This is a genomic window from Cytobacillus mangrovibacter (assembly GCF_042865275.1).
GTDB lineage: Bacteria > Bacillota > Bacilli > Bacillales > Cytobacillaceae > Cytobacillus > Cytobacillus mangrovibacter.
Window position 1 is genome coordinate 458812 of sequence record NZ_JBIACJ010000002.1, and the last position, 57671, is coordinate 516482.

Below are 57671 nucleotides of genomic sequence, written 5' to 3' on the forward strand. Positions count from 1 at the left end.
GACTTTTTAGCCGGAGTGAAGAAAGAAGAGCGCCGATCCATGCTCAGTGTGCAGGAAACAATAAATAAAGAACCACTTGTTAAGAAGGATGGTTTAAGAGGCGGGGGCTATTATGTTGAATACCGTACGGATGATGCGCGTTTGACTATTGAAGTGATGAAGGCAGCAGCCGAAAAAGGAGCAACTGCGCTTAATTATACGAAGGTTGATCAGCTTCTATATGAAAATCAGAAGGTAGTTGGTGTTCTTGCAACCGATCAGCTAAGCGGAGAGAAATATGAAATTAAGGCAGAGAAGATTGTCAATGCTGCTGGTCCTTGGGTGGATTCCATCCGTGAGAAGGATGGTTCGAAAAAAGGGAAGACATTGCGACTGACAAAAGGTGTCCACTTAGTGATTGATCAATCTAAATTTCCATTAAAGCAGGCTGTGTATTTTGATACACCAGATAAGCGAATGGTATTTGCTATTCCGCGGGAGGGCAAGGCATATGTAGGTACAACAGACACCTTTTATGGAGAAGATCCAGTTTCTCCGAAAATGACTGCTGAAGATCGGGCATATATTATTCAAGCGATTCAGTATATGTTCCCTGATGTGCTGCTTACTGAAAAGGATATCGAGTCTAGCTGGGCAGGAGTCCGTCCACTCATTTTGGAAGAAGGAAAGGATCCATCAGAAATTTCGCGTAAGGATGAAATTTGGGAATCAGATTCAGGACTGATTACGATCGCTGGCGGAAAATTAACTGGGTATCGAAAAATGGCTCAAACCATTGTTGATGTTCTTGCTAAGAAATTTAGTGAGGAAAGAGATCGAGATTTTCCAGGCTGTCAAACGAAAAAGATGCCGATCTCTGGTGGGGACGTAGGCGGTTCAAGTCAATTTGCTGATTTTATTACCAAACAATCTCAGATGGGGATGGAAATAGGCTTATCGAGAGAGGACGCTGTACATCTAGCGGCCATGTATGGTTCCAACACACCGACTTTATTTAAAATGATTGAAGAGAATGGTCATACAGAGGCAAAGCATTATCAATTACCGCTGTTATTATGGGGGAAACTAAAATATGCTTTAGAAAATGAAATGGCCGCCACACCGACCGACTTTTTTATTCGCAGAACAGGTGCGCTATTGTTCGATATTCATACTGTAAGAGAGTACCGTGATCAGGTCCTGCATTTAATGGCTGACTATTTTAACTGGGATCAGGCTACAAAGGAAAAATTCAACGAACAACTAGAGAAAGAGCTACAGGATGCAACTGTCCCGTTTGATCAATAATAAGTTCTGCGTATATATGGATAAGAAAAATGAAACCAAATCAACGAGCGATTTGGTTTCATTTTTTATGTAAAAACATTAAATAAATTGGCAGCCCTATTCCTTTTTAAATCTGCTTCCCTTACTCTTTAAAAGCAAAAAGCTCATCAATTCTGATGAGCCTTCATTGCCAACGTTCAAATCCAAGATAACGAGTTCCTTGAAATTTCAGTTTCCCAAAGTCTCCCTCTGCAAGCTGACCATATTCACTGCCAGTTACCACAAACTCCATTCTATCTCCACTGTCTACTTCAAAAGTTGTATAATAAGTAGTTGATGAATGGTGATGAACATGATTGTTATGGTTGTGGGAATTTCTGCTTACCTCGGTTCTTTTTGCCACAAGTTTTGCAGAAACATCCAATACAGGCTGCTTATTGTTATGACTCCACAGTTTAATTCCTTTAAATATAGTAAATAGAATAAGGCCAAAAACAAGAATGAAAAAAAACGGAAAAATAACTGAAATAAGTGAAAACATATCAAATCCAAATCCTTGATCAAACCCCATAATTGTTCCCCCTCTGTATGTTTCCTATTATACGAAACAATCTGGAAAAATGTTTCAAAAAAGGAGTAAGAAAAGGAAGCTTGACTTTACAATGTTTTTCAGTTATGATTAATCTCGATGTATTTGATGTGCAATAGCAAAGTCGAGAATTTAGACAAAATGTGAGTGCGCTAGCCTATCATTTTGTTGAGATTGCGACTTTTTATTTTTTTATTGTGTAATATTATGCTCTTAAGATTAATAAGTGAGCAATAGGTTTTGAATTAAGAATAATTTGTGGACAACAGATCATGTTGAATTTCTTCTTAAGTCATCTTCTGTAAGAACGAAGACGACCTCGCTTTAACACTTCATTTTTATACACAACGTGAACGATCTCTGGAGAGTAACCATTCCCAATAGTATTATTTGTCATACCTGATCCCACTGGCACGGCCTAGGAGCCGTAAGGATGGAAGAGAGGCAGGGCTTTCATTGTTTTAGGTGCAAGCGCTCGAATATATCAATATACTAACCCATTAGTCAGATATCAAAAAAGATTTGACAAATGAGGGATATCCCCTTATGATTAGGGTAACGCTAAAGTTCGTTATATATTTTATGGATAAGTGGTCGTAGCTGCAATGAAATGTAGGCGATTTTTAATCCTCATTTTATTGTTGCACGACTTTTTTATGTTTAAGTTTATATAATAAAGACTTATAGTGAACACATTTTTGGAGGTAATCTCATGAACACAGGTAAAGTAAAATGGTTTAATGCAGAAAAAGGTTTCGGTTTCATCGAATCTTCAGAAGGTCAAGATGTATTCGTACATTTCTCAGCTATCCAATCTGAAGGATTCAAAACTTTAGAAGAAGGTCAAGCTGTAACTTTTGAAATCGTTGAAGGTAACCGTGGACCACAAGCTGCTAACGTAGAAAAAGCATAATCATGCTAAAGTTTCGGTGATGCATGTCAGTCATGCATCACTTTTTTACGTTATTTTTTCTCCACTTTGTATGCTTCATTCATTCCTCAAAAGAGAATCCATCCATTGTTTGCTTTTTCGGAATAATATTTTCACTTTTCCTCGGGAGCGATTTGGAAACAAGGCTCTAATGAAATATATTTAATTGGAAAATTAATTTATTCCTTTTGATATGTAAAAAAGAGATGCAAACTGGAAAACCTAGTAACGTAGATATTGATTTTTTTGAAATATAGGAGAACCTTTGATAAAGGTTATATAATAAGGAGGAACTAATACTTTGACAACTTTTTCAGATTTTGGTCTAAGTAATGAACTAGTAAAAGCATTATCAAATATGGGATTTGAGGAACCGACACCGATTCAGGCGCAGGCGATTCCTATTGGTATGCAAGGGAAAGACATGATTGGACAAGCGCAAACGGGAACAGGGAAAACGACGGCATTTGGTGTTCCTTTGTTAGAAAAAATTAGCAGAGAAGAAGGTATTCAAGGCCTTGTACTCGCACCTACACGTGAGCTTGCTGTTCAAGTTGCGGAAGAATTGAACCGTATTGGTCAGGTAAAAGGGATTAGAACTTTGCCAATTTACGGCGGACAGGATATTAATCGTCAAATCCGCGGTCTAAAAAATAGACCACAAATTATTGCGGCAACTCCTGGTAGACTAATTGACCATATTGAACGTAAAACGATTCGTCTTAGCAATATCAAAATGGTTGTTCTAGATGAAGCGGATGAAATGTTAAATATGGGCTTCATTGAAGATATTGAAAGAATTCTAAGTGAAATTAAAGGGGAACGCCAAACCTTGCTTTTCTCAGCAACAATGCCGAGAAGAATTCAAACACTTGCAGAAAAGTTTATGCAGGAACCAGAATTAATTAAGATTAAAGCAAAAGAAATGACAGTTACAAATATTGAACAACATTATATGGAAGTACATGAAAAACAAAAATTTGATGTACTTTGCAGTCTTTTGGATATCCAATCTCCAGAGCTTGCTATCGTATTTGGCCGGACAAAAAGACGGGTTGATGAAGTGGTTGAAGGCTTAATCAAGCGTGGCTACTCAGCTGAAGGAATCCATGGCGATATCCCTCAATCAAAACGTGATCAAGTAATTCGTCGTTTTAAAGAACAAACGATTGATATTATGGTTGCAACTGATGTAGCAGCAAGGGGCCTTGATATTAGTGGCGTATCCCATGTTTACAACTTTGATATTCCTCAAGATCCAGAAAGCTATGTTCATCGTATCGGAAGAACTGGACGTGCTGGAAATAAAGGAATAGCTGTTACTTTTGTATCTCCAAGAGAAATTGATCATTTAAAAATTATTGAAAATATGACAAAAAGCAAAATGGCAAAAATGCCAGTCCCTTCTTTTAAAGATGTGCTTATTGGAAATCAACAGGCAACAATTAATAAGATCATGGCTGTTATAGAAAATAATGAACATAATGATTATAAGAGAACAGCAGAATCACTTTTAGAAGATACAGATTCTGTTTCATTACTCGCAGCTGCTTTAAAATTACTTACAAAAGATCCAGACGTTACTCCAGTTAAATTAACGGCTGTTGAACCAATTCGTGTGAGAAAACCAAGAGGCGGCGGTAGTGGCGGCGGTGATCGCAAACGCTACGGTGGTGACCGTGGAAGAGATCGCGGAAGATCAGGCGGCAGCAACAGTGGCGGCGGAAGAGACAGCAGAGATAATAGAGATAGAGATGGCAGAGATAGAAGAGATAGAAGCAGAAACCGTACACGCAGCAAATAATTCGATTCTGCTATTTAATTTCTTTCTTTATTCAATAAATACGGATAAATTCCTAAATAATTACCCATACTAATAGATGCAGGATAATATATATATTCTGTTAGTGATTCATATTTAGGAGGATTTGAAATGGCAACAGGTAAAGTAAAATGGTTTAATTCAGAAAAGGGCTTTGGATTTATTGAAGTTGAAGGTGGAGAGGATGTATTTGTACACTTTTCAGCTATTCAAAGCGAAGGCTTTAAATCACTTGATGAAGGCCAAGAAGTTAATTTTGACATAGAGGATGGCCAGCGCGGCCCTCAAGCTGTAAATGTAACGAAGGTATGAACAATAGAAAAGAGCCCGAATAGGGCTCTTTTCTATTTTAGAAGACCTGCATTCATTAATATTAAATAGGTAATCATATGAATATCAAGGCAGTTGTGTTAGATTAATTAAGATAAGGGGGAATGTAGCGATGAAGGAATTTACAGTTCAGTTTCATAAAGAGGATCAAGTAGAAGCGATGAAGGTGCAGAAATTAAGTGAAGAGGATTTTGAGCGAAAAACAGAGGGTGGAACAAGACATTTATTCGAATTAGATACGAATATTGGCTTTTTTATCTTTTTTGATGCAGTGGATGAAAGTGGAAAAGAATCTTATATGGTTCTTCAATATGAGGAAGAAAATGAAGATCCTAGTGCGTGTTACGCATTTGAATTGAAAGATTTCTATCAATTTGCAGCCCTTCATTTAAATGATCTTGAGTTTAATGAAGAAAATATGGATGAAGAGGAAGATGAGGAAGAAGCTTATAGTCCTATTCATCATCTTGCACACTTAATGTTCCATATTGCTGAAGATGGGAAAAATATTGAAGTTTAAAAGTGAGAAATTGAAAAAGAGCAGGGTAGACCTGCTCTTTTTCTTACTCTTCTGCGTCCTTTAGGTGCTCATCGCAAAATTTAGTCACTATTTTTTCTTCTTCTTCATCTAAAGCAAATTCTTGTATTTTTTCTGAAACTAGGAAGTGATAGTTTAACATCCGACTATCATCTTCGTGTTTATAAAAAAGAACTCGAAGCTGTACTCCATTTTCTGAAAATAATTCATCTTCTTCATCCACTTCGATATCTAAAAAGAATTCAAAACGCTCTCCCATCAAAATGCCAGTAGGGTCATTTAATTGTTCAACAGAGTAGCCTGTTATCTTCATTTTTTTCATCCTTCCATGTTCAAACATAAACATTACTAACTAAAACATTATACACCTTTCCCTTTAAGAAGGAATAGTATTACACATCTATCAAAAAGTTTTCATCCTTTTGCATTAAATTTTAGCGACTAATGAAGGGATGCCTCCATTTTTAGATATATATAACATATTTAAATTGAGATTTTGACGATTTAGGAAATTTATGTTATACTAATAATTGAGTTGTTCATTGAAAATAAGTTGCCCATAATTCACTTGTTATTTAGAGTTGATATTTCTATGTCCCTTTATTTAACAAGTGTTTTTATTTTTATTGAAAAAAAGGGTTCTACTCTTTAGGAGGTGCCTTCATATGGCAATGGGTTTTGGGAGAAAAAATACAGAAGAAATTAAGTTAGAAGAGGTAAAGGTTTGGGAGTGTACTTCAGAAAAATGTAATTGCTGGGTAAGGGATAATTTCAAGAGCAGCCAAACGCCAACATGTCCGATCTGTAAGAGTGAGATGGCAGAGGCGGTTAAAGAATTGCAAGTTGTTAATAATAACAGTATTTATTCCAATAGTTAATATACAAGGGGAGGGCGGAGATTTCAAGCGCCCTCTTATTTTTTTTTGATTTTATTTATTAATTGGAAAAGAATATTATCAATCAAGTATTTACATACCATACAGGGGTATAATATAATTAACTTAGGAGGTGAATGAATGACTTCTAACAATGAAAAGGAAGAAGCTCTATTTGATACCTGTTGTTCTACCCATTCAGATCGAAAAAGTCATCATTCTGAAAGAGTCAAAAAGAATTTAGTTACTCGATTAAACCGGATTGAAGGACAAATCCGCGGCATAAAAGGACTAATTGAAAAAGATACGTATTGTGATGATATCATTACCCAAATTTCTGCTACTCAGTCAGCATTAAACAGTGTAGCAAAGCTGCTTCTTGAGGGCCATTTGAAAACTTGTATTGTGGAAAGGATTCAAGAGGGCGATCAGGAAGTACTTGATGAATTTCTCATAACGATCCAAAAATTAATGAAGAAATAGGAGATGTGAAGATGGAAACGATCACTTTAAAAGTCGGTGGAATGTCATGTGGGCATTGTGTAAAAGCAGTGGAAGGTACAGTTGGTGAATTAAAGGGAGTAGATAAGGTAACTGTAGATCTTGAGGGCGGCAATGTTCAAGTTCAATTTGATTCCACATCTGTGTCAGTTAAAGAAATTAAAGAAGCAATCGATGATCAAGGATATGATGTTGAATAAGATTATTGGGTACAAGGAACGTGTTTCATTTACACGTTCTATTTTTTAAAAGGTGAAATAGCGTAGATAGTATAATGTAAGTAGTCAGAAGAAGGAGGTTTCCTTCTTCTTTTTCTGTAGATTAAATTCATGTAGAATACATTTATGAGCTGCTGCTCACAACCAAGTATGTAAATGCCAATCTGTCTAGTTTCAATGTGCTGAAGCTAGACAAATAGTAAAAGAGGTGTGAAAATGCAAACGGTTCTTGTAACGGATGATGATCAATATGTACGGTATTTGGTGAAGGAGCTCTTAATGAGAGAAGGCTTTAAAGTAATAGAGGCCAGTAACGGTAAGGAAGCATTGGACCTGCTGGAGATACATTCATGCGTTCTAGCTGTTGTTGACATAATGATGCCCTACATGGATGGATATACTTTAACAGAAGAAATTCGGAAGAGCTATGATATTCCCGTTGTTTTGCTGACAGCCAAAAGTCAAATTGAGGATAAAGAAAAAGGGTATTTATCAGGGACAGATGATTATTTGGTGAAGCCATTTGAGCCGAAAGAGCTCTTATTTAGGGTAAATGCTTTATTAAGAAGGTATGGAAGGCTAACAGAATCCAATATAAAAATAGGCTCGATGCTGATTAATAAAAAAAGCTATGAAGTAGAATGGAACGGAAAGACATACATATTGCCATTAAAGGAATTTGAGTTATTATCTTATCTTGCATCACGTCCAAATCATGTGTTTAGCAGAGGACAGCTGATTGAACAAGTGTGGGGAATGGATTATGAAGGGGACGAAAGAACCGTAGATGTTCATATCAAACGATTAAGGGAGCGCTTTTCCGAAGCGGCCAATGATTTTGCAATTAAAACAATCAGAGGAATTGGCTATTCCCTTGAGGTACAAAAATGAGGTCACTCTACTCTAAGTTTGCAGTAACGACGATTTTGATTATGTTTTTCAGTGGGCTGCTCTCATTTTTACTTACAAATATTTATTATCAGTATAAGTTAAAAGAGCAAAATGATTCAAAAATGACAAATATAGCAGCGGAGATTTCTGGGTTTCTTCATGCCCATGATGGTATAGATATGAATGAATACCTCAATCATCTAGGTTCAATCGGCTATCAGATATACATAACAGATGGAGATGGAATGAATGAGTTTTTTGGGGCACAATTTAGAGACCGTGATCTAGCCAAGGAAGCTGTGAAAAGTGTATTAAGTGGCAAAGTGTATCATGGAATCGTTCATTTTCCTCATAAAACCTTTGTTACTGGTTTCTTTGCTAATGAGTTAAAAAACACGGTCGGAGTTGCATTAGAGTATGAAAACAAAACATACGCATTATTTCTCCGTTCAGATATTAAGCTTTTATTTAGTGAAATGCATATTATGTTTGGCTGGATTGTTGTTGGTACGATTTTATTTAGCATGATTTTCGTCTTGATAAGTACGAAATTTCTCGTCAATCCGATCAGTAAATTAAACAATGCAACCAGGTTGATTGCTGAAGGAGATTTTGGGATAAAGTTAAATATTCATCAGCGTGACGAGATTGGTGCTCTTGCCTTAAGTTTCAAAAAAATGGCAAACAAACTTGAATCAGTAAATGATATGCGTAAAGAATTTATCTCAAATATCTCACATGATATTCAATCACCACTTTCAAATATAAAGGGATATATGGAACTGCTGAAAACCAGAAACTTAGCAGAAGAGGAGGCACAATATATTGAGGTAGCGGATTCCGAGGTGAACCGTTTATCTAATTTAACAAAACAGCTATTGCAATTGTCCTCTATCGATAGTAAAAAGGATTTAATGGATGTGAAGCGTTTTGATGTGAGCGAGCAAATCAAAGCGGTTGTCCGGCAATATCAATGGAATCTAAGTGAAAAGGGCATCATGATGAGTTATTCGCTGCCAGAAACCTATATTGAAGGAGATCCATCTCTGCTATATTCCGTTTGGGAGAACCTTTTAACAAATGCAATTAAATATAATGTGGAGAACGGTGAGATTGAAATTAAGATAAAGGAAGAAGCATCAACCATTGCGATTTCATTTAAGGATACTGGAATTGGTGTAGGAAAAGAAGAACTTATCCGACTTTATGACCGCTTTTACAGGGTGGATTCCTCAAGAACGCGCTCGGTTGAAGGTACAGGTCTGGGGTTATCCATTGTTCAATCTATAGTTGAAATGCATAAGGGCGAAATCAATGTAGAAAGCCAAAAAGGGGCAGGGACGATATTTACAATATTTTTGCAGAAAGGCAAAATATAAGGAGCGAAAAATTTAACTTGTAAACACTTATTCATCCTCTGTTCATATTCATCCATTAAATTAACATTATAGTGATAGGGAAAACCAAGGTGATTCACTTTAGAGATGAAATAACAAAGGGAGAATGATTAGATGAATAATTACAGTACACTTTTATTAAGGTTATCAGCTTTATTTGCTTTAATCGGTGCTTTTTTAGGGTCGCATATGGCAGGTGCAGGCAGTTATGCCTTTAGACCGATCCATGCACATTTATTAGTTGTTGGCTGGTTAACACTATTTGCATGGGCAGTTTATTATAAAGTATTCACACCGAAGATGGGGATTCTTGCAAAGCTTCATGTTTACTCAGCAATTATTGGTTCAATTGGTTTAACAGGGGGAATGGCTATTTTTATCTTCAAGCCAGTATTTCTTCCTGAGGCAGTAAACACAATGATCTATATTGTAGGGGGCTCCATACTATTACTTAGCTTTTTATTCTTTTTCTTATTAACATTTACGAAAGAAAAATAGAAAAGGAAAGTGCTTGGGGAACCAAGTGCTTTTTTCTATTTGAAAAAATAGCATGTATGTCAATCTGCTTATGATTGTTTTATTTATTCATATTTGTTTCATACAAGTTTGATAGTATAATATGATGTAATTAAGTAATGCAAAGAAGGCGGGGGTGGCATTATTAAAATTTGGCAAAAAGTATTCATACTGCTATCCATCATTGCCGTCGCCATTATTGTTTTTTTTAACTCAGAGCTATACGAAGTGTTAAAAGCTGGTGAAATTGATTCAATTACATCTTTTCTTGGCAAAAATTTATTTTATACACTTGCTATAACCTTCATCATTATGATAATCCAAAATTCGTTTACACTAATTCCCCTGCTATTGATTATTTCTTTAAATATTGCATTGTACGGCTTTTTCTATGGATTTATATGGAGCTGGATTACAAGTGTTATCTCAAGTTTGATCGTCTTTATAGGAATTCGATTTGGCTTTCAAGAGTGGATATTGAAGAAGGTAAAACCAGAAATGTTGAACAAAGGGAAGGAACATGGTTTCTTGTATGTGCTTCAAGCAAGAGTATTTCCATTTATTCCGACAAGTTTGATTAATATTACGGCTGGACTAAGTCCCATGAGATTAAAGGATTTTATTTTCGCAACGATTATTGGGAATTTTGTTTACTTTTTTGTATTATCATTGATTCCAGCAGGTCTGCTTTCAGGAAAAATAAATGAATATGTACTTGGGATTCTTGCATTTGTATTTATTTTTTTCGTGTATTTTTTTCTGAAGAAATACTATAAAAAAAGTAAGGCTATGCTCCTTAAGGATAAACAATAGCTTAGTAGCGTTGTGCAGTACAAACTGAATAATAAACACTGTCAGTCCTAGTCAAAAAGAATGATTTAGGACTGACTGCTTTTTGATAAAATAGAAAACTACTTGCATAAAGTTTTCCGACTATTTATAATAATCTTAACAGATGGATTTTTACAAAATTGTTACAAACCTTAATATTCTGCAACTATATATCTACAAAAGTGCATATAGTATGTAATTAATGAGAAATAATTACTAGCTATTAAATACAATACATAGAGCACAAGGTTGCATTATTAAGTTAGTAGCAATAGTAAAGACTGTTTGGGAAAAAAATAGGGGGGAAAAACATGAATAAGAGATTATCGGTCTTTTTTAGTATGCTGCTAGTGCTTAGTATGTTTCTTGCAGCTTGTGGCGGCGGTGGAAGCAGCAGTGAGCCTGCATCTAATAACGAAGAAAAGCCAGAAGCTAATGAACCTGCTGAGGAAAAGCCAGATGTTGCACAGAATCTAAGAATTAACATTAATACTGAACCACCTTCTTTACACCCTGCTTTAGCAAAAGATACTACTTCTGGGGCAGTACTACTTCAAACATTTGAAGGATTAACTAGAATTAACCAAGAAGGTACACCTGAAGAAGCGATGGCTGAAAAGATTGATGTTTCAGAAGATCAGAAGGTCTATACATTCACAATTCGTGATGCGAAATGGTCTAATGGAGATCCTGTAACAGCAAATGACTTTGAATATGCATGGAAATGGGCGTTAGATCCAAACAACCAATCTGAATATGCATACCAGCTTTATTATATTCAAGGTGCAGAAGATGTTAATTTAAATGGTGGATCACCTGATAGTCTTGGTGTGAAAGCTTTAGATGAGAAAACGCTAGAAGTAACACTTCAAAACCCAACTCCTTTCTTCTTAGAATTAACAGCATTCTACACATATTTCCCAATTAACAGCAAAATAGCTGAAGGGAATGCTGATTGGGCACATGATGCTGGTGATAACTATACATCTAACGGACCTTTCGTTATGTCTGAATGGTCTCACAGCGACAAAATTCTTCTTAAAAAGAATGAAAATTACTGGGATGCAGATACAGTAAAATTAGATACGATTGAAATGATTATGATTAATGATCCAAATACAGAATTATCTATGTTTGACAACGGTGAACTTGATTGGGCTGGAGCACCAACTGGTACTCTTCCTACAGATGCTATGCAAGCTTTAAAAGATTCTGGCCGTTTGACAACTCAATCAATTGCTGGTGTTTATAATTACAAATTCAATACAAAAGCAGACGGTCCAACAAGTAATTTAAATATCCGTAAAGCTCTTGCACATGCAATTAATCGTCAGGAATTAATTGATAATATCCTTCAAGGTGAACAATTACCGGCAATGGGTATCGTACCGCCGTCTATGTTCCCTGAGAATGAAAAAGGACATTTCCCTGATAATGATGTTGAAGCAGCAAAAGAATTTTTACAAAAAGGTTTAGAAGAGCTTGGACTTAGTGATCCTTCTGAACTTCCTGCTATTTCTCTTTCTTACAACACATCTGAAGCACATCAAAAGATTGCTCAAGCAGTCCAAGATATGTGGAAGCAAAACCTAGGTATTGAAGTTGTTCTTGATAACTCAGAATGGGCTGTATACCTTGATAAAGTACACGCATTAGATTATGAAGTTGCTCGTATGGGTTGGTTAGGAGACTTTAACGACGCTATCAACTTCCTTGAAATGTACCGTGATGCCGATGGCGGTAATAACGATACTGGATGGGAAAGCAAAGAGTTCCAAGATCTTCTTGCTAAATCAGCAACTGAAGGCGATCATGATGCTCGTCAACAACTGTTAAAAGATGCTGAAAAAGTGTTCATGGCAGATATGCCAGTTGCACCAGTTTACTTCTATACAAACAACTGGGTACAAGTGGAAAACTTAAAAGGTGTTACTGTTTCTGGACTTGGAGATGCACAATACAAATGGGCATATTTCGAGTAAGCAATAATTAACACAACAAAGGCTGTCGAGATTACTCGACAGCCTTTGCTTTATAAAATATTTAGTTTTTAAAAGTTCTTACACTTTTCTTCTTAAGATACGATAGAGTCCCTTGGATTCATTTTTCCCTTAGTTAGCTTGCGGATAAACGGAATGACAAAGCGATCAAGACCAATTTTCCCTGCGTTATATCCTGCAACTAGAATGAAAATTGTTAGTAAAACCATTTGGGCATTTGTACTTACTGTTCCAGAGAAAAGAAATGCAAAATTCATCATCATTCCGAAGAAAGCAGCAGCTGTTGTTAAGCATCCGAGTATTAATCCAAGTCCAACTAATAATTCACCCCATGCAACAAGAAAACTGAATAAACCAGCATTTGGAACGGCGACTCCTTCTAGAAAGCTTGCCCACCAGCCTTGAACGGCGGGATTTTCTCCTGATGCTTTGGCAACGGCCCCCTGTAAGAATCCAGAAGCATCAAATCCATCTGCTACCTTATGAAAGCCTGCAGTTAACCAAGAATAACCTACATAAAGACGAATAATTGTTAGTAAACCAGCTGCAATTTGATTTTCTCTAAGCCATTTAATAAACATAAATCTCGCTTCCTTTCAAGAAGTATTTAATTTCTATATATCTATATTTACAAAGTAACATGAATGCGCATGAAAAAAATAATGTTGTGAAGTTATTCACACAAATGATGAAAATTTGTGAACAATAAAATACAATTATTGATTTTGAAGGAAATTGATTAATCAATAGGAATTATCAAAAAAATATGTCTAAAATGTGATAAATATCATTGGTATTACTACTAATAATAAATTATAATAATTATAAATAGTAAAAGGGAGGGAGAGGCTTGGTTAGGATAACGGCAGCAGGTATCGGAGGGTTCATTCTTGTTTTCATCGAAGCCTATATCGTTTTGTTTATTAAAAACTACCAAACAATTGAATTTGGAGGAGTTGGCCCTTTTATATCAGTATGGGCGATGAACTTTTTTCTTCTATTTTCAATCCTCACCCACATTAAGCTTTGGTATGATAAACAAGAGGTAGCAAGAGAAAAAGCAACTTCTAGAACAATGGACTAAATAGAAAGATAATAAGAATGGACGCTATGAAGACGCTGACTGATGTTAGTGTTTTTTCTTTTGACTTTTTCACTGATTATTCATAAAAAAATGAAATGATTGTGAACATTAATTTTCAATTATAGGATATATAGGTAAAAAGTATTACAATATTGGAATTAGGATAAGGAATAACGATATAAAAAGGTGTGGGGCCATGTGGCAAATAGCAGTATTAGGAATAGTGGGAATAATGCGAAACAATCATCAGCACCGTTCACTTCTTCAAAACTAACTTATTCTATATTCCAAAATATGAATGAGGGTTTAGTTATCACTAATACTTATGGAAATATCCTCAATGTCAATCAAGCATTTTGTACCATCACAGGATATTCTGCACCCGAACTATTAGGGAAAAACCTTAATGTCATAAAATCTAATCTTCACGATCAAACTTTTTACGAACAATTATGGAATAGGATTACTACAGTAGGGAATTGGAAAGGCGAAATTTGGAATCGTCATAAGAACGGGCGCTTGTATCTCCAAAAGCTCAGTATTATTGCTATACGGGATGAAGACGACAAAATTATTAACTATATCGGGGTAGCAACGGATATCTCAGAAGAAGAGAAGCTGCGAAAAGATATTATTAGAACAGGAATCCTACAAAGAACCTTACTGCCTTCAACACTTAATCTGCAAATGATCGAGATTGACACAGTATTTACTCCGTTAAAATATCTTGGCGGAGATTTCTTTGATTATTATTGGGATTCAGAGAAGAGTGTTCTCTCAGGTTATATCATTGATATTATGGGGCACGGTGTGACCGCGGCTTTTCAAAATTCTGTATTGAGGGTTTTATTTCAGCAAAACTTTGATAATAGAAGCACGCTTGTGGATGTGCTTTCAAATATTAATCGAGAATCAATGAATTACTTTTTAGAAGATACTTTCGCAGCAGCACTTTGCTTTCGAGTGGATATGCGAAATGGTTTATTAACCTATGCTTGTGCTGGAATAAACAAGTTTATAAAAATGCCAATCAATGGACAAATATCTATTATCAAACAAGCAGGACCATATTTGGGAATTTTTGAAGAGCCGATCTTTACTGAAAAGACAATCGCAATTGAAACAGGTGAATCATTTTATTTTATGACTGATGGGTTTATGGATTTATTTGAAATAGAGAATCCTTTTCAATCGATTGATTTAAAAAAGAACATTAATTCGTTAAGAGAAATAAGTACATATCATTTAAGAGATGATGCATCCGCAATCGGGATTTTTCTAAAACACGTTGGAGGATGGGTAAAATGATTGAATATCAGCTTAGATTTAAAACACAAGATGAATATCGCAAGCTACGAGGTTTAATTAAAAATGATATATATAAGATTCTAGGCGAAAGTGATTCATTTCTTATGGAGATAGCCATTAATGAAGCGGTTAATAATGCTCTTTGCTCCAATTCTATGAAATTGATTACAATTAATATTCGTGTAAGCTCTGGCAAACGGCTGATTATACGAATCAAGGATCAAGGAAAGGGTTTTAATGTATGTAAAGCTTTAAAGGGAATTGCTAATGGCCCAGAGCTTTTATTAGAGAAAAGGCTTTCGAGTGATTCTGGGAGAGGAATTCCTCTTATTAAATTAGCTACAGATAAGATGTTCTATAATCGTGTGGGGAATGAACTGCTTTTAATGAAACGCATTGGTTCAAATCTAGCAAAAAATATAGACTCAAAAAGGGTTGAGGTGTTTGGATAGATGTCTAAACTAACAAAAAAGTTGGTATTTTCATATTTAATAATTGTCATAATAATGGCAGGGCTTGGCACTACAGCAATAGTAACGCTTTCTTCTATCAATCAAAATGGAATTAAGATGCATAATGATAGTGTTCTACCTTTAAGCCAGATTGCTGAAATTGCAAAGTACTCTGAAAACACCCGAGTCCAAATGGTTACTGCAGAAAGTAATAAAGACCCTGCACCAACAAAGATAGCAGAGGAGAATATTTTATATTTAGAAGAGCTTATTAAAGAGTATGCAAAAGGAAAAATGAATGAGGGAGAAAAGGCGAAATTTGTGGAGTTTCAAGAAAATTGGGCTGTCTTCACAGAACGTGTAGCGCTAAATATTGACCTCATTCGGAATGGGAATTATGAGGAAGCGAATAAGGGAATTAAACTTGGGAAGGAGCCCTTTAATCGCGCGAGTGACAATTTAAAAGAATTGATTCAAATAAAAAAGCAAATTGCTGAAGATATAATAATAGAAAATCAACAGGAGTACGACCAATCACGGCAGATTTTATTCATTATCATAGCAGGAGCTGTGATTCTTTCCATTGGTATTGGATTATTCGAAGGAAAAATGATTGCTCAGCCAGTTATGAAACTTTCAGCAAGGGCACATAGAATTGCAAAAGGTGATTTAACAGGTGAACTCATTCAGGTGAAAAATAAAGATGAAATTGGTGAACTAGCAAATTCATTTAATGAAATGAATACAAGTTTAAGAAATTTAGTTTCTTCTGTTTATCAATCTTCTGAAGAGCTTTCGGCTGTTTCTGAAGAGTTGGCTTCTTCAAGCGAGCAGGTCACAGCGTCTGCTACGGAAGTATCACTCTCAATGAATCAGGTCGCAGAGAATACCGAGAAGGGAAATCAATCGGTGATGGATGTAACGAAGGTTTTATTAGAGCTTTCGTCTCTCATTCAAATTGCGAAAGGAAAAGCATCCTCAGCTCTACAAAATTCACAAACGACATATATAACTGCAAATGAAGGCAAGGAAATTGTGAATCATTCTATTAATAAAATGGAAACGATTAGAAACCGAACGGCTCAAACAGAGGAATTAATTCAGACACTAGACCAATATTCAAATGAGATTGGTCAAATAACACAAATGATTACGAGTATTGCCGATCAAACGAATCTGCTTGCTTTGAATGCGTCAATTGAGGCAGCAAGGGCGGGAGAACATGGACGAGGCTTCGCAGTCGTTGCTGAGGAAGTACGTAAATTAGCAGAGCAATCCAATGATGGGGCCAATCAGGTTTCTGAGCTTGTTAGAAAAATATCGGGTAGTACAGGTGAGGCAGTACATGCAATGCAGGAGAATAGAATGGAAGTTGAGCAAGGTGTGAAAATTGTAGCACGAGCAGGCCATGCATTAGATCGGATTCTTACCGCTGTTTCAGAAACATCGAAAGAAGTAAGCGGCATTACAGATGTAACGGATGAAGAGGTTGCAAGTTCTGAGAAAATTGTTTCATTGATTAATGAACTCTCTACTGTCATGGAAAATACGACCGACAAAACGGAGGAAGTTGCTTTAGCAACAGAAGAATCAACAGCATCAATCGAAACTGTTTCAGGTAGTGCAGAAGAAGTAAGTGCGATGGCTATGGAACTTAAAACATCTGTTCAACTATTTAAAATATAAGGGGGTTTGCGAGTCATGATCAATAATATAGAAATTTCAGCAACCCATCCGAACCAGATTAAGGTCGTATTGGAAGGGGATTTATATGTTGAAGAAGCGACAGAGTTACGTGAAAGGCTTCTTCAGCAAATTGCTAAAGGGGTTAAGAACATAGATATTGTAATAAGCGGATTGAACTATATCGATAGCTCTGGATTAGGAGTGTTAATTGCTATTCAGAAAAGATGTATACAAAAAGGCGGCTCAGTAAAGATTCATGGGCTTCGTGGGAATATAAAGGAGCTTTTTGAATTAACCCGATTAAATAAAGTGTTTGATATTGAATAAATAATTTCTCGAAAAAAAACTGCTACTTATGCTCTTGAAGAAGAAGCATAAATAGCAGTTTTTTATTTGTATAAACAAAGCAGTACTTTTTGATTCATCTCAAAATTAGATTGTTTTTATATAAAATACATATTGATTAGATTGATATCTAAATATAGAATGAATAATAAGAAAATTTACGCTATTTTAAGTTGATAACTTATTTTTATGCGGTCATACGCAGATTAAGGAAGGGTGATAGGATGATAACTAACAAGCCCCCAGTGAAACAAGGACTATATGACCCTGGTTTTGAACATGATGCTTGTGGGATTGGCTTTATTGCAAATATAAAAGGAGGCACTTCACATCAAATAGTAAAAAAGGGCTTATCGATGCTAGTTAGATTAGAGCATCGAGGCGGGCAAGGGAGTGATCCAGACACAGGGGACGGGGCAGGAATCATGACTCAGCTTCCACACCAATTTTTTCTAAAGGAATGTGGAAACATGAATATACCTGAAACAGGAAACTACGGTGTCGGAATGATCTTCCTCCCTCAGGACCCAAAACTTCGGGAAAAATGTGAAAGTGTACTAAAAGAAATAGTCGAAGAAGAGGGACAGCAATTATTAGGCTGGCGAACGGTACCAATAGATGATTCTGCACTCGGTGAAACGGCTAAAAATAGCAAGCCATTTATTCGTCAAGTATTCATTGGGAAAGCGAAAGGGATATCAGCTGGAGAATCATTTGAACGGAAGCTTTATGTCATCCGAAAACGGGCCGAAAAAGCCGTTCGAGACAATCAGATTGCTAGAAATGAAACATTCTATATTGCAAGTCTTTCTACAAGGACGATTGTTTACAAGGGGATGTTGAAACCCGACCAGCTTGATGCTTATTTTGTTGATTTACAAGATCAACTGTATGACTCAGCCTTTGCCCTTGTTCATTCCAGATTTAGTACAAATACATTCCCGAGCTGGGAAAGAGCCCATCCTAATCGTTATTTAATTCATAATGGAGAAATAAATACGTTAAAAGGAAACATAAATTGGATGAAAGTACGCGAACGAATGATTGAATATTCCGCCTTTGGAAGAGAGATAAGTGAAATTTCTCCCATTATTGAACAAGATGGAAGTGATTCATCGTCATTTGATAATTGTTTAGAATTTTTAACTTTAGCTGGATATTCTCTTCCGCATGCAGCCATGATGATGGTTCCAGAGCCTTGGGAGAAAGATGAATTAATGGAAGATTCGTTAAAGGCATTCTATGAATACCATAGCCATTTAATGGAGCCGTGGGACGGACCATCGGCTTTAGCTTTTACAGACGGAAAGCAAATTGGAGCGATGCTTGATCGCAATGGCCTACGTCCAGCACGATATTATATAGCTTCAGATGATACAATCATTTTCTCTTCAGAAGCAGGAGTGATTGATGTTGAGGCCGATCAAATTATTGAAAAAGGCAGGTTAAGTCCAGGGAAAATGCTACTCGTTGATTTAGAGGAAGGGAGAATCATCACAAATGAGGAAGTGAAACAAAGAGTCTCAAGGAAACGCCCTTATCGAAAGTGGCTTAATGCGGAAAGTGTTCATATAAATGAGTTGCCAGAAGCTAAAATGCCATCTATTGCAAGAGATTTTAAGATATCTCAATATCAAAGAGCTTTCGGATTTACGTATGAAGAACTGACAAAACATATTGGACCAATGGCATTAGAAGGGAAGGAGCCAGTCGGTTCCATGGGTAATGACACACCATTGGCTGTACTCTCGAATCAATCTCAGCTTTTGTACAATTACTTTAGACAGCTGTTTGCACAAGTTACAAATCCCCCAATTGATGCGATACGTGAGGAATTTGTTATGTCTACATTAACTATGCTTGGTGCTGAAGGTAACTTGCTAAATCCAACTCCAGAAAATTGTCGGCGCATTCAACTCAAAACCCCAATTTGTTCAGATGACGTGTTGGCGAAGCTTCGTCAAAACCCCTATTCATCTTTTCAATCAAAAACATTTCCGATTTTATTTCATGTGAAAAATGGAGAAAGAGTATTGGAAAAAGCATTAAATGAATTATTTTATTCAGTTGATCAAGCAGTCAAAAGTGGTGTTACACTTATTATTTTGTCTGATCTAAATATGAATAAGGATGTTGCAGCTATCCCAGCCTTACTTGCTGTCAGCGGACTTCATCATCATCTTGTAAGGATGGGTACAAGAACAAAAGTTAGCATTATTGTAGAAACGGGTGAGGCACGTGATGTCCATCAATTATGTATGCTGATTGGATATGGAGCAGATGCAATTAATCCCTATTTAGCGTTTGCGACAATTGAAGAGATGCTGAATAACAAGCAAATTCAACCACTGGAGTTTACTGATGCTGTTGAAAACTATATTCAAGCTGTAACAAATGGAATGGTCAAAGTTCTCTCTAAAATGGGGATTTCCACAATTCAAAGCTACCGTGGAGCACAAATCTTTGAGTCCGTAGGGATCGATTCGTCAGTTATTGATCAATATTTCACTGGCACTCCAGCCAGATTGGGAGGAATGAAGCTTGAAGCAATAGCGAGGGAAACACTGAATAGACATCATGAAGCATTTCACTCAAAAAATCATGATGAATCACTTGAGAGTGGAAGCAGCTTTCAATGGCGTCATGGAGGAGAAGCCCATGCTTTTCGCCCGGAAACGATTCATATGCTGCAATATGCTTGTCGTACGAATGATTATCAGCTTTATAAAAAATATGCTGAGAAAGCAAATGAAGAACAACTTATTTTCCTTCGCGGCATGTTTGAATTTAGCCAAACAACACCCATTCCACTTGATGAAGTCGAAAGTATCGATTCGATTTGCAGACGTTTTAAAACGGGGGCCATGTCATACGGTTCTTTAAGTCAGGAGGCACATGAAACCATAGCGATTGCCATGAATCGAATAGGTGGAAAAAGTAACAGCGGAGAAGGGGGAGAACATTCTGACCGCTGCATTCAAGATGAAAATGGTGACCAAAGAGGAAGTGCGATCAAGCAAGTAGCATCAGGACGATTCGGTGTGTCTAGTCATTATTTAGTTCATGCCGATGAAATTCAAATCAAGATGGCTCAAGGAGCAAAACCTGGTGAAGGAGGCCATTTACCAGGCAGCAAAGTATATCCTTGGATAGCAGAAGTACGAGGTTCTACACCAGGGGTTGGTCTAATCTCACCACCTCCGCACCATGATATTTATTCAATAGAAGATCTCGCCCAGCTGATTCATGATTTAAAAAATGTTAATCCACAGGCAAGAATTAGTGTCAAACTAGTTGCGAAAGCGGGTGTCGGGACGATTGCTGCAGGTGTGGCAAAAGGTCTAGCAGATGTTATATTAATAAGCGGCTCTGAAGGTGGTACAGGTGCAGCGCCGAAAACGAGCATTAAACATGCAGGTATGCCTTGGGAGATTGGGCTTGCAGAAACACATCAGACGTTGATGCTCAATGGACTTAGGGACCGGGTTGCATTAGAAGCGGATGGAAAAATGATGACAGGAAGAGATATTGTCATTGCAACCCTTCTAGGGGCTGAAGAATACGGTTTTGGAACTGCCCCGCTTGTTGTTTTAGGCTGTGTTCTCGTACGTGCTTGTCATTTAAATACTTGTCCTGTTGGTATTGCTACACAGGACCCAGAGCTGCGCAAAAAATTTGATGGAGAAGCAGAATATATTGTCAATTTCATGCGCTTTATTGCACAAGATGTTCGTGAAATTATGGCGAAGCTGGGTTTTCGAACGATTAATGAAATGGTGGGTCAAACAAATAGGCTGCTGCAAATAGATAAATCAAAAACACATTGGAAAACAAGAGACTTGGATCTTTCAGCGATATTATATAAGCCAACTGTTGAAAGCGGTGGAGGAATGTATAATCAAAAGTCTCAGAATCATAGACTTGAGCGTTCTTTAGACCAGAAAGAGCTTCTCGATGTTTGCCAGCCTGCCCTTACACAGCAAAAGAAAGTAAAAGCGAGTTTTCCAATTCAAAATATTAACCGGACTGTGGGCACAATTTTGGGCAGTGAAATAACCAAGCACTTTGGGCAGGCCGGTCTTTCAGAAGATACAATTGACTTACAATTTTTAGGGTCAGCAGGTCAAAGCTTTGGGTCCTTTTTACCGAAAGGAGTGACATTAACCCTTGAAGGAGAAGCGAATGATTATGTTGGTAAAGGGTTGTCTGGAGGGAAAATCATTGTAAAGCCATCAGCCAAATCTGTTTTTGTCCCCGAAGAGAACACGATCATTGGAAATGTATCCTTCTATGGAGGGACATCGGGTGAAGCTTATATTCGCGGCTTGGCAGGTGAACGTTTTTGTGTGAGAAACAGTGGTGTTCATGCTGTGGTAGAAGGGATCGGTGATCATGGCTGTGAATATATGACAGGTGGCCGTGTTGTTATCCTTGGTTTAGTTGGCAAAAACTTTGCAGCTGGGATGTCTGGCGGAATAGCCTATGTTTTTGCAGAGAATTATGAAAGCTTTCATAAAAAATGCAATCAGGATTTAGTATATTTGGAGCCGGTAAATGATGAAGCAGAGGCAGAGGAGATTAAACAGCTTATTCAAAAACATCATTATTATACAAATAGTAATCGTGCACAGGATATTCTTCACAATTGGAATGAGCTGTTAGAAACATGGGTAAAAGTGATCCCGAAGGAATATAAACATGCTGTTCAGATAGTGGAACGAAAATCAAAAAAGATTGAAACAATAGCAGATGTTTTTAACCCGGATCAAGCAGATCCAATGTCAAAAACTTTAAGCTTAATGAAATAAAGAAAGGAGTGCATCGATGGGAAAGCATACTGGTTTTATGGAATATGATAGGGAAACTCCAATGGAAAGGAAGCCTGCTGACCGTTTGAAGGACTGGGGTGAATATCAGCAGCCACTTTCGAAAGAAAACTTGGAAAAGCAAGGGGCAAGATGTATGGACTGTGCGACCCCGTTTTGTCATACAGGGATTCAATTAGGGAGGTCTATGATAGGCTGCCCAACAAATAATTTAATTCCAGAATGGAATGATCTTATTTACCGCGGGAGATGGAAAGAAGCACTTGAGCGGTTAGTCAAAACAAATAATTTCCCTGAGTTCACTGGTCGTGTATGCCCAGCCCCATGTGAAGGATCCTGTACAGCAGCAATTAATGATTCTGCAGTTGCGATAAAAAGCATTGAACGCGCCATTATTGATAAAGGGTTCGAGGAAGGGTGGATTACTCCAAACTTACCTGCATTACGTACCGGAAAGACGGTAGCTATCGTTGGTTCTGGTCCAGCAGGACTTGCTTGTGCGGACCAACTGAATAAAATGGGGCATTTAGTAACTGTCTATGAACGTTCTGATCGGATAGGCGGACTGCTCATGTATGGCATTCCAAATATGAAGCTTGAAAAAGGAATTGTTGAGCGAAGAGTACGTTTGTTAGAAGCTGAGGGCATACAGTTTGTTACAAATACGGAAATTGGAAAGGACATTCAAGCAGACCAATTACGCGAGAGTTTTGATGCAGTCATTGTTTGTACGGGTGCACAAAAGCCAAGAGATATATTTATAGAAGGAAGAGAGTTAAAGGGAATTCATTTTGCAATGGATTATTTAAAAGCAAACACGAAGAGTTTGCTAGATTCTAACTTGATGGATCGTGCTTATCTTTCTGCAGAGGGAAAGGATGTCATCGTTATTGGCGGAGGCGATACAGGAGCAGACTGTATCGCAACTGCCTTACGACATAAGTGCAAAAGTATCGTGCAGTTCGGGAAGCACCCCCAGCTTCCGATGGTGCGTTCAACTGCTAACCCATGGCCGGAATTTCCAAATACCTTCTCATTGGATTATGCATACGAAGAAGCAAGTGTACAGATAGGTAAGGATCCAAGGGAATATTCCGTTTTAACAAAGCGATTTGTAGGTGATGGCAATGGAAATGTGAAAGAACTGCATACAGTTCAAATAGAAAAAACAGCAGCCCCTCATGGACACACTTTTATTCGTGAAATCCCCGGTACGGACAAAATCTGGCCCGTTGAACTTGTGCTGATTGCCATTGGATTCAGTGGTCCAGAAGAGGAAGTGCTTCAGGCATTTGCACTCAAACAAGACAAAGAGCAGAAAACAAAGGCAACTAATGATAGGTATGAAACAAATATAGAAGGTATATTTATTGCTGGAGACGTGCGCAGAGGACAAAGCTTAGTTGTTTGGGCGATCAAAGAAGGGAGGGAGGCTGCTTTAGCATGTAATAAGTACTTGATGAGTAAGACGAGTCTGTAAAATATGCTGAATACATTATCCTTTTAAATGAACTGAAAGTAGTCGTTTTTGAGTTAAGTAAAAAAAGTCAGTCCAGTTTCCTTAAATAGGAGAAGGACCGACTTTATTTCTTTATTTCACATGCATTTCGCTTGGTTTAGGACCCTTACGTTCGTTGCGATTAAGCTTGTTAATCTCTTCCATTTCAATAGAAGAAAGTTCAAAGTCAAATACATTGAAATTTTCTTCTATTCTGGCTGGCGTAACTGATTTCGGAATAACGATCGAATTATTTTGTAAATGCCAGCGCAGGACGATTTGTGCTGGTGATTTGCCATGGTCTTTTGCCATTTTTTGAATGATTTCTTCATTTAAGACTGCGCCACCTTGTTGTAAGGGGCTCCATGCCTCAACAAAAATTTCATGCTTTGCACAAAAATCTTTTAACTCGTTTTGAGCAAGATATGGATGGCATTCAATTTGGTTTAGGACAGGCTTGACATCACATTCTTTTAGAATACGTTCCAAATGCTCGATGTCAAAGTTGCAAACCCCAATCGCTTTAACACGGCCATCATGATAAAGTTTCTCTAAAGCTTTATATGTATCAACATATTGATCAAATTCTGGCGTAGGCCAATGAATCAAATATAAATCAACATAATCAAGGCCAAGTCTTTCTAAGCTTGCATCAAATGCCTGTAATGTATTTTCATAGCCTTGGTCACTATTCCAAACCTTTGTTGTAATAAAAAGTTTTTCACGAGGGACGGATGCTGCTGCGATGGCTTTCCCAACGCCACTTTCATTTTTGTAAATCATTGCTGTATCAATGGATGTGTATCCTACTTCAATGGCTTTTGCTACGGCAACTTCTGCCTGATCATCTTCTACTTGCCAAACACCAAACCCTAGCTGAGGCATTTGTAATCCATTGTTCAATGTAACAAAATTCATCTTTTATTCTCCTTTTCATTCCATTATTTACAAACAAATTCATTTTAGGATAACAATATATCCAAGAAATTTCAAATAATTGAACTAGTCTTACTAGGAAGCATTTTTCTAAATAAAATGTTCTGTATGTTCATAGTATGTAATGAGTAGGGGGAGGAGAGAATTTTGAGCGATAAGCGTAAGATTAATGAAAACAGCAAAGATGAGCAGTTGGAGTTTTTTAGGGTCGATGATCAAGGTAAAAAACTGACAACGAATCAAGGGCTAAAGATGGCTGAAGATGAGTTTTCATTAAAAGCAGGTGAGCGTGGTCCCACTTTAATGGAGGATTTCCATTTTCGTGAAAAGCTAACTCATTTTGATCATGAACGAATTCCAGAGCGAGTCGTCCATGCACGAGGCTTTGCTGCTCACGGTCATTTCCAAATATATGAAAGTATGAAGAAATATACAAAAGCAAAATTTTTACAGAATCCAACTGTAAAAACACCAGTATTTGTCCGTTTTTCTATTGTGAATGGATCACGTGGAACGGCAGACACCATTCGAGATGCCCGGGGTTTTGCAACGAAATTCTATACGGAGGAAGGGAATTATGATTTAGTAGGAAATAATATTCCAGTTTTCTTTATTCAAGATGGAATTAAATTTCCGGATGTTGTGCATGCCTTCAAACCTGAACCAGACAATGAGGTTCCAAATGGATCAACAGCCCAAGATACATTTTGGGATTTTGTTGCCAATAATCAGGAATCAGCTCATATGATTATGTGGATTATGTCTGATCGGGCAATACCAAGAAGCTTCCGTATGATGGAAGGGTTTGGCGTTCACACCTTCCGATTTGTGAATGAGATGGGGAAGGCCTATTTCGTGAAGTTTCATTGGAAGCCAGCTCTTGGGACTCATTCGCTTGTGTGGGATGAGGCACAAAAAATTTCAGGGAAAGACCCTGACTTTCACCGCCGTGAAATATGGGAGGAAATTGAAAGAGGGGTATACCCTGAGTTCGAATTAGGAGTACAAATCCTCGATGAAGAAGATGAATTTAAGTTCGAATTTGATATTTTAGATTCAACCAAGCTTTGGCCGGAGGAAGATATCCCAGTAAAATTGATAGGCAAGATGACATTAAATCGAAATGTCGATAATTTTTTCGCTGAAACAGAGCAAGTTGCCTTTCATCCAGGTCATGTTGTACCAGGAATTGATTTTACTAATGACCCTTTACTGCAAGCCCGTTTATTTTCATATACTGATACGCAACTCATTCGTCTTGGCGGACCGAATTTTCATGAGCTGCCAATTAACAGACCGGTATGTCCCTTCCACAATAATCAGCGTGATGGATATGGACGTCAAACAATTAATATTGGGAAGGTCAATTATCATAGAAACTCATTAGCTGGAAATACCCCAAGCACAGCGAGTGAACAGGAAGGCGGCTATGTCCATTATCAGGAAAAGGTAGAGGGCAAGAAAATCCGCGCTAGAAGCGAAAGCTTTAAGGATCACTTCTCACAAGCTACGCTATTCTGGAACAGTATGAGCAAACCCGAAAAAATGCATATTATTGATGCTTTTAGCTTTGAACTTGGAAAAGTGAAAAATGAATCAGTAAAGCAGCAAGTTGTCGATATGTTTGCTAATGTAAGTCTGGAATTGGCAACAGCATTTGCAATCAATATCGGAGCCGTCCCGCCAAAAGGTGGTGGATCTGATATAAAAAAGACTTCACCAGCGCTTAGTCAGGAAAATACTAAGAAAAAGCCAGATACACGAAAGGTTGCAGTTATTCTTACAAATGGATTTAATGGGCATGACGTGAAATTAGTGTTGGAAAAATTAAAAGCTAATGGAGTGTTGGCAGAAATCATAAGTGAAAGGCAAGGGAAAGTGAGAGGTACTGGTGGAATAGAACTGACAGTTGACCATACCTTCTTAACGACAGATTCGGTTTTGTTTGATGCAGTTTATATTGTCAGGGGCAGTAGTGATAGTAAGAAGTTTAATAAAGATGCTGCATACTTCATATATGAAGCATTTACCCATTATAAGCCTTTAGGTGCCACGCATGAAGGAAAGCAGTGGCTGGAATCGGATGGCATTGGGGATGGCGTAGGTGTGGTCATGGCAGATGATATGGAATGGTTTACAAGTGAATTTATTAAAGCTATAGCTGCTCATCGCTTTTGGAATCGAAAGTTGGTTTGAAAAAATGCAGATCGTTTATGGTGTGATTTGCTAAATCAACACCATAAACGATCTGTGTCATTTGTACTTTATTCTATACTACAATAAACAATAGGACAGTTTTCACAGCCAATTTCATCCTTCAAAAATTTAAGGTCATGAACGGTAATTTTCCCCTTTTTTATGGAGATTATCCCCTCTCGCTTTAACTCATTTAAAAGTCGATTCGTACTTTCTCTTGATGTTCCACAAAAATTGCCAAGCTCCTGGTTGGTTAAAGGCAGATTAATCAATATGCTGCCGTCACTCTTTTTGATCCCGTAGCTATTGGTCATACGTATGATTGTTGAGTATAATGCACCCTTTTTTCCATTTAGTACAAGGTCACGGAATTTGGTTTGTGTCCTGCGGAAATGGTCGCTCATCCATTTCATAAATTCAAATGCGAGTGCACTATTTTGAAAGAGTTCCCTTTCAATAACCTCACTTTTAATTACGGCGATTTCACCCTCTTCAAGGACAAGAGCGCTTAGAAGGTATCTTGGTGAATGGGTAAATAAAGTTAATTCACCACAAAGATCATTATCGCTGCATATTCGCAAGGCTAGTTCCCGTCCATCCTTCGTGATCTTGCTTATTTGGATTTTTCCAGAAATAATCAAGTATAATTCTTCTGCTTTTTCCCCTTCTTGAAATAAATACTGGCCTTTAACCGTTTTAATTGTACGATCAGCAAGATGAAGAAGTTCTTTTATCTCAATTGAGTGTGTTGGTTTCATTGGTTGAGCCATATGCTTCCCACCTTTTAATAATAAATCTATCCGTGTTGTTAACTATATATTAACATAGATAGATGTGAAAACGGTCTGTACAAAACTGTGAAGAATTTATGAACATCAAATAAAATGTGAACCTCTTCACATCTTTAAATCCTCAATTTTTTTACTATGTACTCAAATAAGGATTTTAAGTATCCTGCTTTGGAAAAAGGTAGGGTCGAAAGGGGAACTTTCAAATGAAAGCGAAAGCGATACAATTACCTCTTCAAACATTTAGTTTAATTGGCGGCTTCATGGTATGGGTTATTTTGTCAGCATTAATGCCATTTATTAAAGAGGAAATCCAATTATCCGCTAATCAATTAGCATTAGTAACAGCCATCCCTGTTGTACTCGGTTCCGTGTTAAGAATTCCAATTGGCTACTGGACCAATCGTTTTGGTGCGAGAAAACTATTTTCAATCAGCTTTATCTTGTTGTTATTCCCAATCTACTATATTAGTATCTCGAACTCATTCACTGACTTGCTTATAGGCGGACTATTCTTGGGGATAAGCGGGGCTGTGTTTTCAGTAGGAGTTACATCATTACCAAAATATTATCCTAAGGAACGCCATGGCTTTGTTAACGGGATTTATGGTGTTGGAAATGTTGGAACAGCGCTAACAACATTTGCTGCTCCGGTGATTGCGACTCAAATAGGATGGCAAACAACTGTCCAGCTATTTTTAATTATTGTATTAGTTGTAGCAGTAATAAACTTTTTCTTAGGGGATAAGAATGAACCAAAAGTTGTTACACCGCTTAAGGATCAAATCAAAAGTGTTTATAAAAATGAAAAATTATGGTGTTTAAGCTTGTTTTATTTCTTAACTTTCGGTGCATTTGTTGCATTTACAATCTATTTGCCAAATTTCCTCGTGGCACATTTTGAATTGGATAAGGTAGATGCCGGATTACGAACAGCAGGATTCATTGCGATTGCAACTTTTGTCCGTCCATTAGGCGGCTGGCTAGGTGATAAGTTTAACTCCTTTAAGATTTTAATGCTTGTGTTTGCTGGGTTAACTCTATCAGGAATCTTATTGGCATTCAATCCTACATTAACGTTTTATTCTATCGGATGCTTGACTATCGCTTTCTGTGCAGGCATTGGGAATGGAACGATCTTTAAATTAGTACCGATGTATTTTTCAAAACAAGCAGGAATTGTTAATGGAATTGTTTCTGCAATGGGAGGTTTAGGCGGGTTCTTCCCACCGCTGATGCTTTCATTCTTATTTAATCTGACTGGCCATTATGCGATTGGCTTCATGGCATTATCACAAGTAGCATTGGCTAGCTTAATTATTGTTATGTGGATGTATTATCAAGAAAAATTAGATTCTTCTAAGAGTCAATCCTTTAATGGCATGAGTCAGTTATCACAATAGTATTTATTAATATAGATGTAACGATTGCTCTACTTTTTGTGGCAATTGTTACATCGTTTGCTTTTAACCTAACTAAGTTCGCCCATTCATTGGACATCTATCCTGCATACATTACAAGAGAATGAATAATTAAAGTGGGGGGATGAATCAAAGATGATGAATCATAGAAACAATCACGGCGGGCATCATGGAGGGGGTCACCACGGCGGAAATCATGGTGGAGGTCATCATGGTGGAAATCATGGTGGAGGTCACCATGGTGGAAATCATGGAGGAGGACATCACGGAGGGGGTCACCATGGCGGAATTAACCAAGGGTTTGGCGGTATTGGAGCACCATTTTTAGGCGGGGTGTTAGGTGGACTAACTGTAGGAGCGTTGGCATCACCAGGCATTGGCTATGGTAGTTACCCGTATCCGTATCCATACCCAGCACCATATCCATCTGCTTATCCAGCACCTGTACCTTATCCAACGCCTTATTACCCTTATGGGAATTATCCATATTAAATAGGAAGAAACAAGGTTAAATAAACTTTAATGCACCTTCTATATAAGTTGGTGCTATTTTTATTGTCTTAAATTTTTTTTCATATAAAACTTAACAAATTGCCGGAATAGGTATAATATAATTTAGTGGGTACAAGCTTGTACTAATTTGATTTATTGATAATCTGAAATCATATTTAATTCATGATTATTATTTCTCAATAAGGTTGTTGGAGTTTCACTTTATATAACTATTTTTCCTAGATTTAATGTTGAAAGTGAGTGTTCATTATGGGACGTAAGTGGAATAATATTAAAGAGAAAAAGGCGGCAAAGGATGCGAATACTAGTCGTATCTATGCAAAATTCGGCCGTGAGATTTATGTGGTAGCAAGACAAGGGGAACCTGATCCAGAAGCAAATCAAGCGTTAAAGTTTACGTTAGAGCGTGCAAAAACATATAATGTACCAAAACATATTATCGACCGTGCGATTGAAAAAGCAAAAGGCGGTTCAGAGGAAAGCTATGATGAGCTTCGCTATGAGGGCTTCGGACCAAACGGATCAATGGTTATTGTTGATGCATTAACGAACAATGTGAACCGTACCGCTGCTGATGTACGTGCAGCTTTCGGTAAAAATGGCGGAAATATGGGTGTAAGTGGCTCGGTTGCTTATATGTTTGATGCCACTGCTGTTATTGGATTAGATGGGAAAACAGAGGAAGAAGCTCTTGAAATCTTAATGGAAGCGGATGTAGATGTTCGTGACATTTTAGAAGAGGATGGATCTGTCATTGTTTATGCTGATCCTGATCAATTCCATGCTGTACAAGAAGCATTCAAAAGCGCAGGAATTACAGAATTTACTGTTGCTGAATTAACAATGCTTGCACAGAACGATGTTGAGCTTCCAGAAGATGCCCAAGCAAAATTCGAAAAAATGATTGATGCACTTGAAGATTTAGAAGATGTTCAACAAGTGTACCATAATGTTGATTTAGGCGAATAAAAAAGAAAACAGACCTTTGCGATTAAAGTAGAGGTCTGTTTTTGTTTCAACATATAAATTAGAGCTAAAAAAAGGTAAAAAATTGAAAAGTAGGTCACTAAAGTTGATTTAAGTGACCTACTTTTACTAATTATGGGAAAAAGGGTTAGTAAATCTTAATTTTGTGCCTAAAACTGTTAAAAAATGAAAAAAACAGTCACTAAAGTTTATAATGGGTTGTTACATTCTATCATCAGGATGTAGGTTATGTTGCATGAACTCCTGAACTTGGTTAATTGCCGCTGTCGAAGCAATGTCTGTTTTATACCAGCCTTTGTCGCTCATTATTTCATATAGCCTATACTGATTACCACTGGCATTTTCAAAACAATTTAAATAAATTTCACGTAAGCCGTTATGGCTCGTTTCTAACAATGTATTACTAATACTTCGGCAACGGCCTTTTTCTAGCTCAAGACAAAGCTGGAGCATTTCTCGGTCAGTAAGGCCGCGACCCTCCATATTATTAGGCATTTATAGAACCCCCTTTAAAAGTAGCTTATTGAATCATCTTGGAACGGTTGAAATATTGTGCTAGTTCAGCAATTTTTAATTGGTGCTGTTCAGCTAGCTGCTCAAGATTCTTCCGGAGCTCTTGATCTTCGCAAAGTGAAGCACACCAATTCATTGTTTTGGCTGTAATTTCTTCCGCTCTTATTTCATCTTCAATAAAGGCAAGTTCTTTTGTTGTTAGCTGGTTCATTACATTTCACCCCCATGAACAGAAATAGTATCCCTTCATAGTATTGATAGAAATGATTTCTTTTATCCGTTAGCTGTTTTGCAGACATTGTTGCTAAATTAAATTTAATTTGTAGAGGTTGATTTGCGCTCCAGGTGCTCGCTTTCCGCGGGGTGGGCGCTGAGCCTCCTCGGCGCTATGCGCCTGTGGGGTCTCAGCTGTCCCACTACTCCCGCAGGAGTCTCGCACCTTCCGCTCCAATCAACAAACAATTTCGTTAACTGAGAACATATTCAAAAACAATAATCTTTTAGTGAAGAGTTTATCCGTTTAATGAACAAATCAACAAACTTTTCACATTGTGCGATATCTTGGATTTGTGGGAGTAGTTCAACCTTTAAGGTTACTGCTAGGTTTGTATTTACTTTTAATAGATCTCTAAATCTGTCTACTGCTCCACAGTAGTGAGGATAGAAACTATCACCAGTACCGAATATGCCAGTTACCACTGTTTTTCTTTCCCGTTTTTCAAAGGCTTTATATAGGGGCTCCATTTCAAATGGAATTTCTCCATCGCCCCATGTGTATGTGCCAATTGCGATTGCGTCATATTCATCTAGATAATTGAGTGAAAATTCTTCTACACGATATAAATGAACCGCAATGTTTTCCTTTTTAAATAGCATATGAATTAATAGCGCTAATTCCTTCGTATTACCAGAAACGGATGTGTAAATAATGCCAATTTTCATAGCTCATCAAAGCCATTATCTTGGGAAACTTTTGTATAAGTGCGTGATTTTTGCTCGAAAAAATCGGATTTTGTTTCATTCATCATTTCATCGCTAAAAACATGGATCCAAGGCATTGGATTTACCCGATCTTCATAAAGGTTTTGAAGCCCTAATTGCCGGAGACGCTTATTAGCAAGATATTCTACATAGCTTTCAAATTCAACTAGATCAATCCCTTGAATTTCTTTCAAGATATAATGTGCCCATTCCTTTTCTAATTGAACAGCTTCATGAATGGTATTGTACACATAGTTTATATTATCATCTGTGTGTAATTCCGGATTTTCCGTTAGCAAGATCCGAATAAATTGAGCAATAAAGTAGGCATGTTGCATTTCATCACGTTGAATATAGCTTATCATCGTACTTGTCTTAAGCATTTTCTGTTCCCGAGCTAAGTGATAGAAGAAGGCAAATCCAGCATAAAAGTATATTCCTTCTAAATTAATTGAGTTAATTCCAAGCTCGATTAGATGCTGTGGCGTTGGATTGTTGCGGAACTTTTCGTAAGCATCTAAGATTAATTGGTTCCTTTTTCGGACAATTGGATCATCCTTTGCTTGATTAAAACGACTATTTTGTTCACTAAGAGGCACTAATGAACTGAGAATATAGGAATAGGATTCATTGTGTACGGCTTCCTGTTGTGAAATCACAGCAAAAATGGCTTTAAAGCTTGGATCAGTTACAAAATCCATTACTTGAGTCATTGTCGGTGTTTGTAAGCTATCTAGTGAAGCGAGCTGTGTATTAATGCGTAAAAAGACATCTTGCTCAGTTGGACTTAGTAAATCCCATTGCTTAATATCGTCCTGCATATTTATTTCTTGCGCCTTCCAAAAGTTAGACAATAGTGTCTGATACATTCGGTACATTTGCGGATATTTGATATCATTCCAATTCAAGATGCCTGAAGATTGACCGTTAATAATACGAGTTGATTTATTTGGAAATTCCGGATTTAGTAGTTTAATTCTTGTAAGAGTTTGTGATTTTGTCATTAAGAATCCTCCTTGTTCATATTTAGCTATGGCAAGCTTCACATTCATCAATTTCTGTTTGTGAAGTGCTTCTTACATAATAAGTGGTTTTCAAACCTTGCTCCCAAGCTGCTAAATGGAGCTGTAATAGTTCTCTTGCTTTAATATCGTGACGGACATATAAGTTGAAGCTTATTGATTGGTCAATATGGCGCTGGCGAGCAGCATTTTGCTTAATGCTCCATAACTGGCTTAATTCATGCCGAACCCGACGGTAATAGTTATACGTATGATGATTTAAATCAGGAGCAGTGATTTTAAATTTAAAGTTTTTCTTTTCCTCCGCATATTCCACTGCATAAAGAGGGTCAATTCCGTCAGTTGAACCACCAATTTTTGCTGTCGAGGAATTTGGTGCAACAGCGAGCATCCAGCCATTTCGAACACCACATGCCTGTATTTTTTCTTGCAGCTTTCTCCAACGACCTGAAGTATAATTCTTCCGTTTAAAATAGGCTCCCGTCTGCCATTCAGAATGTGGAAATAGTCGATAGGCTCCTTTTTCTTGTGCTAATTCCATTGAAGCTAGAATCGTATAGTAAGCAATGTCCTCATATAATTCATTTGCAAAGTCAACTGCCTGGTCAGATTCCCAGTGAATTTCCTTGATTGCAAGTAGATGATGCCAGCCAAAGGTACCTAGTCCAACTGCACGATACTTTTCATTTGTCCATTTTGCTTGTCCAACAGAAATATTATTACAATCGATCGTGTTATCGAGCATTCGCATCTGTATACGGATCAGTCGCTCTAATATATTTGCTCTAACTGCATTTGGAAGGTGAATAGAAGAAAGATTACATACGACAAAGTCACCAGGCTTTCGAATAATGACAATATTTCCGTCTTCATCAAGATACTCTTTCTGAATAACTGTTGCAGACATATTTTGCATGATTTCTGTACATAAATTACTGCAATAAATCGAGGTGTAACCTTCGCCTCTAACATGTTTGTTCGGATTTTGTCGGTTTGCTTCATCACGATAGAACATATAAGGTGTACCAGATTCAAGCTGCGCAACCATGATGCGCGCCATAATATCCATTGCACGGTATGTCTTCCTCGGTAGAAGAGGGTGATTGACAGCATCCTCATATTTTTGGGTGAAGTAGCTGTTATCTGACTCATCATAAAAATCCTCAAGACCTAATGGGACGCCATTATCATCTTTCCAGCTCATGATTTGCTTAACCTGATGAGGACAGAAGGTATGCCATTCACCAATGCCTCTGCCTGACTGATCAACCTCTCTTAGTTTCTTCATGAATAAGTCAGGAATGGAGACTCCTGTGAAAATATCATGTGCTTTACGGCGCTCATCACCATTGTTTGTTTTTAAATCAAGAAAACCATTCATGATATCTTTATGAAATACATCTAGATAGATGGCGATAGCTCCTTGTCTCTGCCCTAATTGGTCAACACTGACTGCTGTGTCATTAATTAGTCTGATCCATGGGACAACACCTGAAGAGTTTCCTTTGAATTTCTTAATATCTGATCCTAGGGCACGGACCTTTCCGTAATAGATCCCAATACCACCGCCATCTTTGCTTAATCGGGCTATGTCCCAATTATTTAAATAAATACTGTCTAATGAATCGTCTACTGTATCGATAAAACAAGAGGAAAGCTGTCCATAACTTTTTCCAGCATTAGAAAGAGTGGGGGTAGCAACTGTCATGTATAAGTTACTTAATGCCCAATAAGCTTCTTTAATAAGTGAAAGTCGCTTAGATTTATCTTCATTTTTCATCAAAGTCATTGCAATAATCATGAATCGTTCCTGTGGCAATTCATACAAGTTTTTCTCATAATCTTTCGCAAGATAACGGTCAGTAAGAAGGAATAAGCCAACATAATTAAATAGATAATCTTTCTCAGGATCGATTTCTTTTCCTAATTCAATTATTTCGTCCTTTGTATATAAATCTAGTAAATCTCTTGAATAGATTCCTAGTTTGGTTAGGTCATTTATAAGCTCAAAGAAATCACCATATTTCAATCCTTTGTTATATCCTCTATTTGTTGCGGCCTTAGAATAAAGCTCATTTAAATATAAATGAGCAGCAAGAAAGGTCCATTGTGGCTGATCCATTGATATTTTGTTCAATGAATAGAGGAGTGCTTGTTCATTTGCTGCTTCTTCTGTTAAGTTTTGCTCTGACATTTTTTGCTCAAGTTCACGAATATCAATATTGAATGTGTCTGACGCTCTGTTAATCGTATGTAATACATTATCCAGTTCTGAATGGATCGTTGTTTTCATAAAAACCGCTCCTTTATAAATGCTTTTTTAGGCTTTTTTCATAACATTGTTCAACGTTGGTAAAGGTTGATTTTGTCGCTAGGAAACTTTTCAAGAACTACAATCTTCTAAAGAAGAGCACTTTTAAATAAATTTGCTTAATGCTTTATTTATTTCTGAAGAAAAATAAAAACCCATCGCTCAAGAAAGAGGATGGGTTTAACAAACGCTGATATTGTCACAGACTTAAAAAAGGTCTATAAAAAATACCCTCATTCTACCTTCCCAGCTCCCGAAGAAGATAACACGTTCTAAATATGGCAGGTCTCCTGACTTGTGCCTTAACCTACTTTAAGTCCTTCCCATCCGAGTGGACAGTGGTTCACTTATTTCGACGGCACTTACAGTTGCGGGAACAGTTCTGGAGTCACACCAGATTCCCTATTAAGTCTTAATAGACACCATATTTATAGGTTTATCACTGTATATTGTAGTATTAATGAAATGATAATACTATATATGTAACTTTCATTGATTATAAGCTAGATTAGAATTTTTTACAACTTTTTAATTTCCGTAAAGAGGAAACTTTAGTGTAAGTCTTTACTCACGTATTTTCCATAGTCTGGAACTGCTATTTGATCAAAGTCTTGAACTAATTTTCTTAAATTCGTTGACAATTCTTCACCTGACATAGGTAATCCATGTCCAGTAATTGCTAGATTCGGGTTTAAAGCTGCTAATTTACTTACTGAATTTTTGGCTGATTTCCAATCGGTTGTCAGATATCTTGGCGGTCCGTTTATCTCCTGTTCCTGGGTAAAAACTTTGTATAGTGAATCTTGCTTAACTGTTACAAAGGCATCACCAACAATAAGTGTGCGATCTTTTTCCCTAAAAAGCGAAACATGTCCTGGTGAATGTCCAGGAGTATGTATCCACTTAAAATCCGGCATAAATGGGATGCTTCCATCACTTGGAAGTTTTTCGATATGATTCCCTAAGTTAATCGGTTCATTAGGGAATAAGGGGGACATCTTCGCGACCAGTCCACCTTCAACTGATGGGTCTGGTTCAGGATATCTAAATTGGCCAGTTAAGAATGGAATTTCTAATTCATGTGCAAAAACGGGAACGTCCCAATGCTCGATTAATTCAATGATTGCTCCAACATGATCGAAATGCCCATGTGTTAGGATAATTGCTTTTGGGTGACTAGTTGGGCCATAACGTTCTTCGGCAACTGAGATGATCTCATTTGCTGAATGAGGCATTCCGGCGTCTACTAGAATATAATCGTTTGTTTTTGGATCACCGACGAAGATAATGTTAACAATCTGGATTGTATGAGCGTATACGTCAGGCAATAGCTGAAACCCAATGCCACTGCCGATTGAAGTGGCAGGAATAAATTTATAATCACTTCCATAATTCATTTCCTTATCCATCAATAATCATCCTCCTATGGAACAGCATATCGTTAGTGTTTCTTAATTTCCGTAAAATAATTAAATGAAAATAACTTAGTTATCTATTTTTCTATGGTTCATATGTAAAAAGTCACAGGAATACCGATAATAAAGTATACGATCTAAAAATGGGGGAAACAACATGAATGCAATACAACAGTTAAAATTAATGGATTTGAAAAGCAAGAATAAATTGATGCTCGTTACGTATTTGATTTCAACGATCCTTGGGCTGGTTGGCATGTTATCTTTAGCTCAAAACTCATTACAAAGTACCATATATATAATGCAAATACTGATCTACCCTCTTGCTTATTTTTTTGTGAATAAAACAGGGAAAGAGTTTTTATTTGCATACATCATGGTTATAGGGATGAATGTATGTACCTTAATACCAACCTTTTTAATGGGTGGTAATTTGTCTGGTGTTATAAGTGTATATTTCTTTACCATTTTTGCTGCGGTTCAGTTTAATAAAAGAATCTTTGGAATCGGTGTTGTTTTTGGTTTAATTATCCTTTTTTATAATAGCTTTTTTCCGACAGAACCCTATGCTTACATGAAAGCAGAATTCTCTTCATTTTTGATGATTTATATTTTTTCAGTTGTGCTGTTATCCGTATTAATTCATTTAAATGATAAACAATACAAAAAACTTCAAGAATTCATTAATCAGGCGGAATCTAATTCAAGAGCGAAGGAAGAACAAAAAGATCATCTCGAAAGGGAATTATTGAATATTGTCGAAAGTATAAGCAAAGTAAATGAAAAAATTCAATTCAGTGTTAATTCACAAGATGAGATGAGAATTGCAATTAATGAAGTTTCCGCAGGCAGTCAAATGCAAAGTGAACAAATTTCAAGTATTGCTCATAATGCGCATAATAATTTAGCTGTAATAAATAAAATGTTTCATTCAACAAGGGAGTTAATTGAGGATTCAATACAATCAAGTATTCTAGCTGAAGAAGGTCAAATTAAGGCAATGGATCTTAAAAAAGAGATGGACAATTTACAGATTATTATTGGAAACCTTAATGAGAACTTTTTATTGTTAACGAAGAAAATTGAAGAAACAAATCAATTCGCTAATCAAATAAAGCAAATTACTGAGCAAACAAATCTTCTTGCACTAAATGCTTCTATTGAGGCAGCTCGGGCTGGAGAAGCAGGGAAGGGATTCTCTGTTGTGGCCGAGGAAATTCGTAATTTAGCTGATACGACAAAAGGAATCACATTCAAGATTACCGAGAACCTTAATGAGGTTAACAAAACAAATGAACTGGCACAAGAAAATATGCATACTAGCAGCATCAATTTAAACCAGAGCGTCGACTCCTCAAATGAAGTGGGTGTGAAGTTCGCAGAATTAAATGCCATGCTAAAAAAGGTAAACTTAAAGTTTCAAGAGTTTGAAGTTCTTTCTAAAGAAGTTGGGGAAAATAGTGAAAGTGTAGAATCGTCTACAAATGAATTTGCAGCAATTATTGAAGAAGCAACTGCAAGCCTGGAGCAAGTAAGTGCTTCGATTGATACGTTAACAGCAGATAGTCGCTTAATTGCTGATTATATTGAACAAACGCTTGAAAGCGCTGAGAATATAAAGAAAACAGTTTAATAATAGTATGTAGTCTAGATAATTTATAAATTGAAAATGAGGGTAGGGGTGGTTCTGATGACTGGACATAGCCGGAATGATGATATTCTTTATATCATTTTATTATCTATTAAAAAGGGTAAACAATTAACAGAGTCAGTCATCCGCGAACATATTTCATTCTTAAGGAAGCTTGAGGACAAGAATCAGTTAGTTCTATGTGGGCCATTTCTTGATTATAAAGGCGGAATGATTATTATTCGGGCAAAATCAATGGATGAAGCAAAAGCAATAGCAATAGCTGAGTCCGATCCATTTATAATATCAGGATTAGAAGACTATGAAATTCGTACAATGGAGGTTTCATCTGAAGAAAATAACCATCTTGGTATGGGTTAAGACTGATTTACTGCTTTTGAATTTGTATCATAGAAGAATAATGAATCAATTGAAGCCATCATATACAGACATCAACTTGTATATGATGGCTTTCTTTTTCCAAATTGCATCGGTAGACGTTTGTAAACAAATTATGAACTTTGCTAAAAGCAGAATGATTTTCCTTAGAACAATACTTATAATGGAATGGATAGATAGGGAAGAGAATGGAAAGACAATAGCCTATTTATTAGATGATTTTCACAGAAAGGGTTTACTTACAAAATGCAGCTTATATTAACATTTGTCATTCTAGGTCTTACTATCTTTCTTTTTATGAGTAATCGAATCCGTGCAGATTTGGTCAGTCTTCTTGCCTTACTTGCATTCGTTATTACAGGTATATTAGAGCCGGCTGAGGCATTGGCTGGTTTTTCGAATTCAGTCGTGATTATGATTGCCGCATTATTTGTTGTAGGAGCAGGAATTCTCCGAACTGGGCTTGCAAAAAAGGCAAGTAATTTGCTTTTACGCTGGACTGGTAATAGTGAGAACAAATTATTTTTCCTCTTACTAGTCATTGTTGCATCAGTAGGAGCCTTTATGAGCAATACGGGAACGGTAGCGATCATGCTGCCAGTTGTTATCAGTATTGCGGTAAGCATGAAGGTGAGTTCTTCTAAATTTTTGATTCCGCTTTCGTATGTTGCAAGCTTATCAGGATTATTAACGCTAATTGCTTCACCCCCCAATTTAATTGTCAGTCAAGTTCTTGTTGACCATGGGTTTGAGCGACTTCGTTTTTTTGATATTACGCCAATCGGTATTACGGCAGTCATAACAGGAATTATTTATTTATTGATTGTTAGAAAAGTCCTGCTTCCAAATAGTAACAATAAGAAACAAATTAGTAATACTCAATTGTCTCCTAAGGAACTCATTCAGCATTATCATTTAGAAGAGAATTTACATCGTGTCCAAGTATCAAATGAATCGCCAATGGTGGATCGTCCATTATCTGAATTGAAAATTCCAGCAGATTATCATCTTTGTATATTGAAAATTGATCGAAAATCAGCGGAGGGTAGGAATCTTTTGCCTATTACCTATCAAGAAATGGCAGGACCAAATAGTGTTATACATGGCAAGGATATTCTTTATATTCAGGGATCGAAAAACCAAGTACAGAAATTAGCCGCAGATTATCAGCTTGTGTTTGATACCGATCAATCGAGAAATGATTTAGTTTCACGTCAGCTTGGAATTGCTGAAGTACTTTTAACACCACATTCAAGTTTAATTAATGAAACCATTCAGGATATTGGCTTTAGAAAAAAGTTTAATTTGAATATTATCGGTATTAATCGTAAAGGGACCTATATTTTAAAAGATATGTCCAATGTACGGCTTCGTTTTGGAGATGCGATTCTTGTTCAAGGCTCATGGGAAGAAATCGAATTGCTTTCAAGAGAAACAAAAAATGTAGTAGTGGTCGGTCAGCCGAAGGAACATGCAAGCATGGCAGCTGCAAATGGAAAAGCACCAATCGCTGGTGGAATCATGCTGTTAATGATTGCTATGATGATATTGGAAGTGTTTCCGACTGTTATTTCTGTATTAATCGGTGCTGTGCTTATGATTATCACTGGATGCTTACGAAATATGGATGATGCCTATGGCCATATGAATTGGGAAAGCATTGTGTTAATCGCCTGTATGCTCCCGGTGGCAACGGCATTAGAAAAAACAGGGGGCATGGTGCTACTATCGGAAGGAATTATTAATCTCCTCGGTGAATATGGCTCGATTGGTGTTTTAGCAGGTATTTATTTTGTGACAATGGTATTCGGCCAATTTATAAGTAATACCGCAACTGCTGTCCTATTTGCGCCTATTGCGATGAATGCGGCAATCAATATTGGGGTTAGCCCATACCCATTCTTAATAACGGTTGCAGCTGCAGCGAGCATGGCATTTGCTACCCCAGTTGCATCCCCGACAAATGCGATGGTCATGACAGCAGGGGGATATAAATTCAGTGATTTTATAAAAATTGGTATTCCATTACAAATAGTAATGTTTATTATCATGATGGTTGTGATTCCGTTGTTTTTTCCTTTCTAATCAGGCGCTTTCCTTTATGGATTGGCGCCCTTTTTTGTATTGGAAAAATGTAATTCCGAACTTTTTGTGAAATTATTGTGTATTATTTTAAATTTACTTGTTTTAGAATACGAAATATTTGATTGCCTAATTAAATAAGAGATATATTTGATAAAGGTGATAATTTTTTTCACTGTTGGGAAAGACTTTAACACAGTAAGGAATGTGAAAATCGTGAAACGATTGACAAAGATATTTAGTAAAACAAAGAAAACTCAAATCGATTTTTGTGAAAAAAATCTTGATCGTTTTCTTACAGATGAAAATAGTTCGAATTATAATGACTTCTTGAATCAAAAAAGTATTATATTTAAAGAATACAGCTGTCAAAGTAAATGTGAGTTGTGTAAAAAGTCTCCTTATGCGATGGTGAATGGTGAGTTTGTGGCAGCAGACAATTCGGATGAATTATTGGAGAAGCTTAAACAAATCGCTACTAATAACCTCAAGGAGTGAGTCAGCAGTGCCGAGAATTTTTGTTCATTTTACTTTTTTCTTCTTCACACTAACTGCTTTATCTGGCGTTTGGATGCGCTTTGCTCCATTTAAACCAAATACCGCAATTCCGTATACGAATGTGTTGCACGGGCATTCCCATCTCGCTATTTTAGGATGGGCATTTTTGGGTGTATTTGTTGTTTTTTTGTCATTGTATTGGCAATCGATTAAACAAAAGAAGCAGGCAATTTTTCTTTCAATTATGCTTTTTATTATTTCATTTGCAATGTTTGGTGCTTTCTTATACCAGGGCTATGGCTTGATCTCTATCATTATGTCCACACTTCATATTTTTGTAGAGTATTGGGCTGCAATCTTTATTATCAGGCAATTAAAGAGTCAGCGTAATGTGCCAAAGTCAGGGCTTTTATTTATTAAAGCCTCATTATTAACCTTAGTTATTTCATCCTTTGGCCCATTTTCACTTGGATATATTTCTGCGAATGGGTTGAAAGATTCTATTTTCTTCGATGTTGCCATCTATTTTTATTTGCATTTTCAATATAATGGCTGGTTGTATTTATTTTTGCTTGGAATGTTTATCATTCTAGTCCATTCCAAAAATATTTATATTCGAAGCCCTTTCATCAGCTATGGATTTTGGATCTATATCATTTCCTTGTTCCCAAACTTTTTTTCTAGTATTTTGTGGGTGGATTTAGGAATCTTCGGTGAGATCATTGCAGCTATAGGGGTCATTGGACAATGGATTGGGGTCATTTTTACGTTACTTGCTTGTAAAGGGATTTGGAGAGAGCTTGCATCCCGTTTCTCGAAGCTGACTTTCATTTCCCTTTACATAACATTTTTCTTACTATTGCTGAAAAGCACAATGGAGCTAGGTTTAATATCTCCCAAATTAGCATTTCAGATCTATGAAACAAGAAGTGTTGTCATTGGATATTTGCATTTTACACTTTTAGGCTTTGTTAGTATTTTTATTTTGGCTCAATATCAAATGTTGAATATAATAACTTCGAAATACTTATCTGTCCTTGGACTCACTATATTTATTAGTGGGTTTATCCTCAATGAACTCTTATTATTTGGTCAAGGACTGTTGGGGTGGTTGAATTTTTCAATAAGTGAGTTTGGAAGGTACGGACTTCTAGTAGCTAGCGGGCTATTATTGATTGGAATTGTGATGCTATGGGTTTCCTGTGTACAGAAAAATAATAATCGAATGCTTGATTATTGAACATAGAGAAAAGTGATGCCTATTTTCGCTAAGCATCACTTTTTTTGATTTTAACAACTCGCTTAAACATAGGGTAAATTAGATAACCGACTGAAATTCCTAACAGATTTAAGATAAGATCATCTATATCCAAGCTGCCACGATGAGTAATAAATTGACCTAGTTCTATGAATGAAATGAACAATAGGGGTGTAAATATCAGAATGAAACTAGAATAGTTTCTCGTCATTAAAAAGATGCCATATGGAATAAACAATCCGATGTTCGCAGCAAGATTATAAAAAGAGACGAGGAGATTCACTTTCCCAGAAAGATAATATTTTATAGTAGCAAATGGAACAAGGTTTATTGAGTCATAGATTTGATGATTTGGGCGTAAAAATAACAGAATAAGCAGTGTGATCGTGTAAAAAATCAGAATCCATGAAAATAGCGAATAGGAAAGATGAATGGTCTTCTTCTTCATGAATAAGAGAATAAAAAGAACCACAATAATTATACAGAAAAATACTACTCCCAAAACGATGGGATGCAGGAATGCTATTAATTGAATAAATATTGGATAGAGTAATAGAAATAAACTTAAAGATAGTAGTAAAGAGATTGATAATATTTTTTTCATAATAATACTCCTATTTGCTTAGAATATAGTCATTACAAATATATATTCCAACTTGGCCTGTCAAAGATAATTCTTTAGTAATCGTATGATGACAGATGGGTATTTGCAATAGGGTACTTATTGGTATTGTTTGATTTATCTTTTTTTAGAGAATAACATGAATAATGGATGTCTTTTTCTATCAATAATCTTTAACTCACTCATTAATAAATCATCTTCATGTTCTGCAACCCATTTCTTCAGTTCATGTTTGTCCTGACAATGGGTTAAGTAAGTTTGTCCCCTTTTTCCTATAGCGCTTACAATAAATCTACAAGAGGATTTCCCCATGTTTTCCCGCCTTTATTAGTTCTATTTAGGTTAGTTAATTCAATATTGAAAAGCTTTATTGGTTGGTTTCTAAATATTTCTCTAAGTCTTTATCCATGATAAACACTTCTATTCTTTCTCCTGTTTTCGTACTAATATCGCTGTGGGAGGAAAGAACCTTGCAGCCAATATGATGTTCAACGATTTTTTCATAATCTTCACTGTACATTTCACGGAGAAGGGTTCGCATTTGCTTGACAAGCTTTTTTCCAGAATTATCGTTGACAAGATGTTTTTCTTCAACTGTAAGGACACCTTTAAAACGGATGATCAGCATGTCATTGATAATATAAGTTTTGGCCTCCTGTGGCCCCCTACCGATTAGATTACGCTGGAACTTAATAAATGCTGCACTTATTTCAGCTTCTAATTTCTTTTTTGAATTTAACATAATGCCTCCATAGTTCTTCTGAATTTCATGGAATTTATCATAAAGTCCACGCTTTGTTCTTGTCAAGATAAATTTGTATTTGATAATATTCATTAAAAAACGGAGTATTAATGAGTAAGGTTTAGTTTTCTATGGGTTTACTTAAGAAAACGAATAATTTTAGTTCGTTTTGCCTTTTTTTTAACCATAAAAGGGGTTTACAAAGATTACTTGGCAGGCGTACAATACATCCATAAATAACAAATCGATATCGGCCAAATCTCAATTATTTGAGAACGGAGGACCCATTTTTTTGGGGTTAATTCTGCTAAGCAGAAGGGATGAGATACTCTTTCGCCATCCTACCCGTCAGCTAACTTCGTCGGCTAAAGCGAAGGAGGTCATAAGACCGCCTTAATTCAGGGGGCTTTTTTGTTGTGTTTCTATGCAAGAAGGCAGCCTGATCTATACGTAGGTCTTTTTATTATGCGTATAATTGAAAAGATTCTTGGATGACGGAACGCAGAGAGGGTATATATACTCGCTGGGCGTTAAGTAGACCATGATCCCTTTTTTCTTCATATTAAATGTTTGTTTTGCAAATTTATCAATTAACTGTTAGGTGAGTTTTAATTATTCACCACAGTGACATTGATCGATCGTGCATGCTGCATTTGGGAGAAAAGTGATCATGGTCTTTTTGTGTTCAACTAGAACAAATATAAGGTCAGAATAGGTGGGAGATAACAATGAAAAAACAAAAATTCAATCTAGATCCACCAAAAATAATTGTTTTGGGCTTTGCCATACTTATTCTTATTGGCTCCTTTCTCTTGACTCTACCTATAGCCACAGAGGATGGAAAAGGTCTTTCGTTCTTAAATGCATTATTTACGGCTACATCTGCAACTTGTGTAACAGGGCTCGTTGTTGTGGATACCGGTGATACATTTACGATGTTTGGTGAATTAGTGATATTGTCTCTCATTCAGGTTGGCGGATTGGGATTTATGACATTTGCTTCGCTTTTATTTTTCCTTTTCGGAAAAAAAATCTCATTAAAAGATAGACTGATATTAAAAGAGGCGATTAATAACCTTTCAATTGCAGGGGTCGTAAGATTAGTGCGAAGAATTTTGATTTTCACCGCAGTTATTGAGATAGCCGGAGGAATTATTTTATCGATACGATTTTCTTTTGATATGCCGATTGGAAAGGCGGTCTACTTTGGTTTTTTTCACGCTATATCCAATTTTAATAATGCAGGTTTTGATTTAATGGGTGAATTTCAGAGTCTGACCTCTTATGTAGATGACCCGACTGTAGTTCTTACCATCTGCTCGCTTATTACCTTAGGAGGATTAGGTTTCCTTGTCATGAACGATTTATACGAGTACAGAAATACACGTCGTTTATCCGCTCATTCGAAGGTCGTTATCCTTGCAACACTCATTTTAACGATTGGTGCAACAATTCTCATTTTTCTATTTGAATTTGGAAATGCCAAAACACTAGAACCTCTATCTTTCATGGGAAAGGGATTAGGCTCACTTTTTCAGGCGGTAACCCCAAGGACAGCTGGTGCTAATACACTGCCGATAGGAGATTTAACACAATCAACTTTATTCCTGCTTATTTTTCTGATGTTTATTGGAGCAGGATCAGGGTCAACAGCTGGAGGAATAAAAATATCGACGCTAGCCGTTTTAGTAGCTACCGTTTGGTCTCAGATTAAAGGGAAAGAAGATGTCGTATTATTTAGACGTAAAATTGTTATGGAAACCATTCTAAAAGCACTTACTGTCACCATTATTGGCTTATTTCTTGTTTTTGTCATAACGATGCTGCTCTCTATCACTGAAAAGGGCCACGATTTTATCATGTATCTCTTTGAAGCTGCATCTGCTTTCGGTACGGTTGGACTATCAATGGGGTTAACCCCGGAACTTTCTTCAATGGGACGTTTACTAATTATCTTTACGATGTTTGCAGGAAGATTGGGTCCATTAACCATGGCCATTGCTATTGCGATGAGACGCAAACGAAATGCTTTCCATTATCCAGAGGGAAAAATAATGATCGGTTAATAAGAAACTAAAGGAGTGTAGAAAGAATGGCTAAAAAACAATATTCAGTTATAGGTCTAGGGAGATTTGGTTTAAGTGTAGCTCGAAAATTACATGAGGCTGGGCAAGAGGTCTTGGGTATTGATATGAATGTCCAAAGGGTTGAGGATGCTGAATTAGCGGTTACACATGCGATTGTGGCAGATTCTACTGAAGAGCAAGCACTGCTTTCAGTCGGAATTCGTAATTTCGATTGTGTTATTGTAGCAATTGGAAACGATATGCAGTCAAGTATTTTAACAGTTTTACTTTTAAAAGAATTGGGAGTGAAGAAGGTTATTGCGAAGGCGCAAGACAAACACCATGGGAAGGTCTTAGACAAAATAGGGGCTGATTGGATTATTTATCCTGAAAGAGATATGGGGGAACGTGTAGCAAATCAGCTTTTATCACCAAATATGTTGAATTATATTGAACTGTCGAAGGATTATAATATAGAGGAAGTAGCTATTCCATCAAGAATGGCAAATAAGAATCTGCGGGAACTTGATATACGTGCCAAACATAATGTCAGTGTCATTGCGATCGTGAGAGAGGGGGAAATTATCATATCTCCATCCCCAGATCAAACCATCTACCAAAAAGATTTGTTAGTGATGATTGGGATGAGAGAAGATCTGGCGAAATTTTCTAATATAGAATAATAGAGTGCATTAAGGTTGATGAGCTTCAGAAGCTACTATTGAATAAACGCCATAATTACTAAATTTTGAAAAACATAAAAGTTACTCCCATTACAACAAATAATATGTTTTTATTAAAATTAATAAATTATCGATTGTACGTGGATGAGTCTGTCACCTAGAATTATTATTCTTTGGTAGCAGACTCTTTTTTGGTTTTTTGATAATGAAAATAGGAATTAGGGGGATTATATTACAATTATTGATTATTTTATTGACGGCAATGCTTGCTGGGAATTTAAGTGTGGGATTGGGACAGCCTTCTGTTTTGGATTAATCAGTGCAATTGATTTATCATCTGTCCCATAAAAATCCTAATTTTTCTATTAAAAAGGGGACAATAGATGAAGATTCGGTTTGGTTTTGTGGCGAATGCGATAGGATTATGGGATGCGAGTCCTTCGAAATCATTGACATTTACTCGTTATTCTGCTCTATCAAAAGAAGATCGGATGGAAAAGCTTAAAATTGTGACTGCACAAAACATACAACATACAAAGAGAATTCTTTATTATAACTTGGCACACGAAATAGAATTATACCGATTCTCAAGCTCGCTTGTTCCACTAGCTACTCATCCAGAAGTAATGTGGGATTTTATTACACCTTTTAAATCGGAATGGGAAGAACTTGGACATTTAGTGAAACATCAAAAGTTACGGGCAAGCTTCCATCCAAATCAATTCACACTTTTTACAAGCCCTCGGGAAGAAGTGACTGCGAATTCAATTAAAGATATGCAATATCATTATACAATGCTTGAAGCTATGGGCATTATTGATCAAGCGATCATTAATATTCATATTGGGGGAGCATATGGAGATAAAGAAATGGCTTTAAGCCGATTTCATCAAAATATAAAAAGTTTGCCTACCCATATAAAAAAGATAACAACACTTGAAAATGATGATAAGACTTTTAATGTGGAGGAAACACTTCAAACTTGTGAGAAAGAGAATATGCCAATGATCCTAGATTATCATCATTACTTGGCAAATAAAAATGACAATGACCTTTCACAGTACTTGCAACGAATTTTTAATACGTGGGAGGTTTCCGGGCTGATACCGAAAGTGCATCTTTCATCTCCAAAGTCAGAAAAGGCATTTCGTTCTCATGCAGATTTTGTTTCTTTAGATTTTGTTCTTCCTTTTCTGAAAATGGCCAAGGAGCTTAATACAGATATAGATATTATGATTGAGGCTAAACAGAAAAACCTTGCCATGCAAAAACTCGTAGAAGAAATTGCTTCTATCCGGGGAGTCAGGCGCTTAACAAGCTCCTCATTAGAGTGGTAAACGGGACAGAGGGACAGTGTTCGTGTCCCTCTGTCCCATTTATGTGGGCGTTATAATTATACGTTTATTGGTAAATAATATTCTAAGAAAATTTTATTTGGAGGGAATACGGTTATGACTGTCCATCATCCTCAATTGACTTCTGCTGAAATCGCTTGTATTTGGACTGCTTATATGAATGATAGTATGTCTAAATGTGTTTTAGGTTATTTTCTTAATGTTGTAGAAGACGAAGATATTCGCCCAATTATTCAACTTGCTTATGATATTTCATTTGCTCATCTAGAAAAGTTAAATCATATTTTTCGGAAGGAAAATCTTCCATTACCAACAGGATTTACTGATAGTGACGTGAATTTGAATGCGCCTCGGGTTTATACAGATTCGTTTATGCTACAGTATATAACTCATATGGCAAGGGTCGGAATGCTTGGATACAGTGGTTTTATTACTATGGGTGCAAGAAAAGACATAAAAGCACATTTCATGGCAGGGCTTCATGAGACAGCTGATTTATTTGACAAAAGTACAGAAGTATTACTTTCAAAAGGGTTATATATTAGAGCTCCTTATATTCCCTATCCAACGGAGACAGACTTTGTAGATAGTAAGCAGTTTTTAAGTGGTTTTTCTCTTTTTAACAAACAGCGGCCATTAAATGCTGTAGAAATAGCTCATCTATATATGAATGGTTTAACTAACCAAATTGGAAGTAAGCTTTCACTTAGTTTTGCCCAAACATCCCCGAATAAAGATGTTCAAAAATGGATGTTAAGAGGAAAAGATATATCACAAAAGCATATGAAAATATTCGCGGATGCTCTTACTAGCAATGATGTGCCAGCACCTGTTTCAGCAGATGTCTCTATTACCGATTCAACCACACCGCCATTTTCAGATAAACTTGTAATGTTTCATATGTCCTTATTAAGTGCAGCAGGAACCGGAAACTATGCAACTTCAGCAGCTGCAAGTCAACGAACCGATCTCGTATTAAATTATGAGCGTTTATCTCTTGAAGTTGCTTTATATGCAAAAGATGGAGCTGACATTATGATCAAGAATGAATGGATGGAACAACCGCCTACCACATCGGACAAAGAAAAACTCGCTAAGAAAAAAGAGAAATAGACTATAAGTGTGTGTTTAAAAAGGAGGATAAAAAGAGCCGAGAAGTTCAAGGAAGTGCCGCTTAGAGCACCGGAGCGTACGTTTTTGGTACGTGAGGAGCGGATAAGCAAACTGACGCAGAAATTCGACAGCTATTTTTCCCGGACTTTTTGAACATCCTCTATAAGGATGTGGGAAATGACAATTGTAAGACTTGGCTATGTTGCAATGAGTATGGAGTTGAAAAATGCGTCCCCATCGCAAACGATGACTTTTGCTCAATTTCAAAAAATAGAAGATCGTGAAGCGGCCATTCGTAAATTAGAAAGAATATCGATATCGAATCTTGAAAATACATTGAGGCTGCTGAGACATAATGCAGTGTCTACTATTCATTTTTACCGCTTAACCTCTCGTCTGATTCCGTTGGCTAATCATGAGGAACTGCTTGATTGGAATTATATGAAGCCGCTTAAGGGACTGCTAAAAGAAATTGGAGATTTTTCTAAAATGCATCAAATGAGGATTGATTTTCATCCCGATCATTTTGTGTTAATCAATTCTCATAAAGAGGAGGTTTTGAAAAATTCGATAAAAACGCTTAAAATGCATTATCTTTTGTTGAAAGGAATGGGCATCGATCCCACGCATCGATGTGTCATGCATGTTGGAGGGAGCTATAAGGAAACGGTGCATTCCCTTGAGCGGTTTGTAGACAATTGGATGGAGGTTCCAAAATCGATACAAAAAATGATTATGCTTGAAAATGATGATACGAGCTTCAACCTGGATGATACTCTGTACTTATGTGAAAAGCTAGGAATTCCTCTCGTTTTTGATTATCACCATCACCTCGCACATCATAATAATCTAAATTGGGAAGAAAATTGGGAGCGGGTGGTAGGAACGTGGAAATACTCGCCACTTCCACTGAAAATGCATATATCGAGTCCAAAATCTGCAGAAGCATTCCGTCATCACGCTGATTATATCGACATTGAGATGTTTTTTGACTTTTTAAAAGAGATTAATGGCTCTGTTCAGCAAATTGATTGTATGATTGAAGCAAAAATGAAAGATCAAGCACTTTTTCAATTAATGGATGAGGTAAAACAAAGGAATGATGTGAACGTGATTGATGAATCTAGTTTTGAATTATTATAAAAATTGGTCCACATATTTTTATTTCAGTGTCGAGGAGTAATAAAATGGACTTGTTCATCTATACTTTTATTACAATCGCCTATGTTGGGATCCTCCTTTGGGGGATTAACCTTGCTAAAAACAATACTTGGTTTTCCATCTCCAATGTACTTATACTCGTCATAATTGCATTAATTTATGATAATGCGATAGTTGCAATGGGTGGTTTAATAGGTGAGGGGAGGGTTCTTAAAGGACTAAACTATGCTAGATATTGGTTGCATGCTCTTTGTACACCTCTACTTGTTCTATACGCATGGAAAATAGTTGAGAATACAGGAATTAAGTGGATCTCCAAAGAATGGGTAAGAATCGGAACATCTATACTTGTCATTATACTTATTTTCATAGAGGTAGCAACAGTTATCACAAAACTCGAGCTTGTAGCAAAATGGAAGTATGGTGTATTGGCATATGAAAATGTGGATGAAGCAAGCGCAGCTCCAATCATGGTTATTGTTGTTACACTCGTTTTACTGATTGCCTCAATTTTTATTTGGTGGAAGTTGAAGTGGCGATGGTTTTTTATCGGAACTATTATTATGATAATTGGCAGTATTGTACCACTACCTATTAAAAGTGAAGCGTTAACAAATGGGCTTGAACTTATTTTAATAATTACTCTGATGGCAACAAGGCAATTTCAGGAAAGAATCGGTTAAAATATTGCAGTCATAATAACCATGATAGAGGGACGGGGAATTTCCCCTGTCCCTTAACCTTTTATAAGATAAGCTCTTTTGGTTGCTCTCCATGAATGTTTAAAAGCCGAATCACTTCTGGCTGTACCTCAAGAAATACGTAATTGGGGTCATCTGGACCTTCAAACCAGTTGGCAAATGATTCGTTCCAGTATTTTGTTTTCAAATCTTGTGATTCATTGATTACAGCTGTGCCAGAAATTTCAACATAGGCATCGTTTTGTCCTTTTTCTTCATATCCTAAAACTATCGAAACAGAAGGGTTTTTCCTTATTTCATTCATTTTTTCAGTGTCCTTTTTCGTAGGGGTAAAAAATGTTAGTTTCTCATTATAAAAAGTCATATATCGTGAATGAGGTTTATTATTTTCTACCGATGATAGAACACCGGTGTTCTGATCAGAAATAATTTTAACAACTTGTTCCTTTAAATCCTGCTGGTTCATTGATCCTTCTCCTTTATTGCTTCTTTTGGTTCAATTCCCCAATGCATTCTTGAACTAGAGTAACCCCTTGGCTCATGGATGCCCCGCCGCCAAATGCTGCGGTTACACCTACAGCTTCAAGAATTTCTTGTTCCGAACATCCTTGATCAAGACATCCTTTTGTGTGATAAATAATGCAAAATTCATCTTGTGCATGAAGACTAATCCCTAAAGCAATTAGTTGTTTTTCTCTTTGTGTTAATGCCCCTTCTTTAAAGCATTCTTCAGTAAAGGCATTAAATAAACTTGCAAATTCCGGCATTTTTTCGGTAAACATGCCAAGTCCTTCTTTATATTTGATAAGTGAAGATTCTGTTGAACTTCTTGCTTCAAATGCCATTTGTTTAATCAACTCCGTTTTCATTTTGATGTGTATCAAAGGTTATTATGAGCCGAATAACAATGTTTAAACGAAAAAGTTTAGATCGCCCATTTAAATACCTTTCCATTATAAAGAAAACATAATCTTTCGCATAAAAGGCAATATTTTAAGAAGAGACGAATGGGACAGAGGGACAGGAACATCGTCCCAGTTTGGATTATGAGTGGACGATGTTCCTGTCCCCTCGTCCCACCAGAAGAGGTGAAGGGATGGACTATGCAATGAAAGAGTATCATGCAGGAGATGTAGTATATGTTTTTTACCGAAACCCACATACGCAGGATGTAGCGAATATTCAGGCAGCAGCGGTAGTAAATAATCCTGAAAATCCGAATGAATTGGCATTGTTTTTATATGAAACTTATTATCCTTTATCAAATGATATGGCTGTATACGCTACAGAAGATGAGGCGAACGCCGCTTACAACTACTATTATGGAGATACGTCTATGGGGGTGTTGGAATGAACCACCCTTTTACACCTAGGCTCGTATATTTTGAACCACAAAGCTTGGAGTACCCATTAGGAAAAGAGCTATTAGAAAAGTTTGAAAAGATGGACGTGGAAATTCGATATACTACGTCCCATAATCAAGTGAGAAATCTCCCAGGCGATAATGATTTTCAAAGATACCGGGTAGCAAAGTCGACACTTGTCGTTGGAATTCGAAAGACGCTTAAATTTGATACATCTAAGCCTTCTGCAGAATATGCCATTCCCTTTGCAACGGGGTGTATGGGGCATTGCCACTATTGCTATTTACAAACGACGATGGGGAGTAAACCATATATCCGCACCTATGTAAATGTTGAAGAAATTCTGGAAGCAGCTGATAAATATATGGAGGAGCGTGCTCCAGAATTGACTAGGTTTGAAGCATCCTGTACATCAGATATTGTCGGGATCGATCATTTGACTCATTCGTTAAAACGGGCGATTGAACATTTTGGGAAATCCGAATATGGGAAATTAAGATTTGTAACTAAGTTCCATCATGTTGACCACCTGCTAGATGCAAAGCATAACGGGAAAACGAGGTTTCGCTTTAGTGTAAACGCAGATTATGTCATTAAGAATTTTGAACCAGGTACCTCTCCTTTAGAGAAAAGAATAGAGGCGGCAGGGAAAGTGGCAAGAGCAGGATATCCACTTGGATTTATCGTTGCACCCATTTATCTGCATGAAGGGTGGGAGGAGGGGTACTATCATATGTTTGAACGGTTAGATAAAGAATTGCCCCCAGAAGCGAAAAAAGACTTGACCTTTGAATTCATTCAGCATCGTTTTACAAAACCAGCAAAAAGAGTCATAGAAAAAAATTATCCAATGACGAAATTAGAATTAGATGAGGAGAAGCGCAGGTACAAATGGGGGAAATATGGGATTGGAAAATATATTTATCAAAAAAACGAAGAAGAGGACTTGAAAAGTTATCTTTTCGACTATATGAAAAAATTCTTCCCAAATGCAAAATTAGAATATTTCACTTAAATGTTAACTAAGAAAGAGGATGTATAAAATGTAGAATCAAATAAAGCAAAGGAATGGTGACAATACATAACAATGTAGTTAACAATACACCTAATGATGCAAATAAAGTGTCGGCCCCATATTTTTGTGAATAAAGTGAAATTGTTGGCGCAGCAGGCATTCCAGAAACGAGAACGGCAATAACTAGTAATGGAAACGGGACAGAAAAGTAAGCAAAAGGGAGTAAAAGGAAAGGAATAAGTAGAAGCCTAGTTATTGCCATTTTCCATAAGGAGCTATTTTTCATCAATAAAAAAAGGTCCTTATATTTTACATTCGCGACCATACTGCCTATTAGCATCATGGAAAGAGGAATCGTCATCTTCCCAACGCTTTCCAATCCTGAAGAAACCATAATAGGCCAACTGATTGGGAGGAGAAAAAGAGTGAGACCAAAGAATGTGGAAAGAATCCCAGGATTCAAAAAAATATTTTTCCAATTGATTGTATCCTTGCTTCGACTAAACAAGTACATTCCATATGTCCATATAAGTATTAAATAACATAAATTAAACATCGTTAAATAAATGATTCCTTGCTCTCCCAGCAGGATGAAACTTACAGCATAGCCTATAAATCCTTGGTTGCCAAAAATAATTAGCCCCTCATACACACTTCTTTGCTGCTCTTGAAGCTTTGAGCGGTTTCTCATCCAAATGGCTAAAAAACTGGATAAGACGAGTATGTATATAGACATGGAAATAAGCCAAAAAAACTCTTTCACGACATTAGTAGAAAATGAAATATCCAACGAGAATAAGATAAGGGCAGGTAATGTGATATATAAAATCAGCTGTGTTAGCACATCATTTGCGTTCTCTTTTAAAATTCCTTTTTTTCTTACAATAAACCCCAGCAATGCAATACCATAAAGGACCAATATTTCTTGCAAAAACGCTCCTGCTGATGACATTAGTATCCCCCCTCGAATACTATATGTACTAGGAACCTAGAACGTTAACGGGATCTCTACGTTGCTGGCATCTCTCCAGATTCAGCAGCATTTTCGACTAACGAAAGCAGTGCAGTATAAATCCACGTACTAAGGTGAAAATAAGGATGGTGCTTGTCACCAACTACCTGCGATGTGGAGGGAAATAACAATGAATGTACGTGAAGGCTTAATACCAACTGCATTAGGTTCAGCTGTAACAGCTGCAGGCTTCGCAATGAAACAGCAGCGTGGCTCAAACAAAATGGTTGCTAATACTGTTTTTGGTTTTGGCTTAGCACACGTGGTATTAGGGGTTATTGACCTTGTTGAACATCGTCGTTAAGAAAAAAGTCGAGTACCTAGTACTCGGCTTTTTAGTTTAAATCGAATATTTAATTTTGCAAGTTTGACTGTATCCATTGTTCAAGTCATCCTACTTTTCATATTTCTCCTATTCTTGGGAATACTACTCTTGTGGATGTACTGGGGGGTTTTTGAAATGGTGAAATCGAAATTAATGAGATATAACAAGTCAGTATTACTAATGATGTTGGTTGTTTCTTGGCTTTCACTACTCTTGTTAGGGAAAAGTTCCTTCAAAAGATTTATTCCAGCAGGTATATTCATTGCTTTAGTTACAAGGCTGGAAAATTACGCTGCTAAGAAAAGAACGTGGTGGTGGTGGTATGAAAAACTCCATCCGAAATTATCAGGCTCATTTCCTTTTGTATGGGGTCCATTTATGATTGGCTCCATGTGGGTTCTTAAATTGACTTATGGAAAATTTAATCGATATCTGATTGTAAATTTAATAGTTGATTCCATTTTTGTTTTTATTTTAATTGATAAATGGTTGACAAAATGGGGAATTGCATCATTGGTTCGAATGAAAAAAATTCAATTATCCCTTCTATTATTTATAGATTCCTTACTTTTATATGGATTTCAATTCCTCATAGAGAAAATGAAAGTATTTAAATAAACGTTGACAACATAATCATGATTTCTTATATTATATATAGACCAATTGGTATAATATTTAAATGAGGTAATAAAATGAAAGAAAAGGAAAATTCTAAGGATAAATTAATTAAAACTGCATCCCGACTGTTTCAATTACAAGGCTATCATGCAACAGGATTGAATCAAATTACGAAAGAGAGTGGCGCACCTAAAGGATCATTGTATTATCATTTTCCAGATGGGAAAGAACAACTCGCTATTGAATCGGTACATTTAACCGCACAGTTTGTTTCGGAACAAATAGTCGAAGGTTTAAATAAAAGCTCTGACCCCGTAAAGGCTATTCAGTATCTGATCGAGGGAATGGCTGAACGATTTCAAAAGGAGGGTTGTAAAGGGGGCGTGCCGATTGCATCTGTTGCACTTGAAACTGCACTTATTAGTGGACCATTAAGAGATACATGTCAGTCAGCCTATAGAAGCTTTCAAGCTCAATTTACACAAAAATTAGTTCAATCAGGTTTTGAAGAAAATCGAGCAAAAGAGTTGGGCGTTGTAATCAATTCAATGATTGAAGGTGCCTTTCTCCTTTCCTTTACATCAGGGAATTGTGAACCATTGCTTTTAGTTGCAAAACAAATTCCAGTTATTCTCGATTAGATGACTGGCTTTTTTTTACCAATAATTATATAGACTGGTCTAATATGAAGTGTGAATCTTTATGATAACTTAAGAAGTAATTTATAAATAAAATGAGGGATATTCATGAAAATATTAGTAACAGGGGCATCTGGCAATGTAGGTCGTTATGTTATAGAAGAATTATTAAGCATGGGTGAACAGGTTGTCGGTGCAGGACAGGATATCCAAAAGATAAAAGATATATTCAAGGATACGATTGATGCAGTTCATTTTGACTTCACAAATAAGGGTACTTTTCATCAAGCACTTGAAAATGTCGATAGAGTATTTCTAATGAGACCGCCTCACCTTGGAAAACCGGAAGACTTGTACCCATTTATTGATGCTATGAAGTCCCATAAGATTAAGCTGATTTCATTTTTATCTTTAATGGGAGTTGAAACCAATCCCATCCCACCTCATCATAAGATTGAGAAATATATTGAGGCAGCAGGAATTCCCTATGCTCATATTCGACCTGGATTCTTTATGCAAAATGTATCGGGTGTTCATTCTGTTGAAATTAGAGAAAAGAATCAAGTTTTTGTGCCAGCAGGAAACAGCAAAACAAGCTTTATAGATGCTGCCGATATCGGACTATCAACCGCCATTTTACTCCATGAGCCCAATAAATATAGAAATACCGCTCATACCATTACTGGTCCAGAGGCATTAAATTATGATCAGGTTGCAGAAATATTAAGTAAGGTAACAGGAAGACAAATCACCTATGCGAAACCAGGATATTTGAAATATAGAAGGCATTATATTAAAGACCGAGGACTTGAAAAAGGCTATGTAAACGTAACCGTTGCACTGTATTTTATGACAAGAATGGGGACAGCGAAAGAGGTTACAGACGATTTCGTTAAATTAACTGGAAGACATCCACGTTCCTTTGAAGAATTTGCAAGAGCAAATGTGAACAGTTTTATTTAGTAAAAAAGGGGGTTTTGCTTATGAGTTTCTTTCAGGATTTATCACCAATATTCAAAAAGAGAGAAATCGTCTTTATAGAAAGCTATAAAGAATCAGAGGATGTCTATACTTTTATTTTTAAAAAAAAGAAAGATCTAGACTGGAAAGCAGGCCAGCATGGTATTTTTCGCATCATTCATAAAACCATCAAAAAACCAACCCGACCGTTCACTGTGGCATCTGCGCCATCTGAAAATCTAGTAAAAATATCAATGAAAATTAGTAGTAATCCAAGTGAGTTCAAGAAAGCAATGCTTGAACTCAAGCCGGGAATGAAAGTCAGTATGAGAGGACCATTTGGACCTCTCTATATTAATGATCCTGGTCCGACACTTTTAATTGCAGGTGGAATCGGTATCACTCCATTTCGGTCGATAGTAAAAGAAATAGAGAATAAAGG

The 57671-nt window shown here is 36.7% G+C and carries 59 protein-coding genes and 2 riboswitches (2 of these 61 only partly in view); of the genes, 42 read left to right on the top strand and 17 right to left on the bottom strand.

The genetic code is table 11. The features are described 5' to 3' along the window. A protein-coding gene (locus tag ACFYKT_RS05725; RefSeq protein WP_389216706.1) for a glycerol-3-phosphate dehydrogenase/oxidase crosses the window boundary here: on the top strand, positions 1–1287 show its 3' portion. Its footprint begins 375 nt before the window's first position; the window shows 1287 of its 1662 coding nt (coding positions 376–1662); the start codon falls outside the window, past its left edge; the stop codon is at positions 1285–1287. 163 nt (positions 1288–1450) lie between these two features. Here the strand turns inward: ACFYKT_RS05725 and ACFYKT_RS05730 are convergent, their stop codons facing one another. Continuing rightward, a complete protein-coding gene (locus ACFYKT_RS05730; protein WP_389216708.1) occupies positions 1451–1837 on the bottom strand; it encodes a DUF2500 domain-containing protein in 387 nt (128 codons plus the stop codon). 730 nt (positions 1838–2567) lie between these two features. Between ACFYKT_RS05730 and ACFYKT_RS05735 the strand changes: the two genes are divergently transcribed. The 4 genes from ACFYKT_RS05735 (at position 2568) to ACFYKT_RS05750 (ending at position 5458) form a co-directional block, all read left to right on the top strand. Next, a complete protein-coding gene (locus ACFYKT_RS05735; protein ID WP_053476600.1) occupies positions 2568–2768 on the top strand; it encodes a cold-shock protein in 201 nt (66 codons plus the stop codon). Positions 2769–3087: 319 nt separating this feature from the next. Next, entirely contained in the window at positions 3088–4590 is a 1503-nt protein-coding gene (locus ACFYKT_RS05740) for a DEAD/DEAH box helicase (protein WP_389216712.1), read from the top strand. Between the two features lie 129 nt (positions 4591–4719). Next, positions 4720–4920, top strand: a complete 201-nt coding sequence (locus ACFYKT_RS05745; RefSeq protein ID WP_389216715.1) for a cold-shock protein — start codon at positions 4720–4722, stop codon at positions 4918–4920. 130 nt (positions 4921–5050) lie between these two features. Next, positions 5051–5458 (top strand): cytosolic protein, encoded by a 408-nt coding sequence (locus ACFYKT_RS05750; protein WP_389216718.1) that lies wholly within the window; start codon positions 5051–5053, stop codon positions 5456–5458. A 43-nt stretch (positions 5459–5501) separates the two neighbouring features. Here the strand turns inward: ACFYKT_RS05750 and ACFYKT_RS05755 are convergent, their stop codons facing one another. Next, a complete protein-coding gene (locus ACFYKT_RS05755) occupies positions 5502–5789 on the bottom strand; it encodes a DUF6509 family protein (protein ID WP_389216721.1) in 288 nt (95 codons plus the stop codon). A 352-nt stretch (positions 5790–6141) separates the two neighbouring features. Between ACFYKT_RS05755 and ACFYKT_RS05760 the strand changes: the two genes are divergently transcribed. The 8 genes from ACFYKT_RS05760 to ACFYKT_RS05795 all read left to right on the top strand — a co-directional run bounded on the left by ACFYKT_RS05760 (position 6142) and on the right by ACFYKT_RS05795 (position 12687). Beyond that, positions 6142–6354, top strand: coding sequence for a cold-shock protein (locus tag ACFYKT_RS05760; RefSeq protein ID WP_389216724.1), 213 nt, complete (start codon positions 6142–6144; stop codon positions 6352–6354). Positions 6355–6492: 138 nt separating this feature from the next. Beyond that, positions 6493–6834, top strand: a complete 342-nt coding sequence (locus ACFYKT_RS05765) for a metal-sensitive transcriptional regulator (RefSeq protein ID WP_389216727.1) — start codon at positions 6493–6495, stop codon at positions 6832–6834. 11 nt (positions 6835–6845) lie between these two features. Beyond that, the gene (gene copZ / locus ACFYKT_RS05770) at positions 6846–7052 is read left to right on the top strand and encodes a copper chaperone CopZ (protein WP_389216729.1); all 207 of its coding nucleotides are present in this window, start codon (positions 6846–6848) and stop codon (positions 7050–7052) included. Positions 7053–7280: 228 nt separating this feature from the next. Next, positions 7281–7961, top strand: coding sequence for a response regulator transcription factor (locus ACFYKT_RS05775; protein WP_389216732.1), 681 nt, complete (start codon positions 7281–7283; stop codon positions 7959–7961). After that, positions 7958–9340, top strand: a complete 1383-nt coding sequence (locus ACFYKT_RS05780) for a sensor histidine kinase (RefSeq protein ID WP_389216735.1) — start codon at positions 7958–7960, stop codon at positions 9338–9340. The genes ACFYKT_RS05775 and ACFYKT_RS05780 overlap by 4 nt, the downstream gene beginning before the upstream one ends. A 132-nt stretch (positions 9341–9472) precedes the next feature. After that, the gene (locus tag ACFYKT_RS05785) at positions 9473–9856 is read left to right on the top strand and encodes a hypothetical protein (protein ID WP_389216738.1); all 384 of its coding nucleotides are present in this window, start codon (positions 9473–9475) and stop codon (positions 9854–9856) included. A 246-nt stretch (positions 9857–10102) separates the two neighbouring features. Next, positions 10103–10687: a TVP38/TMEM64 family protein gene (locus ACFYKT_RS05790; protein ID WP_389216741.1), complete on the top strand. Its 585-nt coding sequence runs from the start codon at positions 10103–10105 to the stop codon at positions 10685–10687. Positions 10688–11016: 329 nt separating this feature from the next. Continuing rightward, positions 11017–12687 (top strand): peptide ABC transporter substrate-binding protein, encoded by a 1671-nt coding sequence (locus tag ACFYKT_RS05795; protein WP_389216743.1) that lies wholly within the window; start codon positions 11017–11019, stop codon positions 12685–12687. A 92-nt stretch (positions 12688–12779) separates the two neighbouring features. On the opposite strand, the gene ACFYKT_RS05800 is transcribed toward ACFYKT_RS05795, so the two are convergent. Beyond that, entirely contained in the window at positions 12780–13286 is a 507-nt protein-coding gene (locus tag ACFYKT_RS05800) for a DoxX family membrane protein (RefSeq protein WP_389216746.1), read from the bottom strand. Between the two features lie 269 nt (positions 13287–13555). On the opposite strand from ACFYKT_RS05800, the gene ACFYKT_RS05805 reads away from it, so the two are divergent. From ACFYKT_RS05805 to ACFYKT_RS05835, 7 genes are all read left to right on the top strand, one after another. Beyond that, entirely contained in the window at positions 13556–13789 is a 234-nt protein-coding gene (locus ACFYKT_RS05805; RefSeq protein ID WP_389216750.1) for a hypothetical protein, read from the top strand. Positions 13790–13987: 198 nt separating this feature from the next. Then, entirely contained in the window at positions 13988–15097 is a 1110-nt protein-coding gene (locus tag ACFYKT_RS05810) for a SpoIIE family protein phosphatase (RefSeq protein WP_389216753.1), read from the top strand. Then, positions 15094–15549, top strand: a complete 456-nt coding sequence (locus ACFYKT_RS05815) for an ATP-binding protein (protein WP_389216756.1) — start codon at positions 15094–15096, stop codon at positions 15547–15549. The genes ACFYKT_RS05810 and ACFYKT_RS05815 overlap by 4 nt, the downstream gene beginning before the upstream one ends. Continuing rightward, entirely contained in the window at positions 15550–17235 is a 1686-nt protein-coding gene (locus ACFYKT_RS05820; protein ID WP_389216759.1) for a methyl-accepting chemotaxis protein, read from the top strand. Between the two features lie 15 nt (positions 17236–17250). Beyond that, positions 17251–17562, top strand: coding sequence for an STAS domain-containing protein (locus ACFYKT_RS05825; RefSeq protein ID WP_389216762.1), 312 nt, complete (start codon positions 17251–17253; stop codon positions 17560–17562). 242 nt (positions 17563–17804) lie between these two features. Beyond that, positions 17805–22388, top strand: coding sequence for a glutamate synthase large subunit (gene gltB / locus ACFYKT_RS05830; RefSeq protein WP_389216765.1), 4584 nt, complete (start codon positions 17805–17807; stop codon positions 22386–22388). A 16-nt stretch (positions 22389–22404) separates the two neighbouring features. Further along, positions 22405–23886 (top strand): glutamate synthase subunit beta, encoded by a 1482-nt coding sequence (locus tag ACFYKT_RS05835; protein ID WP_389216768.1) that lies wholly within the window; start codon positions 22405–22407, stop codon positions 23884–23886. A gap of 111 nt (positions 23887–23997) precedes the next feature. Here the strand turns inward: ACFYKT_RS05835 and ACFYKT_RS05840 are convergent, their stop codons facing one another. Beyond that, the gene (locus ACFYKT_RS05840; RefSeq protein WP_389216771.1) at positions 23998–24822 is read right to left on the bottom strand and encodes an aldo/keto reductase; all 825 of its coding nucleotides are present in this window, start codon (positions 24820–24822) and stop codon (positions 23998–24000) included. 165 nt (positions 24823–24987) lie between these two features. On the opposite strand from ACFYKT_RS05840, the gene ACFYKT_RS05845 reads away from it, so the two are divergent. After that, positions 24988–27036, top strand: coding sequence for a catalase (locus ACFYKT_RS05845; RefSeq protein WP_389216773.1), 2049 nt, complete (start codon positions 24988–24990; stop codon positions 27034–27036). A gap of 68 nt (positions 27037–27104) precedes the next feature. Here ACFYKT_RS05845 and ACFYKT_RS05850 read toward each other — a convergent pair whose 3' ends face one another. Continuing rightward, a complete protein-coding gene (locus tag ACFYKT_RS05850) occupies positions 27105–27806 on the bottom strand; it encodes a Crp/Fnr family transcriptional regulator (RefSeq protein WP_389216776.1) in 702 nt (233 codons plus the stop codon). A 224-nt stretch (positions 27807–28030) separates the two neighbouring features. Here ACFYKT_RS05850 and ACFYKT_RS05855 point away from each other — a divergent pair, with 224 nt between their 5' ends. The 3 genes from ACFYKT_RS05855 to ACFYKT_RS05865 all read left to right on the top strand — a co-directional run bounded on the left by ACFYKT_RS05855 (position 28031) and on the right by ACFYKT_RS05865 (position 30727). After that, positions 28031–29227, top strand: coding sequence for a nitrate/nitrite transporter (locus ACFYKT_RS05855; RefSeq protein WP_389216779.1), 1197 nt, complete (start codon positions 28031–28033; stop codon positions 29225–29227). 153 nt (positions 29228–29380) lie between these two features. Beyond that, entirely contained in the window at positions 29381–29737 is a 357-nt protein-coding gene (locus tag ACFYKT_RS05860; RefSeq protein WP_389216782.1) for a hypothetical protein, read from the top strand. A 270-nt stretch (positions 29738–30007) separates the two neighbouring features. Next, positions 30008–30727 (top strand): YebC/PmpR family DNA-binding transcriptional regulator, encoded by a 720-nt coding sequence (locus ACFYKT_RS05865; protein ID WP_389216785.1) that lies wholly within the window; start codon positions 30008–30010, stop codon positions 30725–30727. A gap of 219 nt (positions 30728–30946) precedes the next feature. Here the strand turns inward: ACFYKT_RS05865 and ACFYKT_RS05870 are convergent, their stop codons facing one another. The 6 genes from ACFYKT_RS05870 to ACFYKT_RS05895 form a co-directional block, all read right to left on the bottom strand. Next, complete coding sequence (locus ACFYKT_RS05870) at positions 30947–31240, bottom strand: spore coat protein (protein WP_389216788.1); 294 nt, start codon at positions 31238–31240, stop codon at positions 30947–30949. 25 nt (positions 31241–31265) lie between these two features. Further along, positions 31266–31469: a hypothetical protein gene (locus ACFYKT_RS05875; RefSeq protein WP_389216791.1), complete on the bottom strand. Its 204-nt coding sequence runs from the start codon at positions 31467–31469 to the stop codon at positions 31266–31268. A 272-nt stretch (positions 31470–31741) separates the two neighbouring features. After that, complete coding sequence (locus ACFYKT_RS05880; protein ID WP_389216794.1) at positions 31742–32200, bottom strand: flavodoxin domain-containing protein; 459 nt, start codon at positions 32198–32200, stop codon at positions 31742–31744. Beyond that, on the bottom strand, positions 32197–33243 hold the full coding sequence (locus ACFYKT_RS05885) for a ribonucleotide-diphosphate reductase subunit beta (RefSeq protein ID WP_389216797.1): 1047 nt from the start codon (positions 33241–33243) through the stop codon (positions 32197–32199). Before ACFYKT_RS05885 ends, ACFYKT_RS05880 begins: the two co-directional genes overlap by 4 nt. A 22-nt stretch (positions 33244–33265) precedes the next feature. Continuing rightward, positions 33266–35554, bottom strand: a complete 2289-nt coding sequence (locus tag ACFYKT_RS05890; protein WP_389216800.1) for a ribonucleoside-diphosphate reductase subunit alpha — start codon at positions 35552–35554, stop codon at positions 33266–33268. Between the two features lie 281 nt (positions 35555–35835). Next, positions 35836–36014: riboswitch (cobalamin riboswitch) on the bottom strand. 109 nt (positions 36015–36123) lie between these two features. Next, positions 36124–36981, bottom strand: coding sequence for an MBL fold metallo-hydrolase (locus ACFYKT_RS05895; protein WP_389217064.1), 858 nt, complete (start codon positions 36979–36981; stop codon positions 36124–36126). Between the two features lie 163 nt (positions 36982–37144). Between ACFYKT_RS05895 and ACFYKT_RS05900 the strand changes: the two genes are divergently transcribed. The 5 genes from ACFYKT_RS05900 to ACFYKT_RS05920 all read left to right on the top strand — a co-directional run bounded on the left by ACFYKT_RS05900 (position 37145) and on the right by ACFYKT_RS05920 (position 42836). Then, on the top strand, positions 37145–38620 hold the full coding sequence (locus tag ACFYKT_RS05900) for a methyl-accepting chemotaxis protein (RefSeq protein ID WP_389216803.1): 1476 nt from the start codon (positions 37145–37147) through the stop codon (positions 38618–38620). 57 nt (positions 38621–38677) lie between these two features. Continuing rightward, positions 38678–38998: a YciI family protein gene (locus ACFYKT_RS05905; protein WP_389216806.1), complete on the top strand. Its 321-nt coding sequence runs from the start codon at positions 38678–38680 to the stop codon at positions 38996–38998. 264 nt (positions 38999–39262) lie between these two features. Continuing rightward, positions 39263–41101, top strand: coding sequence for an SLC13 family permease (locus ACFYKT_RS05910; RefSeq protein ID WP_389216809.1), 1839 nt, complete (start codon positions 39263–39265; stop codon positions 41099–41101). A gap of 156 nt (positions 41102–41257) precedes the next feature. Beyond that, positions 41258–41596 carry a DUF1450 domain-containing protein gene (locus ACFYKT_RS05915; protein WP_389217066.1) on the top strand — a complete coding sequence of 113 codons (339 nt, stop codon included), beginning with the start codon at positions 41258–41260 and terminating at the stop codon, positions 41594–41596. A 7-nt stretch (positions 41597–41603) separates the two neighbouring features. Further along, positions 41604–42836, top strand: a complete 1233-nt coding sequence (locus ACFYKT_RS05920; RefSeq protein ID WP_389216811.1) for a hypothetical protein — start codon at positions 41604–41606, stop codon at positions 42834–42836. A 28-nt stretch (positions 42837–42864) separates the two neighbouring features. On the opposite strand, the gene ACFYKT_RS05925 is transcribed toward ACFYKT_RS05920, so the two are convergent. From ACFYKT_RS05925 to ACFYKT_RS05935, 3 genes are all read right to left on the bottom strand, one after another. Next, complete coding sequence (locus tag ACFYKT_RS05925; protein ID WP_389216814.1) at positions 42865–43458, bottom strand: VanZ family protein; 594 nt, start codon at positions 43456–43458, stop codon at positions 42865–42867. A gap of 135 nt (positions 43459–43593) precedes the next feature. Beyond that, complete coding sequence (locus ACFYKT_RS05930; RefSeq protein ID WP_389216817.1) at positions 43594–43788, bottom strand: hypothetical protein; 195 nt, start codon at positions 43786–43788, stop codon at positions 43594–43596. Positions 43789–43843: 55 nt separating this feature from the next. Then, entirely contained in the window at positions 43844–44218 is a 375-nt protein-coding gene (locus ACFYKT_RS05935) for a DUF2294 domain-containing protein (protein WP_389216819.1), read from the bottom strand. Between the two features lie 242 nt (positions 44219–44460). Beyond that, positions 44461–44600, top strand: a riboswitch (cyclic di-AMP (ydaO/yuaA leader). A 346-nt stretch (positions 44601–44946) separates the two neighbouring features. Between ACFYKT_RS05935 and ACFYKT_RS05940 the strand changes: the two genes are divergently transcribed. From ACFYKT_RS05940 to ACFYKT_RS05965, 6 genes are all read left to right on the top strand, one after another. Further along, on the top strand, positions 44947–46284 hold the full coding sequence (locus ACFYKT_RS05940) for a TrkH family potassium uptake protein (RefSeq protein WP_389216822.1): 1338 nt from the start codon (positions 44947–44949) through the stop codon (positions 46282–46284). Positions 46285–46310: 26 nt separating this feature from the next. Further along, on the top strand, positions 46311–46967 hold the full coding sequence (locus ACFYKT_RS05945; protein WP_389216824.1) for a potassium channel family protein: 657 nt from the start codon (positions 46311–46313) through the stop codon (positions 46965–46967). A 383-nt stretch (positions 46968–47350) separates the two neighbouring features. Further along, complete coding sequence (gene uvsE / locus ACFYKT_RS05950; RefSeq protein ID WP_389216827.1) at positions 47351–48304, top strand: UV DNA damage repair endonuclease UvsE; 954 nt, start codon at positions 47351–47353, stop codon at positions 48302–48304. 114 nt (positions 48305–48418) lie between these two features. After that, entirely contained in the window at positions 48419–49435 is a 1017-nt protein-coding gene (locus tag ACFYKT_RS05955) for a DUF3231 family protein (protein WP_389216830.1), read from the top strand. Positions 49436–49612: 177 nt separating this feature from the next. After that, entirely contained in the window at positions 49613–50578 is a 966-nt protein-coding gene (uvsE, locus tag ACFYKT_RS05960; protein WP_389216833.1) for a UV DNA damage repair endonuclease UvsE, read from the top strand. A gap of 44 nt (positions 50579–50622) precedes the next feature. Beyond that, complete coding sequence (locus tag ACFYKT_RS05965) at positions 50623–51279, top strand: hypothetical protein (protein WP_389216835.1); 657 nt, start codon at positions 50623–50625, stop codon at positions 51277–51279. 61 nt (positions 51280–51340) lie between these two features. Here the strand turns inward: ACFYKT_RS05965 and ACFYKT_RS05970 are convergent, their stop codons facing one another. Then, positions 51341–51763, bottom strand: coding sequence for a pyridoxamine 5'-phosphate oxidase family protein (locus tag ACFYKT_RS05970; RefSeq protein WP_389216838.1), 423 nt, complete (start codon positions 51761–51763; stop codon positions 51341–51343). A 13-nt stretch (positions 51764–51776) separates the two neighbouring features. Further along, a complete protein-coding gene (locus ACFYKT_RS05975) occupies positions 51777–52142 on the bottom strand; it encodes a carboxymuconolactone decarboxylase family protein (RefSeq protein ID WP_389216840.1) in 366 nt (121 codons plus the stop codon). A gap of 251 nt (positions 52143–52393) precedes the next feature. Here ACFYKT_RS05975 and ACFYKT_RS05980 point away from each other — a divergent pair, with 251 nt between their 5' ends. Both ACFYKT_RS05980 and splB read left to right on the top strand, forming a co-directional pair. After that, positions 52394–52651, top strand: a complete 258-nt coding sequence (locus ACFYKT_RS05980) for a transcriptional regulator SplA domain-containing protein (protein ID WP_389216842.1) — start codon at positions 52394–52396, stop codon at positions 52649–52651. Continuing rightward, positions 52648–53676 (top strand): spore photoproduct lyase, encoded by a 1029-nt coding sequence (gene splB, locus ACFYKT_RS05985; RefSeq protein WP_389216845.1) that lies wholly within the window; start codon positions 52648–52650, stop codon positions 53674–53676. Before ACFYKT_RS05980 ends, splB begins: the two co-directional genes overlap by 4 nt. A 7-nt stretch (positions 53677–53683) precedes the next feature. On the opposite strand, the gene ACFYKT_RS05990 is transcribed toward splB, so the two are convergent. Next, positions 53684–54628, bottom strand: coding sequence for an AEC family transporter (locus ACFYKT_RS05990; RefSeq protein ID WP_389216848.1), 945 nt, complete (start codon positions 54626–54628; stop codon positions 53684–53686). Between the two features lie 190 nt (positions 54629–54818). Here ACFYKT_RS05990 and ACFYKT_RS05995 point away from each other — a divergent pair, with 190 nt between their 5' ends. The 5 genes from ACFYKT_RS05995 to ACFYKT_RS06015 all read left to right on the top strand — a co-directional run. Further along, entirely contained in the window at positions 54819–54992 is a 174-nt protein-coding gene (locus ACFYKT_RS05995) for an asparagine synthase (protein ID WP_389216851.1), read from the top strand. A gap of 156 nt (positions 54993–55148) precedes the next feature. Beyond that, on the top strand, positions 55149–55631 hold the full coding sequence (locus tag ACFYKT_RS06000; RefSeq protein ID WP_389216854.1) for a hypothetical protein: 483 nt from the start codon (positions 55149–55151) through the stop codon (positions 55629–55631). A gap of 74 nt (positions 55632–55705) precedes the next feature. Further along, positions 55706–56272, top strand: coding sequence for a TetR/AcrR family transcriptional regulator (locus ACFYKT_RS06005; protein ID WP_389216857.1), 567 nt, complete (start codon positions 55706–55708; stop codon positions 56270–56272). Between the two features lie 105 nt (positions 56273–56377). Further along, positions 56378–57232: an SDR family oxidoreductase gene (locus ACFYKT_RS06010; RefSeq protein WP_389216859.1), complete on the top strand. Its 855-nt coding sequence runs from the start codon at positions 56378–56380 to the stop codon at positions 57230–57232. Between the two features lie 20 nt (positions 57233–57252). Then, positions 57253–57671, top strand: the 5' portion of a protein-coding gene (locus ACFYKT_RS06015; RefSeq protein WP_389216862.1) for an FAD-dependent oxidoreductase. Its footprint extends 292 nt past the window's final position; the window shows 419 of its 711 coding nt (coding positions 1–419); it begins with the start codon at positions 57253–57255; its stop codon lies off the right edge, out of view.

Coding starts and splice junctions, on each gene's coding strand:
- ACFYKT_RS05730 (WP_389216708.1), bottom strand. CDS start 1,837: ATGGGGTTTGATCAAGGATTTGGATTTGATATGTTTTCACTTATTTCA.
- ACFYKT_RS05735 (WP_053476600.1), top strand. CDS start 2,568: ATGAACACAGGTAAAGTAAAATGGTTTAATGCAGAAAAAGGTTTCGGT.
- ACFYKT_RS05745 (WP_389216715.1), top strand. CDS start 4,720: ATGGCAACAGGTAAAGTAAAATGGTTTAATTCAGAAAAGGGCTTTGGA.
- ACFYKT_RS05750 (WP_389216718.1), top strand. CDS start 5,051: ATGAAGGAATTTACAGTTCAGTTTCATAAAGAGGATCAAGTAGAAGCG.
- ACFYKT_RS05755 (WP_389216721.1), bottom strand. CDS start 5,789: ATGAAGATAACAGGCTACTCTGTTGAACAATTAAATGACCCTACTGGC.
- ACFYKT_RS05760 (WP_389216724.1), top strand. CDS start 6,142: ATGGCAATGGGTTTTGGGAGAAAAAATACAGAAGAAATTAAGTTAGAA.
- ACFYKT_RS05765 (WP_389216727.1), top strand. CDS start 6,493: ATGACTTCTAACAATGAAAAGGAAGAAGCTCTATTTGATACCTGTTGT.
- copZ (WP_389216729.1), top strand. CDS start 6,846: ATGGAAACGATCACTTTAAAAGTCGGTGGAATGTCATGTGGGCATTGT.
- ACFYKT_RS05780 (WP_389216735.1), top strand. CDS start 7,958: ATGAGGTCACTCTACTCTAAGTTTGCAGTAACGACGATTTTGATTATG.
- ACFYKT_RS05785 (WP_389216738.1), top strand. CDS start 9,473: ATGAATAATTACAGTACACTTTTATTAAGGTTATCAGCTTTATTTGCT.
- ACFYKT_RS05795 (WP_389216743.1), top strand. CDS start 11,017: ATGAATAAGAGATTATCGGTCTTTTTTAGTATGCTGCTAGTGCTTAGT.
- ACFYKT_RS05800 (WP_389216746.1), bottom strand. CDS start 13,286: ATGTTTATTAAATGGCTTAGAGAAAATCAAATTGCAGCTGGTTTACTA.
- ACFYKT_RS05815 (WP_389216756.1), top strand. CDS start 15,094: ATGATTGAATATCAGCTTAGATTTAAAACACAAGATGAATATCGCAAG.
- ACFYKT_RS05820 (WP_389216759.1), top strand. CDS start 15,550: ATGTCTAAACTAACAAAAAAGTTGGTATTTTCATATTTAATAATTGTC.
- ACFYKT_RS05825 (WP_389216762.1), top strand. CDS start 17,251: ATGATCAATAATATAGAAATTTCAGCAACCCATCCGAACCAGATTAAG.
- gltB (WP_389216765.1), top strand. CDS start 17,805: ATGATAACTAACAAGCCCCCAGTGAAACAAGGACTATATGACCCTGGT.
- ACFYKT_RS05835 (WP_389216768.1), top strand. CDS start 22,405: ATGGGAAAGCATACTGGTTTTATGGAATATGATAGGGAAACTCCAATG.
- ACFYKT_RS05840 (WP_389216771.1), bottom strand. CDS start 24,822: ATGAATTTTGTTACATTGAACAATGGATTACAAATGCCTCAGCTAGGG.
- ACFYKT_RS05850 (WP_389216776.1), bottom strand. CDS start 27,806: ATGGCTCAACCAATGAAACCAACACACTCAATTGAGATAAAAGAACTT.
- ACFYKT_RS05855 (WP_389216779.1), top strand. CDS start 28,031: ATGAAAGCGAAAGCGATACAATTACCTCTTCAAACATTTAGTTTAATT.
- ACFYKT_RS05860 (WP_389216782.1), top strand. CDS start 29,381: ATGATGAATCATAGAAACAATCACGGCGGGCATCATGGAGGGGGTCAC.
- ACFYKT_RS05865 (WP_389216785.1), top strand. CDS start 30,008: ATGGGACGTAAGTGGAATAATATTAAAGAGAAAAAGGCGGCAAAGGAT.
- ACFYKT_RS05870 (WP_389216788.1), bottom strand. CDS start 31,240: ATGCCTAATAATATGGAGGGTCGCGGCCTTACTGACCGAGAAATGCTC.
- ACFYKT_RS05875 (WP_389216791.1), bottom strand. CDS start 31,469: ATGAACCAGCTAACAACAAAAGAACTTGCCTTTATTGAAGATGAAATA.
- ACFYKT_RS05880 (WP_389216794.1), bottom strand. CDS start 32,200: ATGAAAATTGGCATTATTTACACATCCGTTTCTGGTAATACGAAGGAA.
- ACFYKT_RS05885 (WP_389216797.1), bottom strand. CDS start 33,243: ATGACAAAATCACAAACTCTTACAAGAATTAAACTACTAAATCCGGAA.
- ACFYKT_RS05890 (WP_389216800.1), bottom strand. CDS start 35,554: ATGAAAACAACGATCCATTCAGAACTGGATAATGTATTACATACGATT.
- ACFYKT_RS05895 (WP_389217064.1), bottom strand. CDS start 36,981: ATGGATAAGGAAATGAATTATGGAAGTGATTATAAATTTATTCCTGCC.
- ACFYKT_RS05900 (WP_389216803.1), top strand. CDS start 37,145: ATGAATGCAATACAACAGTTAAAATTAATGGATTTGAAAAGCAAGAAT.
- ACFYKT_RS05905 (WP_389216806.1), top strand. CDS start 38,678: ATGACTGGACATAGCCGGAATGATGATATTCTTTATATCATTTTATTA.
- ACFYKT_RS05910 (WP_389216809.1), top strand. CDS start 39,263: ATGCAGCTTATATTAACATTTGTCATTCTAGGTCTTACTATCTTTCTT.
- ACFYKT_RS05925 (WP_389216814.1), bottom strand. CDS start 43,458: ATGAAAAAAATATTATCAATCTCTTTACTACTATCTTTAAGTTTATTT.
- ACFYKT_RS05930 (WP_389216817.1), bottom strand. CDS start 43,788: ATGGGGAAATCCTCTTGTAGATTTATTGTAAGCGCTATAGGAAAAAGG.
- ACFYKT_RS05935 (WP_389216819.1), bottom strand. CDS start 44,218: ATGTTAAATTCAAAAAAGAAATTAGAAGCTGAAATAAGTGCAGCATTT.
- ACFYKT_RS05940 (WP_389216822.1), top strand. CDS start 44,947: ATGAAAAAACAAAAATTCAATCTAGATCCACCAAAAATAATTGTTTTG.
- ACFYKT_RS05945 (WP_389216824.1), top strand. CDS start 46,311: ATGGCTAAAAAACAATATTCAGTTATAGGTCTAGGGAGATTTGGTTTA.
- uvsE (WP_389216827.1), top strand. CDS start 47,351: ATGAAGATTCGGTTTGGTTTTGTGGCGAATGCGATAGGATTATGGGAT.
- ACFYKT_RS05955 (WP_389216830.1), top strand. CDS start 48,419: ATGACTGTCCATCATCCTCAATTGACTTCTGCTGAAATCGCTTGTATT.
- uvsE (WP_389216833.1), top strand. CDS start 49,613: ATGACAATTGTAAGACTTGGCTATGTTGCAATGAGTATGGAGTTGAAA.
- ACFYKT_RS05965 (WP_389216835.1), top strand. CDS start 50,623: ATGGACTTGTTCATCTATACTTTTATTACAATCGCCTATGTTGGGATC.
- ACFYKT_RS05970 (WP_389216838.1), bottom strand. CDS start 51,763: ATGAACCAGCAGGATTTAAAGGAACAAGTTGTTAAAATTATTTCTGAT.
- ACFYKT_RS05975 (WP_389216840.1), bottom strand. CDS start 52,142: ATGGCATTTGAAGCAAGAAGTTCAACAGAATCTTCACTTATCAAATAT.
- ACFYKT_RS05980 (WP_389216842.1), top strand. CDS start 52,394: ATGGACTATGCAATGAAAGAGTATCATGCAGGAGATGTAGTATATGTT.
- splB (WP_389216845.1), top strand. CDS start 52,648: ATGAACCACCCTTTTACACCTAGGCTCGTATATTTTGAACCACAAAGC.
- ACFYKT_RS05990 (WP_389216848.1), bottom strand. CDS start 54,628: ATGTCATCAGCAGGAGCGTTTTTGCAAGAAATATTGGTCCTTTATGGT.
- ACFYKT_RS05995 (WP_389216851.1), top strand. CDS start 54,819: ATGAATGTACGTGAAGGCTTAATACCAACTGCATTAGGTTCAGCTGTA.
- ACFYKT_RS06000 (WP_389216854.1), top strand. CDS start 55,149: ATGGTGAAATCGAAATTAATGAGATATAACAAGTCAGTATTACTAATG.
- ACFYKT_RS06005 (WP_389216857.1), top strand. CDS start 55,706: ATGAAAGAAAAGGAAAATTCTAAGGATAAATTAATTAAAACTGCATCC.
- ACFYKT_RS06010 (WP_389216859.1), top strand. CDS start 56,378: ATGAAAATATTAGTAACAGGGGCATCTGGCAATGTAGGTCGTTATGTT.